47 protein-coding genes and 2 pseudogenes (2 of these 49 running past the window's edge) are annotated in these 57,671 nt (G+C 65.1%); 19 read left to right on the top strand and 30 right to left on the bottom strand.

All coding sequences use genetic code 11. The features are described from left to right. The 8 genes from ACCQ10_RS06220 to lexA form a co-directional block, all read right to left on the bottom strand. Window positions 1-394 carry the beginning of a prolyl oligopeptidase family serine peptidase gene (locus ACCQ10_RS06220; protein ID WP_372362518.1) on the bottom strand. 1,727 nt of this gene lie to the left of the window's left edge, so the window shows 394 of its 2,121 coding nt (coding positions 1-394); its start codon is at window positions 392-394; its stop codon lies off the left edge, out of view. A gap of 146 nt (window positions 395-540) precedes the next feature. Next, window positions 541-1,386, bottom strand: a complete 846-nt coding sequence (locus ACCQ10_RS06215) for a transporter (protein ID WP_372362517.1) — start codon at window positions 1,384-1,386, stop codon at window positions 541-543. A 532-nt stretch (window positions 1,387-1,918) separates the two neighbouring features. Next, complete coding sequence (locus ACCQ10_RS06210; RefSeq protein ID WP_372362516.1) at window positions 1,919-3,889, bottom strand: OPT family oligopeptide transporter; 1,971 nt, start codon at window positions 3,887-3,889, stop codon at window positions 1,919-1,921. A gap of 436 nt (window positions 3,890-4,325) precedes the next feature. Next, on the bottom strand, window positions 4,326-5,144 hold the full coding sequence (locus ACCQ10_RS06205) for an HDOD domain-containing protein (protein WP_372362515.1): 819 nt from the start codon (window positions 5,142-5,144) through the stop codon (window positions 4,326-4,328). 352 nt (window positions 5,145-5,496) lie between these two features. After that, entirely contained in the window at window positions 5,497-8,748 is a 3,252-nt protein-coding gene (locus tag ACCQ10_RS06200; protein WP_372362514.1) for an error-prone DNA polymerase, read from the bottom strand. Window positions 8,749-8,919: 171 nt separating this feature from the next. Beyond that, on the bottom strand, window positions 8,920-10,338 hold the full coding sequence (locus ACCQ10_RS06195; RefSeq protein WP_372362513.1) for a Y-family DNA polymerase: 1,419 nt from the start codon (window positions 10,336-10,338) through the stop codon (window positions 8,920-8,922). A 9-nt stretch (window positions 10,339-10,347) separates the two neighbouring features. After that, the gene (gene imuA, locus ACCQ10_RS06190; RefSeq protein ID WP_372362512.1) at window positions 10,348-11,001 is read right to left on the bottom strand and encodes a translesion DNA synthesis-associated protein ImuA; all 654 of its coding nucleotides are present in this window, start codon (window positions 10,999-11,001) and stop codon (window positions 10,348-10,350) included. Window position 11,002: 1 nt separating this feature from the next. Further along, window positions 11,003-11,608 carry a transcriptional repressor LexA gene (lexA, locus tag ACCQ10_RS06185; RefSeq protein ID WP_372362511.1) on the bottom strand — a complete coding sequence of 202 codons (606 nt, stop codon included), beginning with the start codon at window positions 11,606-11,608 and terminating at the stop codon, window positions 11,003-11,005. Between the two features lie 149 nt (window positions 11,609-11,757). On the opposite strand from lexA, the gene ACCQ10_RS06180 reads away from it, so the two are divergent. Beyond that, entirely contained in the window at window positions 11,758-11,979 is a 222-nt protein-coding gene (locus tag ACCQ10_RS06180; RefSeq protein WP_166751276.1) for an AbrB/MazE/SpoVT family DNA-binding domain-containing protein, read from the top strand. A gap of 9 nt (window positions 11,980-11,988) precedes the next feature. Next, window positions 11,989-12,414: a type II toxin-antitoxin system death-on-curing family toxin gene (locus tag ACCQ10_RS06175; protein WP_039413334.1), complete on the top strand. Its 426-nt coding sequence runs from the start codon at window positions 11,989-11,991 to the stop codon at window positions 12,412-12,414. Window positions 12,415-12,615: 201 nt separating this feature from the next. Here ACCQ10_RS06175 and ACCQ10_RS06170 read toward each other — a convergent pair whose 3' ends face one another. From ACCQ10_RS06170 to ACCQ10_RS06155, 4 genes are all read right to left on the bottom strand, one after another. Next, window positions 12,616-13,131 (bottom strand): DUF6496 domain-containing protein, encoded by a 516-nt coding sequence (locus ACCQ10_RS06170; RefSeq protein ID WP_372363065.1) that lies wholly within the window; start codon window positions 13,129-13,131, stop codon window positions 12,616-12,618. A gap of 183 nt (window positions 13,132-13,314) precedes the next feature. Beyond that, a complete protein-coding gene (locus ACCQ10_RS06165) occupies window positions 13,315-13,656 on the bottom strand; it encodes a cupin domain-containing protein (RefSeq protein WP_372362510.1) in 342 nt (113 codons plus the stop codon). A 63-nt stretch (window positions 13,657-13,719) separates the two neighbouring features. Further along, the gene (locus ACCQ10_RS06160) at window positions 13,720-14,313 is read right to left on the bottom strand and encodes a GIY-YIG nuclease family protein (RefSeq protein WP_184385714.1); all 594 of its coding nucleotides are present in this window, start codon (window positions 14,311-14,313) and stop codon (window positions 13,720-13,722) included. Then, on the bottom strand, window positions 14,310-15,641 hold the full coding sequence (locus ACCQ10_RS06155; protein WP_372362509.1) for a DUF763 domain-containing protein: 1,332 nt from the start codon (window positions 15,639-15,641) through the stop codon (window positions 14,310-14,312). Before ACCQ10_RS06155 ends, ACCQ10_RS06160 begins: the two co-directional genes overlap by 4 nt. A 273-nt stretch (window positions 15,642-15,914) precedes the next feature. Between ACCQ10_RS06155 and ACCQ10_RS06150 the strand changes: the two genes are divergently transcribed. From ACCQ10_RS06150 to ACCQ10_RS06135, 4 genes are all read left to right on the top strand, one after another. After that, the gene (locus tag ACCQ10_RS06150; protein WP_104581140.1) at window positions 15,915-16,493 is read left to right on the top strand and encodes a (2Fe-2S)-binding protein; all 579 of its coding nucleotides are present in this window, start codon (window positions 15,915-15,917) and stop codon (window positions 16,491-16,493) included. Continuing rightward, a complete protein-coding gene (locus ACCQ10_RS06145) occupies window positions 16,466-17,554 on the top strand; it encodes an FAD binding domain-containing protein (protein WP_184552510.1) in 1,089 nt (362 codons plus the stop codon). The genes ACCQ10_RS06150 and ACCQ10_RS06145 overlap by 28 nt, the downstream gene beginning before the upstream one ends. After that, the gene (locus ACCQ10_RS06140) at window positions 17,551-19,848 is read left to right on the top strand and encodes a xanthine dehydrogenase family protein molybdopterin-binding subunit (protein WP_372362508.1); all 2,298 of its coding nucleotides are present in this window, start codon (window positions 17,551-17,553) and stop codon (window positions 19,846-19,848) included. The genes ACCQ10_RS06145 and ACCQ10_RS06140 overlap by 4 nt, the downstream gene beginning before the upstream one ends. A gap of 225 nt (window positions 19,849-20,073) precedes the next feature. Further along, entirely contained in the window at window positions 20,074-22,359 is a 2,286-nt protein-coding gene (locus ACCQ10_RS06135; RefSeq protein ID WP_372362507.1) for a glycoside hydrolase family 3 N-terminal domain-containing protein, read from the top strand. Between the two features lie 269 nt (window positions 22,360-22,628). On the opposite strand, the gene ACCQ10_RS06130 is transcribed toward ACCQ10_RS06135, so the two are convergent. Both ACCQ10_RS06130 and ACCQ10_RS06125 read right to left on the bottom strand, forming a co-directional pair. Next, window positions 22,629-25,163: an excinuclease ABC subunit UvrA gene (locus ACCQ10_RS06130; RefSeq protein WP_372362506.1), complete on the bottom strand. Its 2,535-nt coding sequence runs from the start codon at window positions 25,161-25,163 to the stop codon at window positions 22,629-22,631. A gap of 115 nt (window positions 25,164-25,278) precedes the next feature. Then, window positions 25,279-25,917 carry an HD domain-containing protein gene (locus tag ACCQ10_RS06125; protein WP_166751268.1) on the bottom strand — a complete coding sequence of 213 codons (639 nt, stop codon included), beginning with the start codon at window positions 25,915-25,917 and terminating at the stop codon, window positions 25,279-25,281. Between the two features lie 148 nt (window positions 25,918-26,065). Here ACCQ10_RS06125 and ACCQ10_RS06120 point away from each other — a divergent pair, with 148 nt between their 5' ends. After that, the gene (locus ACCQ10_RS06120) at window positions 26,066-26,812 is read left to right on the top strand and encodes an EAL domain-containing protein (protein WP_372362505.1); all 747 of its coding nucleotides are present in this window, start codon (window positions 26,066-26,068) and stop codon (window positions 26,810-26,812) included. 123 nt (window positions 26,813-26,935) lie between these two features. On the opposite strand, the gene ACCQ10_RS06115 is transcribed toward ACCQ10_RS06120, so the two are convergent. Both ACCQ10_RS06115 and ACCQ10_RS06110 read right to left on the bottom strand, forming a co-directional pair. Next, window positions 26,936-28,630: an FAD-dependent oxidoreductase gene (locus ACCQ10_RS06115; protein ID WP_372362504.1), complete on the bottom strand. Its 1,695-nt coding sequence runs from the start codon at window positions 28,628-28,630 to the stop codon at window positions 26,936-26,938. Window positions 28,631-28,842: 212 nt separating this feature from the next. Further along, window positions 28,843-29,472, bottom strand: coding sequence for an alpha-ketoglutarate-dependent dioxygenase AlkB (locus ACCQ10_RS06110; RefSeq protein ID WP_372362503.1), 630 nt, complete (start codon window positions 29,470-29,472; stop codon window positions 28,843-28,845). Window positions 29,473-29,633: 161 nt separating this feature from the next. Between ACCQ10_RS06110 and ACCQ10_RS06105 the strand changes: the two genes are divergently transcribed. Both ACCQ10_RS06105 and ACCQ10_RS06100 read left to right on the top strand, forming a co-directional pair. Beyond that, complete coding sequence (locus ACCQ10_RS06105; RefSeq protein ID WP_372362502.1) at window positions 29,634-30,614, top strand: SDR family oxidoreductase; 981 nt, start codon at window positions 29,634-29,636, stop codon at window positions 30,612-30,614. A 280-nt stretch (window positions 30,615-30,894) separates the two neighbouring features. Continuing rightward, window positions 30,895-33,249, top strand: a complete 2,355-nt coding sequence (locus tag ACCQ10_RS06100; RefSeq protein ID WP_372362501.1) for a GH92 family glycosyl hydrolase — start codon at window positions 30,895-30,897, stop codon at window positions 33,247-33,249. 1 nt (window position 33,250) lies between these two features. On the opposite strand, the gene ACCQ10_RS06095 is transcribed toward ACCQ10_RS06100, so the two are convergent. Beyond that, window positions 33,251-33,967 (bottom strand): DUF429 domain-containing protein, encoded by a 717-nt coding sequence (locus ACCQ10_RS06095; RefSeq protein WP_372362500.1) that lies wholly within the window; start codon window positions 33,965-33,967, stop codon window positions 33,251-33,253. A 194-nt stretch (window positions 33,968-34,161) separates the two neighbouring features. Between ACCQ10_RS06095 and ACCQ10_RS06090 the strand changes: the two genes are divergently transcribed. Further along, window positions 34,162-35,064: an SDR family oxidoreductase gene (locus tag ACCQ10_RS06090; RefSeq protein WP_372362499.1), complete on the top strand. Its 903-nt coding sequence runs from the start codon at window positions 34,162-34,164 to the stop codon at window positions 35,062-35,064. Further along, on the top strand, window positions 35,061-36,866 hold the full coding sequence (locus tag ACCQ10_RS06085) for a glycoside hydrolase family 15 protein (RefSeq protein WP_372362498.1): 1,806 nt from the start codon (window positions 35,061-35,063) through the stop codon (window positions 36,864-36,866). The genes ACCQ10_RS06090 and ACCQ10_RS06085 overlap by 4 nt, the downstream gene beginning before the upstream one ends. A 281-nt stretch (window positions 36,867-37,147) precedes the next feature. On the opposite strand, the gene ACCQ10_RS06080 is transcribed toward ACCQ10_RS06085, so the two are convergent. From ACCQ10_RS06080 to ACCQ10_RS06070, 3 genes are all read right to left on the bottom strand, one after another. Further along, entirely contained in the window at window positions 37,148-38,626 is a 1,479-nt protein-coding gene (locus ACCQ10_RS06080) for a glycoside hydrolase family 30 protein (RefSeq protein WP_372363064.1), read from the bottom strand. Window positions 38,627-38,928: 302 nt separating this feature from the next. After that, the gene (locus ACCQ10_RS06075) at window positions 38,929-39,798 is read right to left on the bottom strand and encodes an NAD(P)H-hydrate dehydratase (protein ID WP_372362497.1); all 870 of its coding nucleotides are present in this window, start codon (window positions 39,796-39,798) and stop codon (window positions 38,929-38,931) included. Continuing rightward, complete coding sequence (locus ACCQ10_RS06070) at window positions 39,798-40,577, bottom strand: histidine phosphatase family protein (RefSeq protein WP_372362496.1); 780 nt, start codon at window positions 40,575-40,577, stop codon at window positions 39,798-39,800. The genes ACCQ10_RS06075 and ACCQ10_RS06070 overlap by 1 nt, the downstream gene beginning before the upstream one ends. Before the next feature lie 179 nt (window positions 40,578-40,756). Between ACCQ10_RS06070 and ACCQ10_RS06065 the strand changes: the two genes are divergently transcribed. Continuing rightward, window positions 40,757-41,386 carry a TetR/AcrR family transcriptional regulator gene (locus ACCQ10_RS06065; RefSeq protein WP_184369540.1) on the top strand — a complete coding sequence of 210 codons (630 nt, stop codon included), beginning with the start codon at window positions 40,757-40,759 and terminating at the stop codon, window positions 41,384-41,386. 5 nt (window positions 41,387-41,391) lie between these two features. Here the strand turns inward: ACCQ10_RS06065 and ACCQ10_RS06060 are convergent, their stop codons facing one another. Next, window positions 41,392-41,658 (bottom strand): XAC0095 family protein, encoded by a 267-nt coding sequence (locus ACCQ10_RS06060; RefSeq protein WP_349775868.1) that lies wholly within the window; start codon window positions 41,656-41,658, stop codon window positions 41,392-41,394. A gap of 520 nt (window positions 41,659-42,178) precedes the next feature. Here ACCQ10_RS06060 and ACCQ10_RS06055 point away from each other — a divergent pair. The 4 genes from ACCQ10_RS06055 (at window position 42,179) to ACCQ10_RS06040 (ending at window position 49,177) form a co-directional block, all read left to right on the top strand. Continuing rightward, window positions 42,179-42,358 carry a hypothetical protein gene (locus tag ACCQ10_RS06055; protein WP_372362495.1) on the top strand — a complete coding sequence of 60 codons (180 nt, stop codon included), beginning with the start codon at window positions 42,179-42,181 and terminating at the stop codon, window positions 42,356-42,358. Window positions 42,359-42,563: 205 nt separating this feature from the next. Continuing rightward, entirely contained in the window at window positions 42,564-44,627 is a 2,064-nt protein-coding gene (locus ACCQ10_RS06050) for a type I restriction-modification system subunit M (RefSeq protein WP_372362494.1), read from the top strand. Then, on the top strand, window positions 44,624-45,904 hold the full coding sequence (locus ACCQ10_RS06045; protein ID WP_349775866.1) for a restriction endonuclease subunit S domain-containing protein: 1,281 nt from the start codon (window positions 44,624-44,626) through the stop codon (window positions 45,902-45,904). Before ACCQ10_RS06050 ends, ACCQ10_RS06045 begins: the two co-directional genes overlap by 4 nt. 9 nt (window positions 45,905-45,913) lie before the next feature. Continuing rightward, entirely contained in the window at window positions 45,914-49,177 is a 3,264-nt protein-coding gene (locus tag ACCQ10_RS06040) for a type I restriction endonuclease subunit R (protein WP_349775865.1), read from the top strand. Between the two features lie 148 nt (window positions 49,178-49,325). Here ACCQ10_RS06040 and ACCQ10_RS06035 read toward each other — a convergent pair. The 6 genes and pseudogenes from ACCQ10_RS06035 to ACCQ10_RS06010 form a co-directional block, all read right to left on the bottom strand. Next, window positions 49,326-49,442: pseudogene (locus ACCQ10_RS06035) on the bottom strand (restriction endonuclease); the annotation flags it as partial. 40 nt (window positions 49,443-49,482) lie between these two features. Then, window positions 49,483-49,791: a type II toxin-antitoxin system RelE/ParE family toxin gene (locus ACCQ10_RS06030; protein ID WP_372362493.1), complete on the bottom strand. Its 309-nt coding sequence runs from the start codon at window positions 49,789-49,791 to the stop codon at window positions 49,483-49,485. A gap of 6 nt (window positions 49,792-49,797) precedes the next feature. Continuing rightward, complete coding sequence (locus ACCQ10_RS06025) at window positions 49,798-50,061, bottom strand: YlcI/YnfO family protein (protein WP_349776098.1); 264 nt, start codon at window positions 50,059-50,061, stop codon at window positions 49,798-49,800. A gap of 215 nt (window positions 50,062-50,276) precedes the next feature. Continuing rightward, window positions 50,277-50,684: pseudogene (locus tag ACCQ10_RS06020) on the bottom strand (hypothetical protein); the annotation flags it as partial. A gap of 147 nt (window positions 50,685-50,831) precedes the next feature. Further along, the gene (locus ACCQ10_RS06015) at window positions 50,832-51,362 is read right to left on the bottom strand and encodes a MarR family transcriptional regulator (protein WP_372362492.1); all 531 of its coding nucleotides are present in this window, start codon (window positions 51,360-51,362) and stop codon (window positions 50,832-50,834) included. A 236-nt stretch (window positions 51,363-51,598) separates the two neighbouring features. Next, window positions 51,599-52,189, bottom strand: coding sequence for a TetR/AcrR family transcriptional regulator (locus ACCQ10_RS06010; protein ID WP_372362491.1), 591 nt, complete (start codon window positions 52,187-52,189; stop codon window positions 51,599-51,601). A 70-nt stretch (window positions 52,190-52,259) separates the two neighbouring features. Between ACCQ10_RS06010 and bdcA the strand changes: the two genes are divergently transcribed. The 3 genes from bdcA to ACCQ10_RS05995 all read left to right on the top strand — a co-directional run bounded on the left by bdcA (window position 52,260) and on the right by ACCQ10_RS05995 (window position 55,446). Then, window positions 52,260-52,973: an SDR family oxidoreductase gene (bdcA, locus tag ACCQ10_RS06005; RefSeq protein WP_372362490.1), complete on the top strand. Its 714-nt coding sequence runs from the start codon at window positions 52,260-52,262 to the stop codon at window positions 52,971-52,973. A 258-nt stretch (window positions 52,974-53,231) separates the two neighbouring features. Next, a complete protein-coding gene (locus tag ACCQ10_RS06000; protein WP_372362489.1) occupies window positions 53,232-54,095 on the top strand; it encodes a Smlt3025 familytype IV secretion system inhibitor in 864 nt (287 codons plus the stop codon). 25 nt (window positions 54,096-54,120) lie between these two features. Then, window positions 54,121-55,446, top strand: coding sequence for a Smlt3024 family type IV secretion system effector (locus ACCQ10_RS05995; protein WP_372363063.1), 1,326 nt, complete (start codon window positions 54,121-54,123; stop codon window positions 55,444-55,446). A 177-nt stretch (window positions 55,447-55,623) separates the two neighbouring features. Here ACCQ10_RS05995 and ACCQ10_RS05990 read toward each other — a convergent pair whose 3' ends face one another. The 3 genes from ACCQ10_RS05990 to ACCQ10_RS05980 form a co-directional block, all read right to left on the bottom strand. Then, window positions 55,624-55,920: a type II toxin-antitoxin system RelE/ParE family toxin gene (locus ACCQ10_RS05990; RefSeq protein WP_372362488.1), complete on the bottom strand. Its 297-nt coding sequence runs from the start codon at window positions 55,918-55,920 to the stop codon at window positions 55,624-55,626. A gap of 1 nt (window position 55,921) precedes the next feature. Then, window positions 55,922-56,206: a YlcI/YnfO family protein gene (locus ACCQ10_RS05985; protein WP_104581120.1), complete on the bottom strand. Its 285-nt coding sequence runs from the start codon at window positions 56,204-56,206 to the stop codon at window positions 55,922-55,924. Window positions 56,207-56,382: 176 nt separating this feature from the next. After that, window positions 56,383-57,671 carry the 3' portion of an adenylosuccinate synthase gene (locus tag ACCQ10_RS05980; RefSeq protein ID WP_024938603.1) on the bottom strand. Its footprint extends 4 nt past the window's final position, so only the last 1,289 of its 1,293 coding nucleotides appear in the window; its start codon lies off the right edge, out of view; the stop codon is at window positions 56,383-56,385.

The raw sequence follows: 57,671 nt of genomic DNA, 5'->3' as shown, positions 1-57,671 counted from the left end.
CCACCGCAAAGGCGGTGAGTTGCTGCGGGGTACCGCCGGCCATCGGCTGCGCATAGAGCTGCTGGCTGCCGGACTTGCTGCTGAGGAAGTACACCGTCTTGCCATCGGGCGACAACGCCGGGCTGTTGACGTTCCAGCCTTCCGGGGTCAGCCGCTTGGGTGGCGCCAGATCGCGCGTGCGCAGATTGCGCACCCACAGGCTGGTGGCCGGCTTGCCATTGCTGGTCTTGGCCTGGCGTTTGGCGAACAGCACGCTACCGCCATCGGGCGTGAGCGTGGGCGAGGACACCCGGTCCAGCGCCACCATGTCGCGTACATCGAAACCGCGCGCGGCGGCAAGGTCTGGCAAGGCGGCCAGCAAACACAAGGGCAATACGGCGTGACGCAGCTTCATCGATAATTCCCGCAACGGCAAAACGCCGATGGTAGGCGTTGCTGCGGCGCACGCGCAAAGGCAGGACGTCATGCAGCGTGAAGTGGCGCGGCACGCCGTCGTGCGCATTGCCCATGCCGCCTATGGGCGGCACGGGCGGCAGCGCATCAGAAGCGGTGCGACATGCCCACATACACCTGCGCGTCCGGGGTGCGGTCGTTGAGGCCGAAGTTGGCGCCCACGTCCAGCTGCAACAGCGGGTTGAGCAGATACGCCGCGGCGATGTCGGCCGAATACTGTTCGACCGTCTGTGCAGGATCCCGGTTGATCGAGGACCACACCTCCACCGCCATCGACAGCTTCGGCGTGAGCGGGTGGGCCAGGTTGATCGCATTGATCACCGCGATGTGCTTGCCGCTGCCATCGCTGTCGGCCAACCAGTCGAGCTCCGGGCCGAAGGTCAACGAGAAGCTGTTGGGCAACGCAAAGTTGATCGGCAGAGCGACGCCGCCTTCCCACTCGTCGTTGCCCAGACCGGTGCGGGCGGTCGGCGCCTTGACGAACGGCAGGACCGCCACGGTGGCGGTGTCGCTTTCGTAGAAACGCGCCTTCATGCGCAGATAGATGTCGCCACCGCCGCTCAGGCTGCTGCGCGCGCCGGTGGCGCGGTCGGTGGTCTTGACCTGCAGCTGTGGTGCCCAGTTGAGCTGCAGATCGATGCGGTCGCTGACGCCGTACTTGAGCGTGGGATTGGTAAACACCGAGGTTTCGATGCGTGTGCCGGGCTGGCTGTCGCGGGTGTAACTGCCGATATCGGTTTCCAGCTGCCAGGCGCCGGTCGGCACGGTACAGGTGGAATTGGCCTTGGTCGGCCGATCGGTGCAGAGCGCCGCTTCGGCGGCGTCTTGCGCCTGCGCTTGAATGGCCAGGCCGCACAGCATGCCGGCCACGGCGATGGTCAGCAGCGAGATGCGGGGTGCGCGGGAAGAAGAACCGGAAATAACAGTCGGCATTGCAGTAACTCCATGGCAGAGCGCTGGGCCAAGACACAACAGGCCAGCAGTGAGTGGGGGGAATGCGCGTGGAGAGGTGGATCGACCAGACGCCCAAACGGCGACGCCTGGTCGATCCTATCGAACTGTCGAGCTCGCCAGACAAAAAGCGGCCGCAACCGTGCCTTGGAAGGAGCGCAGTGTGATTGGGCTAACGTTTTTGTCGGCAGCAGCGGCGGCGCGATGGCCTATGGCGCGGAGATCAGCGGGGCCGATCCAGGCTTGTGGCAGTGGTGGCGCATCATCCGTGCGGTAGACGGCACGATACGCAGCGGCGGCATAAAGGCGCTATGCATGAGCGCTGGACCCGGCATAAAGTCGGCGCAAAGACAGGCCGCAGACGACGAGGTGCCGTCAGGGACGGTCGATGGAGTTTGCAGCGGCGGTGCGTGGGGATGATGCAGATGATGGCAGCGACATCCGCTGCGGGCAGGTCGCGTTTCGCGCCTGCCAGGACGGCGCATGCATCGCATGCGCCGTGTCTGTCGCAGGCTCAGGCGGCCTGTTCGCCGCGCTTGCCGACGCGGTACAGCAGCCAGCCAACCAGGGCGAGAATGGCCAGGCCGATCCATTGATTGAGCTGCAGGGCGGCCGGCAGTGCCAGCACATCGGCACGGCTGGACAGCACGATCGGCACGGCAATGGCGATGCCCATCAGCGCCTCGCCGGTAATCAGGCCGGCGGCGAACAGCACGCCCGGACGATGCACGCGGTCGCGGCCATCTTCGTCGTCGGCGCGAATGTTGTGGAAGCGCTCCACCAGGTGCGCGATCAGGCCACCGATGAAGATCGGCACCATCAGTTCCAGCGGCAGGTAGATACCGATGGCCGCCGCCAGCACCGGCACGCGGAAGCGCTTGCCGGTGGCCTTCAACCATTCGTCCAGCGCGATGATCGCCGCACCGACGCCGGCGCCGATTGCGATCATGGTCCACGGCAACTGGCCGCCGAACAGTCCCTTGGCCACCGAGGCCATCAAGGTGGCTTGGGGCGCGCCCAGCGAATTGGGATGTTGCGGCGTGGCCGGGCCGATGCCATACGCCTGGGCCAGCAGATTCAACACTGGCGCCATGATCAACGCACACGAGAACGCACCGATGCCCAGCATCAACTGCTGCTTCCACGGCGTGGCACCAACCAGATAGCCGGCCTTGAGATCCTGCAGGTTGTCACCGCCCACCGCCGCCGCGCAGCACACCACCGCACCGATCATGATGGCCGCCACCGCGCCTAACGGCGCAGCGCCGATGCCCACCGGCACCAGGCCGCTCTTGCCCAGCAGCAGCACCAGCACCGCCGATGCGAACAGGATGGTGGAGATGGTGATGCCGGAAACCGGGTTGTTGGACGAGCCGATCAACCCGGCCAGGTAGCCGGACACCGACACGAACAGAAAGCCGGCCACGATCATGATGATGGTCATCGGGATCGACACGTGCCATTGCTGCACGATGGCCTGGTACAGACCCAGCAGCGGCAGCGTGCACAGCACCAGCGCCACCAGCATCCACTTCATCGGCAGGTCGCGCTCGGTCTCGGCGACCACGCCGCCACTGCTCTTGCGCGCGGCCGCAAAGCCGCTCTTGATGCCGGAAAACAGCGACTTGCGCAGCGAGAACAGCGTCCACACGCCGCCGATCAGCATCGCACCGACACCGAGGTAGCGGATCTTCGCGCCCCAGATGCCGAACGCCGCATCGGCGGCCGGCGCACCGACCAGGCTCTGCGCCAGCGCCGGATCGCTGCCCATGAAGAACTGCTGATACAGCGGGATCGCGATATGCCAGGACAGGATCGAGCCGGACAGCACCACGATGCCGACATTCAAACCGACGATATAGCCCACGCCCAGCAGCGCCGGCGACAGGTTGGTACCGATATAGCCGACCAGGCGGCTGCTGCCCAGGTAAGTGGCCTGCGCCCAGGTGTCCGGGATCACGCGCAGGCCGCTGGCCGCACCGAGCTTGACCAGCGCGCCGATGGCGCCGGAAGCGGCCAGGATCTTCAGGCCCGGGCCGGGATTTTCGCCGGCCTTGAGTACCTCCGCGGCAGCCTTGCCCTCGGGAAACGGCAGCGGGTCTTCGACGATCATCGAGCGCCGCAGCGGCACCGAGAACAGCACGCCCAGCAGCCCGCCCATGCCGGCGATGCCCAGCACCCACCAGTATTTGAAGTCCGGCCAGTAGCCCATGATCACCAGCGCCGGGATGGTGAAGATCACCCCGGCGGCGATCGACGAACCAGCCGAGGCGCCGGTCTGGACGATGTTGTTTTCCAGGATGGTGCCGCCGCCGAGCAGGCGCAGCACGCCCATCGACACCACCGCTGCGGGAATGGCGGTGGCTATGGTCAGGCCGGCGAACAGGCCGAGATAGGCGTTGGCGGCCGAAAGCACCACCGCCAGCACGATGGCCAGCACGACGGCGCGGAAAGTGAGCTGGCGCGGCTGCGCGTCATGGCGCATTGGGCGTTCCCCTGTAGGCAAAAAATCCGCACCACGCTAGCGCCTGCGCGGGGTTCCGTCCAGCTGCGGCGCGGCGTGACAGTGTGCGTGCTGTGGCGGGTGGCTTGGTCGGAAGCCAACATGTGCACCCGGCTGCATGGGTGGCGATCTTTCGAATGGCCGCGACACCCGGCGCAGTGACCCTTTCGCGGACACAGATACGTTTCGAAACATGTTCAAGCGCTTGATGGAAGCGCGCACCGCCCGGCACCTGCTGCTGCGGCGCGTTTGCGAGGCGAGCGTTACGGCGCCCGTCTGCCTCTCGCAGCGTGCGCCTGAAACGATGGCCGGCTCAGGACCACGAGCCTCGATACCCGCGCCACCCATGCAAGACGTAAAGGCCTGCGTATTTGCGCCGCTGCGCCTGGAATGACGCCGCGGCGCGTGCGATTACGTGTCAGTGCAGCAACTCGGCAAACGCGCGGTCGGCTTCGATGACCTCAGGCAGCGCGGCGAACAACGCGTCCAGATCCACGCCGTCCATCAGCGGGCCACGTACCGCCTGCAGTGCCGCCGCAGGGTCGCCGCCATGGGCATGCAGGGCGTCGGAGACCTGCACGGCCTGGGCGACCAGCAAGGGCATGCGCGCGCCGTCGGGTGCGGCCGCGGGGCGGACCTGGTAGGCAATGGCTTCCTGGATCACCACCGGCAACTGCCAGCGACGCACCAGCTCGGCGCCCACTTCCGGGTAGCCGAAGCCCAGTTGCAGCGTCTCTTCGGCGGCATGGCCGGCCGACGAGGTGTCGTGGTTAATGCGGCTGGCGTAATCCGGGGCGCCGGACTGGATCAGCAGCTCGCCGATGTTGTGCATCATGCCGCAGGTAAAGGCGGTTTCCGGGTCCAGGCCGTGCTGGCGCGCCAGCAGGCGGCAGATGCCGGCCACTTCGAAACTGTGCCGCCAGAATGCCTTGAGGTCGAAGCCCGGGCCGGCGCGGAAGGCGCCAGTCATCGCCGAGGCCAGCACCAGGGTGCGCAGCGTATTGAAGCCCAGGCGCATCGCGGCGTCTTCCACGCTGGTGGAATCGCGCAAGCCGTGAAAGCGCGCCGAATTGGCCAGCCGCAGCACCTTGGCGGCGATCACCGGATCGCGCTCGATGCTGCGCGCCAATGTATCGATATCGGTCTGCGGATCGTCGAATTGACGGATCAGGTCCTGCGCCACCTTGGGTACCGTGGGCAAGGTATGCAACTGCTCGAACAGCGCCTCCAACTTCATGATCGCCTCGTGGGTGAAGGGATAAGCCAGCGCGGCCGCGCCAGCCTGCATGGTGTAGCACAGACCGGTTGGCTGTCGGTGACCGACGCAGGGCAGTATTCATGCGCGTCTGGGTTTCGTGGTGCACAACGCCTGCGTGGACGGGCCTCAGGCGGGTCTTCGCCGATAGCGACCTCGACAACTCCGCCCTGCCCGGCGTCGCTCGGCGCCTGTGATACCGGCGATGCGCGGGTGATCGGCACCACAGGTGGTCACCCACCCTGCATTGCAGTACACGAATGAAGGCATCCGGGCAGGAGTATCGACGCGATGGAGTGTTGCGCTGCCGATACCTGCTGCACGCGGGCAGCGCTCAATGGAAATCGCGCGAGGGCAGCTGCATCTCGCCGAGCAGGTTGCTGAGGTCGTGCAGGTCGCCGGCGATGAGGTGCTCCACGCCGTCCACGCGTTCCCAGCGGCCGCGCACCGCGAGCAGGCGCGACTCCAGCAGCGCGCGGCGGCGGCGCAGCGCCAGATGCGACCAGACGATGACGTTGATCATGCCGTGCTCGTCTTCCAGGGTGACGAAGATGGTGCCCTTGGCGGTAGCCGGGCGCTGACGCTGGGTGACCAGGCCGGCCACATGCACGCCGCTGCCGTGGCGGCGTCCCTGCAATTCGCGCAGGCCCAGGATGCGTCGCTGGCGCATCTGCGGGCGCAGCAGCGCCATCGGGTGCTGGCGCAGGCTCAGGCCGACCGCGCGGTAGTCGGCCAGGATTTCTTCGCCCGCGCGCGGCGCTTCGAACTCCACCGGGCGTTCTTCCGGGCTGTCCGGCAGCAACGGCCGCCGCGCTTCCACGCCGGCCATGGCCCAGCGCGCGGCGTTGCGATTGCCCACCAGGCCCTGCAGGGCGCCGGCTTCGGCCAGGGCCAGGCGCGCTTTTTCGTCGAGTGCCGCGCGCAGGCACAGGTCGCCGATGTCGGCGAAAACCCGTTGCGTGCGTGCAGCGACGATGCGATGTGCCACCACTTCCGATAACCCGGCAACTTGCCGCATGCCCAGCCGGATCGCCGGTTGTTCGCCCGGGTCGGCGTCGCTGCGCCACGGCCGGCCACCGACCAGGGTGTTGTCCCAGTCGCTGTGCAACACGTCCACCGGCAGCACCTCCACGCGTTCGCGCTCCGGGCTGCCACGGCGCGCGTCCTGCACGATCTGGCTGGCCGAATAAAAGCCCATCGGCTGCGAATTGAGCAGCCCGCAGGCGAAGGCCGCCGGTTCGTGGCGTTTGAGCCAGCAGCTGGCATAGACGAGTTTGGCGAACGAGGCGGCGTGGCTTTGCGGAAACCCGTAGGAGCCGAAGCCCTTGATCTGTTCGAAGATCTGGTCGATGAAGGTGGAGGCGTAGCCTCTGTTCTGCATGCGCTCGCGCACGCGCATGCGATGTTGTTCCATGTCGCCGCCGCGCCGCCAGGCCGCCATGGAGCGGCGCAGATTGTCCGCTTCGCTTTCGGTGTACTCGGCGGCATGCATCAGCAGTTCCATCACCTGCTCCTGGAACAACGGCACGCCCAGCGTGGGTTTGAGGATGTCTTCCACTTCCGCCGATGGATAGTTCACTTCCTCGCGACCCTGTCGCCTGCGCAGATACGGGTGCACCATGTCGCCCTGGATCGGCCCGGGACGCACGATCGCCACTTCGATCACCAGGTCGTAGAACACCGCAGGTTTGAGCCGCGGCAGCATCGCCATCTGCGCGCGCGACTCGATCTGAAACACGCCCACCGTATCGGCGCGCTGGATCATCTTGTAGGTTGGGAGATCGTCACCCGGAAGCGTGGCAATGCTGTAGTCGCGCCCGCGGTGACCGCGCACCAACTCCAGCGTCTTGCGGATGCAGGTGAGCATGCCCAAGGCCAGGCAATCGACCTTGAGCAGTTTCATGGTTTCCAGATCGTCCTTGTCCCACTGGATGATGGTGCGATCGGCCATGGCGGCGTTTTCCACCGGCACCAGCAGCGATAGCGGTTCGTCGGAGATGACGAAGCCGCCGACATGCTGGGAGAGATGCCGTGGGTGATCGCGCAGTTGCTCGGTCACTGCAAGGATCTTGTTGATCAACGGATTGGCCAGATCGAACCCGGCTTCTTCGATGCGCTGTTCCATCGGCGTTTCACCATTGCCCCAGCCGTAGCAATTGGCCAGCAGCGCGATCTGGTCCGGCGGCAGGCCGAAGGCCTTGGCCACGTCGCGTACTGCACTCTTGCCGCGATAGCAGATCACCGTTGCCGCCAGCGCCGCACGTTCGCGACCGTACTTGCTGTAGACGTACTGCAGCACTTCCTCGCGGCGTTCGTGTTCGAAATCCACGTCGATGTCTGGCGGCTCATCGCGTTTTTCGGAGAGAAAGCGCGCCATCAACAAACGCGTCTCGTCCGGATTGACTGCGGTGATGCCCAGCGCATAACACACCGCCGAATTGGCCGATGAGCCACGGCCCTGGCAAAGAATTTTTTTCTCGCGCGCGAAGCGCACCACATCGTGCACGGTGAGGAAGAACGCTTCGTACTTCTTGAACGCAATCAGCGCCAGCTCTTTTTCGATGTCCTCGCGCACCTTTGCCGAGATGCCGCCCGGCCAGTGCTTGCGGATACCGGCTTCGGTGAGCTGACGTAGATAACTGGTTGGCGTATGCCCTTCCGGCACCAGTTCTTTAGGGTAGGTGTAGCTGATCTTGGAAATATCGAAGGTGCAGCGTTGCGCCACCTCCACCGTGGCCTGCAACAGTGCATCCGGGTAGATATTGCCCAACGCACGCCGCGTACGCAGATGGCGCTCGCCATTGCGAAACAGATGCGCGCCGCACTCGGCCAGTGGCAGGGTGTGGCGGATGGCGGTCAGGGTGTCCTGCACGATGCGCTCGCGGCGTTGCGCCATATGCACATCGCCGCTGGCCAAGGCGGTCATGCCCAATTGCTGGGCAAGCGATTGCAGCGCCTGCAGGCGTGCGGCATCGTCCTGTTCACGATGCAGTTCAACCGCCAGAAACGTACGCTCGCCAAACACCTGTTGCAGCCAGGCGCCCTGCTCTGCCTGCGGCTGCGCGCCAGGCAACCATAGTGCAAACACACTTGGTACAGCGTCGCGAAACTGCGCTTCCACTTCGGCACGTCCCAGCCGATACGCGCCCTTGCTTGCGGCACGCCGCGCGCTGGTGATCAGCGCGCACAACTGCGGATAGCCCTGCACGTTTTCCACCAGCAGCACGAAGCGGGTGCCATCGACGAGGGTGAATTCGCTGCCGACGATCAACCGCACGCCCGTGGCGCGCGACGCTTCCAGGCCACGCACGATGCCGGCCAGCGAGCATTCGTCGGTGATGGCCAAGGCGCTATAGCCGCAGTGTTGCGCGCGCACGAACAGCTGCTCTGCGCTGGAGGCGCCACGCAGGAACGAGAAATCCGACAGGCAATGCAGCTCGGCATACGCGGGCAAGCCATCGGCGACCTGCGCATGGGTGATGTCGTCGTTGGCCGCGCGCAGCCGCGCCGCCACGTTCCAGGCGCGCGGCATGCGCCCGCCGGGGGTGTCGCGGTCCACGCCATCGACGGCGTCATCCCAGCTCATGCACGGAGGCCTTCAACTGCGTGCTGCGCCCTGCAGATTTCCAGTGCGCGGCAGATCGCGTCGCCGCAGGTCCTGCCGCGTTTTGTCTGGAGCCGTGGCACCGGCCGCGTGCCCCCAGCCGCAATGAGCAGCCAAGCTGCACGTTCTCCGATACCGCGCGGGTGTGCGCGCTCATGCGAACCACCCATGCAGCATCCAGCCATCCACCCGGCCCGGTGCGGCGAATGCCCAACCGCGCCGGCCGCGCGTGGTTTCCACCACGTAGTAATCGCGACGCGCGTCGTCGTCGTCCCACCAGCCGCTTTCCAGCCGCTCCGGCCCGGACACGATGCGCAACTGCGGGTCGTGCAGCGGTACCGGCTGCGGCAACAGCCAGGTGGGGCGTGGCGGACGTGGCGGCGCGGCGGTTTCGCGCAGCGCATCGCCGATGGCGCGACGCCAGGCGCGTTCCGGGCGCGGGTCGTCGGCCGGCAGCACGCGATACACCGCCTCGTCGCCCAACCGCGCACGCAAGCGTTCGCGCAGCTGCGGCCAGTCCACCGATTGCTGCGCACGTTGATCGAACAGGTCGCGCATGGCCGGCACGAACGGCGGCAGTTGCCGCGCCAGCAGCCGCATCGCCACCACCGGGCGCGGAATCTCCACCCGCTCCAGCCGGTTGCGCGCCAGCTCGAACAGCAGCGTGGGCGTGCGCTCCGGCGTGAGCAGACCGATCTCGACGTCGGTGGCGCCCTCTTCGTGTTCCAGGCGCAGCAAAAACCGCTGTACGCCGCCATCGCGAATGGACAGATACGTGCACAGGTCGCCGATCAGCCGGCGCAGCGGAAACAGCAGCGCCGGATGCGTTTCCACCTCGTAGCCCAGCTCCACGCGGTGGTCGAAATGGTCTGGCGGCGCGTAGCACTCCAGCGGGTCGTCGACGGTGCCGTAGAGGCGATCCAGGTGATCCAGCAGGCTGGCACCGAAGCGTCGACGCAGCCCGTCGCGCGGCAAGCCACGCACCGCCGCGAGCGTGCGCACGCCCATGTGCTGCAGGCGCTCGCCGGTATCGTCGGGCAATGCAGCGCGGCGCACAGGCACCTTGTCGAGCGTGCTGTGCAGGGCCGGCAATTGCGTCACCACCATGCCATCGCGCAGGCCGGCCAGTACGCGCGCGGCGCGCGGCGTGGGTGCCAGCGCCAGCCGGTGCTGGAAGCCCAGCGCCTGCAGCTCGTCGCGCAGGCGCCGCTCGAAGCGTGGCCAGGGGCCGAACAAGCGAAAGCTGGCGCCGGCTTCCAGCACGATGGCGCGCGACCACTGCTGGCTCACCAGCGAGCTGTGCCGGTAGGCCCAGGCGGCCAGAAAGCGCTGCGTGCGTGCTTCGTTCTGTGCGTCGTAATCGATCGTGCGTACCTGCGTCATCAAGGCATGCGCCGCCGACAAGCGCATACCCGGTTTGAGCCCCGCCTGCGCGGCGGCGAGATTGACCGAGTGCAGGCTGCGCAGCTGCGCCGGCCCCTGCACCAGCACCAACGGCGCGTGTGGCGCTTCAAGCCGCCGGAGAACGGCGTCCAGTGCCAGCTGCGGCAACAAGATGCAGGCCCACAACATGCACGCGCCTCAATGCGCCAGCCGCAACGGCTGCGAGGGCACTTGCCCGCCGCGGCATTTGCGCACCTGCCAGGCATCGCGCTCGGGCAGAAATTCCAGCCGCAGGGCCGCCGGCGATGCATTGACCGCATGGCGGCGGTCGCGCAACGCAAACGCGCAGCAGTTGCCGCTGTCGGCTGCCACCTGCAGCCGCCGCAATGCGCGTGCATCGCCGGTCTGCGGCCAGCCCAGCACCGCCGCGCAGGCGCCACTGCGCAGGCATTGTTCGAACGCCCACAAGGCGTCGCGCGGCTCGGCCTTCACCACCTCCAGATGTTCCAGCACCACCCCGCCCGCCTGCCAGGCCGGCGCATACGGAATGAACGGCGGGGCCACCAACACCACCCGGCTGCTGGCAGCGGTCATGCGTGCCAGGGTGGGCAACAACAAGGCGATTTCGCCCACGCCGTGGGCAGGCAACAGCAACTCGGTCAGCGCACGCCGCGGCCAGCCGCCGTCGGGCAGCAGCGCATCGAGTGCGGCATGCCCGGTGGCTTCGCCGCCATTGGCGGTGGCCGTGCCATGGCCGGCCCGCCACACCGTGCGCGCGGCCAGCAAGGCATCCAGCGGCAACGCCAGCGCCGCATTGCCGTGTTGTCTGGTGCGCGCGGGCTCCTGGCTCATGTCAGCCCTGCCGGATCAGGCCGCAGTACAGTCCTTCGATCGCGAAGTCGGCATCGGCTGCCACCACGATCGGCGCATGCGCGCGGTTACGCGGCAGCAGGCGGATGCGCTCGGGCCCAAGCTCCAGGCGCTTGATGGTGATTTCGCCGTCCACCCGCGCCACCACGATCTGCCCATCGCGCGCCTCGTTGCTGCGATGCACGCCCACCAGGTCGCCATCCAGGATGCCGTCGTCGATCATCGAATCGCCCTGCACTTTCAGCAGGTAATCCGGGCGCAGCGAAAACAGCGCGCGATCCAGCCAGAGCTGACGCTCCAGGCCGATGTCTGCGCCGATCGGCACACCCGCCGCCACCCGCCCCAGCACCGGCAAGGCCAGCACCGCATCGCGTCTTGCCCCGCCGGGCATGCGGATGCCGCGCTTCTGGTTGGGCAGCAGCTCGATCAACCCGGCCTCGGCCAGGGCCTGCACATGCTTTTGCGCCGCGTTGCGCGAGGCAAAGCCGAAGGCCTGCGCAATCTCGGCCAGGCTGGGCGACACACCGGCGCCGCCCTGCTCTTGCAGGAAGGCCAACACCGCAGCGCGTTGAGGAGACAGTGGGGGCATGGCAACGGCGGCCGAACGGGACAAGGTGTACATTTGTACACCCATCGGTCGCAGCAGACGAGATTGGCTTGCTGAGCCGATTCAGCCGGGCCGGCTTGCGAGCGGGTCACTGGGGAGTTATAACTTACGTATTAACGCAAGGTGCCGCCATGAAACTCAAGATCACTGCCATCGGCAATTCCTCCGGCGTCATCCTGCCCAAGGAACTGCTTGCCCGCCTGCGCCTGGGCAAGGGCGACGAACTCTATGCGCTGGAAACGCCAGACGGCATCAAGCTGACCGCATTCGACCCTACATTGGCTGCGCAGATGGATGTGGCCGAGCAGGTGATGCGTGACCGCCGCACTTTGCTCAACAAACTGGCACAGTAACGCGCACGCATGCTCATCTGGATCGAGCGGCCACTTGTCTTGGCCATTCACGATCGCCAGCTGGCCGAACATGGCGGCGGGAGCGGTGTGCGTGACGATGCGCTACTCGATTCGGCGCTTGCCAGACCGAAACAACTGGCTGCCTATGGCGACCCGCCACCGGACCTGGCGGCGCTTGCAGCGAGCCTGGCGTATGGCCTGGCCCGTAACCATCCATTTGTCGATGGCAACAAGCGCACCGCAGCAGTGGCCTGCGAAACCTTCATTGTGCTCAACGGCGCCACCTTGGTGGCGGGCGATCTGGAACTCTACGGGTTTTATATCGGCTTGGCGGACGGCTCGCTCGATGAAGCCGCTTGTGCCGCTTGGCTGCGTCCACGTTTGCAATCCCGGCACCAGCAGCGTGTGCATGAATCAGCACCGACCTACGGCTGAGTGACCGCCGGAGCGGCACTATTCGTGCGTGCCGCGTGGCAGCACTTCTTGCTGAGCGTGGCAGGCATAAATAAAAGTGACCGCGCAACCAATCACCTGGAGAGTCGATTCTCGGTGGCATGGCATGCGCCCGTTGCGCGCCAATCCCCTCACGCCGTCCCACTCCGGCTTACGACTGCGCGCTACGTTCGTACTCGCCGTCTAAGCGTCTTTGGCTTCGGCACGCTTACGCGTTGCAGCTGCCTTCTTCGCGGCCGCCTTGCGCACTGCAGGACCCTTGGTCGTTGCGGCTTTTTTCGCTGCTGTCGAGCGATCACTGGCTGTGCGCTTTTTGGCGGCGCCCTTGGTCTGCGTGGACAAGGCCTGCTTGCTTACCGTCTTCTTGGCGGTGGTGTTTTTGCTGGCAGTCTTCAAGGCTTTCTTGGCGCCGGCCGAGCGCGTGGGCGACACCGGCTTTTTGGAAGTTGCAGCGGCGCTGTCCTGTGCGGCTTTCTTCTTGGTGGCTTTGGACGCGGAACCGGACGGTGCAACATCTACGCCATCGCGGCGCGCCTTGGACAGCCCGATCGCGATGGCCTGCTTGGTGCTTTTGACTCCATGCGCGCCTTCGCGCACCTGTTCGATTTCTTCTTTGACGTATTCGCCGGCCTGGGTACTGGGCGATTTTCCTTCGCGCTTGTCCTTGTCGGCAGCGCGGCGCGTTTTGGTCTGTGGCATGGCACTTCCCGGGCTGTGGATGGCAGCCCGATGTAACAAGCGCGGCGTCAATATGCAGTGGGCGCAATACTCACCTGACGTTGAAGCGTTCCTGGCGCCACCCCAGGCCTGTGCATGCGCCTGGCTTAGGCAAGACTGAGCGCATCGGCCAGCGAATGTATGCGTCACCGCGCTCAGCTCACACTACGCTTCGCCAGCCGGTAGCGGCTCACCTTGCGCATCGTAGGCGGGTGGGTGATAGAAGTTGACGGTCTTCAATGGCATGTGCCCGGTGTTGCGGATCTCGTGCGTTTCACCGCGCTCGATGGCGATCAGGCAACCGGCCTGCAGCGCATGCGCCTGCCCCTCGACCACTGCCACGCCGGTGCCGTCCACCACGTACAGCCATTGATCGGCGCCGCGGTGGCGGTTGCCGGGCCCGCCTTCGCCCTCGCCCGGCGCGATCACCATTTCGGCGGCCTGCACTTGCCGCACCGAAAACAGCACCTTGAACGCATCGGTCAACGTCAGCTGTGCACTGCGCATGTGGCATCTCCTCGGGATTTCCGCGATGCTGGGCCGCCACGCGTCAACGCGCTGGCAACGCGCTCATGGGTGACGGCAGTACCACGCCCAGACCTGGTCGGGCAGGTGCGCCTGCAGCGGCAGATCCAGCGCACGATACCCATCGAGCACATCGCGTAGCGCGCGTTGCGCCGGCGTGGTGCCGAGCAGGCCATCCAGTTCGTCCGGGCTCAACTGCACGGCCGACCAGTCGTACAGGCGATCGATCCGCTGCGTCATCGCCGCCTGCAGCCAATCGCGCAGCACAAAGACGTGATACCCCTGCGTCTGCAGGTCAGCCACCGCCAGTTCCAGCGCCTGGCTCACCCCACGAAACCACTCGGTATGCCCGCCTGCCATCGCACGGATGGCCAAGGGCGCCGGCGCGTTGTGCGCAAGCAACGGGCGGCGCAGTTGCAGCTCCAGGTCGCGCGCATCGCGCTCACGCTCGGCTTCCACCAACAGCCCGCGCTCCAGATCGAAAAAATCGAACCAGCGCGGGTGCAGGCTGCCGATGCGTCCCAACGGGTCGCGCGAGAAACCGATCTTGCAATGGTCTTCCCATTGGCACGGGAACACGTAGGTGAAGCAGCGTCCGTCGGTGGCGACCGTCGTGGCGCGGCGTGCCCGCGTGCTCACCGCTGCCCCGCACGCGCACGCACTGGCGCAGCGGGTTGTGACGGTGACGGCGCCGGCTCCCAGCCGAAGACGCTGCGCCCGCCGTAACGGTGCGAATCGCGGCGTTCCTGCGCGATGTACTCCTCCACCGTGGGACCTTGCGCACTGGCTTCGAGCCGGCGCGCCTGCGCGTCCAGCCGTGCGATCGCCTGCAAGCGTTCGTCGTTGCCCAGTTTGGCCTGCTGCATCGCCTGCTTGAGTACGCCGATGGTGTGATCGAGCACGCGCGTGGGCACCGGAAACGGCTGCCGGTCCTTGCCGCCATGGGCCAATGAAAAGCGCGCCGGGTCGCTGAAACGGCATGGCGTGCCATGCACCACCTCGGCCACCATCGCCAGCGAACGCAAGGTCCGCGCACCTACGCCAGGTACTTGCAGCAATGCGGTGAAATCGCGCGGGCCGGCTTCGGCGGCAGCGGCCAGGCTGGCGTGCAGCCGCTGGACGATCACGTTTTCGCTGCGCACGTCGTGATGCTCGGGCATGGACAGATGCGGTTGCTGCGCCGGGTCCCAACCGTGCGCGGCAAACAGATCGCCAGTCACCGGGCCTTGCGCAGCGGGCGCCGCTACAGGCGCTTCCACACCCGCAATCCGCTGCCATTCACGCGCTAGCTGATCCGGCGCGGTGCTGCGCAGCAACTCCACCTGCGCCTCACGCGAGGCGGCGGCCCGTTGATCTGCAAGATTGACGATCCTGCCCTGATGCTCCCCGTCGATGGCTGCATGCGGCGCATCCACGAAACTGCTCAGCCCCTCGGAGAGCCAGTGATACCGGCGCGCCTGCTTGCGTTGCCCATGCATGCCCTGCTGCACCACCACCCAGCGGCCGTCGTCGCTGACGATGAAACCGTGCAGGTACAGGTCGAAACCGTCCTGCACTGCCGCGCTGTCGACCTTGGCCACCAGCCGGCTGGCCTGCGCCAATGCCGCGCCATCGAGCCCCACCGCGTCGCCCACCGCCAGCAGCTCGGCCGGTGTGGCGCGCGAATGCCGGCCGCGCCCGCCACACACATGGATGCCCAGCTCGCCAGCCAGAGGCGTCAGCCCACGCTTGAGCGCGCCGATCACGCTGGTGGTGATGCCGGACGAATGCCAGTCCATGCCCATCACCGCACCGAACGACTGAAACCAGAACGGATGCGCAAGCCGACGCAACAACTCATCGCGTCCATAGCTGTGCACGATGGCCTCGCACATCACCGCACCCAGCCGCGTCATCCGCTGCCCCAGCCATTGCGGCACGCGTCCGCCATGCAAGGGAAGATCTGCACTGCCGCCGCGCCGGCTCATGACTGCCACTGCTTGTTCATGCCATCAGAATACCGGCGCTACGTCGCATCCGCTGGGACGCAGCTGTTGCAGCGCGCCGCATTGCTGACGAATTCAGTTCGGAGCGCTTGCAGCCTCGCAGCGGATCAGCATGCCCTTCACGACAGGGGTGCAACCGTCACAGCGCTGCAGATGCGCGATATCACCTCGAATGAATAGAGGAGGTGGTCACTCTGCGTTGACCCCTTCGTCGTCAAGGTGGTGGCCCTCCTCAGCCATCGCCACGGGGTTCGCATGAATGCCACGCCCGCCACTGCCCATGAAACGGCACCGGCCACCGCCACTGCCCCTGCGCCGACTTATCCGGTGAATCTGCGCATCAACGGCCAGCCCTATCACCTCCAGCTCGAAGCCTGGGTCAGCCTGCTCGATCTGTTGCGCGACCGGCTCGATCTGACCGGCAGCAAGAAGGGCTGCGACCACGGCCAGTGCGGTGCCTGCACGGTGCTGGTCGACGGGCGCCGCATCAACAGCTGCCTGACCCTGGCGGTGATGCAGGACGGCGCCGACATCACCACCATCGAAGGCCTGGCCGATGGCGAGCAATTGCACCCGTTGCAGCGCGCCTTCATCGACCACGATGCCTTCCAGTGCGGTTACTGCACGCCGGGCCAGCTGTGTTCCGCGGTGGGCCTGATCAACGAGGGCAAGGCGCACGATCGCGATCAGGTGCGCGAGCTGATGAGCGGCAATCTGTGCCGCTGCGGTGCCTATCCGCAGATCACCGATGCGGTGATGGAGGTCCTGGGCAAGCCCGGCGACAGCCGCGACAGCGCCACCACGCCGTGGACGCCCGGGACGGTGCCGGCATGATTCCGCTCAGCTACGCGCGCCCGGACAGCATCGATGCCGCGCTCACCGCCATCGCGCCGCGTGGGGATGATCCGCATCCGGTACCCGCAGACGCGCCGGTGCGGTTGATTGCCGGCGGCACCAACCTCACCGACCTGATGAAGCTGCAGCTGATGCGGCCCAGCAGCCTGGTCGACATCAACCGCTTGCCGCTGGACAGCATCACCACGCTGCCGGACGGCGGGCTGCGTCTGGGTGCGTTGGCACGCAATGCCGATACCGCCTACCACCCGGAGGTGGAAACGCGCTATCCGTTGCTGAGCGCGGCCATCCTGGCCGGTGCCTCGCCGCAGATCCGCAACATGGCCAGCAATGGCGGCAACCTGCTGCAGCGCACGCGCTGCATGTATTTCTATGACCGTGCCACGCCCTGCAACAAGCGCGCACCGGGCAGCGGCTGTTCGGCCATTGGCGGGCTCACCAAGTACAACGCCATTCTCGGCGCCAGCGCGCACTGCATCGCCACGCACCCTTCAGACATGTGCGTGGCGTTGGCTGCGTTGAATGCGGTGGTGCATGTGCAGGGCCCGCAGGGCGAACGCGCCATTGCCTTCCCTGATTTCCATCGCCTGCCCGGCGACCATCCGGAGCTGGACAGCACCCTGGCGCCGGACGAGTTGATCGTGCACATCGACCTGCCCGACGCGCAGCGCTTTGTCGCCCACAGCGCTTATCTCAAAATCCGCGAGCGCCTGTCGTATGCGTTCGCGCTGGTGTCGGTTGCCGCCGCGCTGGATCTGACAGAGGACGGCAGCATCGGCGAGGTGCGCGTCGCGCTCGGCGGCGTGGCGCACAAGCCATGGCGCAAGCCCGATGCCGAAGCGCAGCTGGTGGGTCTGCCCGCCAACGCCGAGACCTTCGCACGCCTGGCAGATGCGCTGCTGCAGGGCGCACAGTCGCAAGGCGAAAACGGCTTCAAGCTGCCGCTGGCGCGTCGCGCCATCGTGCGCGCACTGGAGGTCGCACGCGAAGGCACCATCGACAACCGCGGGCGCACCAGCGCGCTGGAGGAATCGCCATGAATGCACGCAGCACCGACCTGTCCAACACCGAACTGACGCCACCGGTTGCCGACCAGGGCACCGGTTTTCGCCCGACCGGCACCGGTGTCCCGCGCATCGACGGGCGCGCAAAGGTCACCGGCCAGGCACGCTATGCCGCCGAATGGCCGGTGCCGGACCTGGCCTATGGCGTGGTGGTCAGCAGCAGCATCGCAAAGGGAACCATCGTCGGCTTCGACCTGGCCGCCGCGCGTGCGGTACCGGGCGTGCTGGACATCATCACCCATGAAAACCGTCCGCACATGCGCGGCATGGACCTGTTCTACAAGGACATGACCGCACCGGCCGGCTCGCCATTCCGCCCGTTGTACGACAACACCGTGCTGTACAGCGGGCAGCCGATCGCCTTGGTGGTGGCCGAGACCTTCGAAGCAGCGCGTCACGCCGCGCATCTGGTGCAGGTGGACTACGCACAGGAGCCGCATGACACCAACCTGATGACCAATCTGGACCGGGCGCACAAGCCCAAGGCGATGAAGGCCGGCTTCTCGCCGCCGCCCAAGGACAAGGGCGAGCCGGACACCGCGTTCGTCAATGCCGCCTGCCAGGTGCAGGGCGACTATTACAGCGGCGTGGAGCATCACAATCCGATGGAATTGTTCGCCTCCACCGTCATCCGTGAGGCGGACGGCCACTTCACCATCTACGACAAGACCCAGGGCTCGCAAAACAGCCGTTGGTATGTGTCGCACGTGTTTGGCCTGAGCAAGCGCAAGGTCACCGTGCGCAACCCGTATGTGGGCGGTGCCTTCGGTTCGGGCCTGCGCCCGCAATATCAGCTCGCCTTGGCGGTGATGGCCTCGATCCTGCTGGATCGCTCGGTGCGGGTGGTGCTCACCCGCCAACAGATGTTCACCTTCGGCCACCGCCCGGAAACCGTGCAGCGGCTCAAGCTCGGCGCCGACCGCGACGGCACGTTGCGTGCGATCTGGCACGAGGCCATCGCCGAAACCTCGCGCATCGAGGATTACGTGGAGGTGGTGGTCAACTGGAGCGGCCAGCTGTACGCCTGCGACAACGTGCATCTGGGCTACAACCTGGTCAGCCTGGACCAGTACAGCCCGATGGACATGCGCGCGCCTGGCGCCACCCATGGCGTGCATGCGCTGGAAGTGGCGATGGACGAGCTGGCCTACGAGGTCGGTATCGACCCGTTGGCGTTGCGGTTGAAGAATTACGCCGAGGTCAATCCGGCCGACGACAAGCCGTTCTCCACCAAGGCGCTGCGCGAGTGCTACCAGCAAGGCGCCGAACGCTTTGGTTGGGCGCAGCGCCCCATGCAACCGCGTGCGCGCAAGGAAGGCAGCGAGTGGGTGGGCTGGGGCATGGCCACCGGGCAGTGGGATGCCATGCAGATGTTTGCACGTGCGCACGCCGTGCTACGTGCCGATGGCCACCTGGTGGTGAGCAGCGCCGCCAGCGATATCGGTACCGGCACCTACACGGTGATGGCGATGATCGCCGCCGAGGCGCTGGGCCTGCCGCTGGAGCAGGTGACCTTCCAGCTGGGCGATTCCACCCTGCCCGTCGCGCCCATCGAAGGCGGCTCCTCGCATGTCAGCACGGTGGGTTCGGCCGTGGATGGGGTCTGCGGCAAATTGCGCACCAAATTGTTCCGGTTGGCGCAGGCCTTGCCCGACTCGCGCTTTGCGCGGGTCAAGCAGGACGCTGTGGTGTTTGCCGATGGGGCCATTGCCTTGCGTGGCGACGCCGGCAGTGCGATCGCGCTACCAGCGTTGCTGCGCGCGGCCGAGCTGGAGCAGATCGAGGACAAGTTCCTGCTGCTGCCCAACGTGCTCAAGCAGCGCAAGTACACCCGCGCCACGCATGGCGCAGTCTTCGTGGAAGTGCGGGTGGACGAGGAACTAGGCACGGTACGGGTGACGCGCGTGGTCAGCGCCATTGCCGCAGGACGCATCCTCAACCCCACCACCGCGCGCAGCCAGATCATCGGCGGCGTGGTGTGGGGCATCGGCCAGGCCCTGCACGAACACACCCAGTCCGACCATCGTTTCGGCCGCTTCATGAATCACGACCTGGCGCTGTACCACGTCTCGGCCAACGCCGACATCCACGACATCGAGGTGATCTTTGCCGATGAAGACGACCGCGTGGTCAGTAGCCTGGGCGCCAAGGGCGTGGGCGAGATCGGGCAGGTCGGCGTGTCGGCGGCCATCTGCAATGCGATCTTCCACGCCACCGGCAAACGCATCCGCAGCACGCCGATGACGCCGGACAAGGTGATGGCGGACTGAGCGATTGGCCGCGGATGCGTCCATCCGCGGCGTGACCACAACGGCAACGCACGGGCTCGACAGTGCACGATGTCGGGCCCGTCGCGTCTTGCGACTACATCGCTGGCACTGCGCATTGCACAGGCCAGTTCCTCCGAAGCGGCCACATCAAATGCGAACGCCACCGGCGCGAATGCCGCGGCGCTGCTGTAGCGTGAGCGGACCTCCGCCCACCGCAAGGCTCGTATGGCACCGCGCACCACCCGTCGACAGTTGCTCCGCGGTGCGGCCACGCTGGCCGTGCTCAGCCGGGTCCCGAGCGGTTGGGCGCTGCCGCCCGCCCCCGCGCGCGGGCCGGCCTTTATCGAAGACCTGATTGCACGCATGACGCTGGAGGAAAAGGCCGGCCAGCTCAGTCTTTTCAGCTCGGCAGAACAGATCGACAAGGCCATCGTCGCCAACCCGATCCACAAGGACGCGGCCGGCCGCACCCAGCTGGCGGCGGCGCGCGCCGGGCAGCTGACCGGGGTTTTCAACGGCTCCAACGTGCGCTGGCATCGGCAGTTGCAGCAGGCCGCCATGCAGAGCCGGTTGAAAATCCCATTGGTCTTTGCCGCCGACGTGATCCATGGCTACACCACGGTCTTTCCGGTGCCGCTGGGCGAAGCGGCCAGCTTCGAGCCGGAGCTGGCGCAACGCACCGCGCGTGCCGCCGCGATGGAAGCCAGCGCGGTCGGCATCGACTGGACATTCGCGCCGATGGTGGACATCGCCCGCGATGCCCGTTGGGGCCGCGGGGTGGAAGGCGCCGGCGAAGACGTGCTGCTGGCGCAGCAGTTTGCGCAGGCACGCGTGCGTGGCTTCCAGGGCGAGGCCGGGCTGGCGCATGCCGATGCGCTTGCCGCCTGCCCCAAGCATTTTGCCGCCTATGGCGCGGCCGAAGGCGGCCTGGACTACGCCCGCGTGGACATCTCCGAGCGCGCGTTGCGCGAGGTATATCTGCCTCCGTTCCAAGCCGCCTTCGACGCCGGCGCGGTGACCACCATGGCCGCGTTCAACGCGCTGTCGGGTGTGCCGGCAACCGCCAACGCCTGGTTGCTGGGCACGGTGCTGCGGCAGGACCTGCAGTACCGCGGCCTGGTGGTGTCCGACTTCACCGCCGACCAGGAACTGGTGGCGCATGGCGTGGCCGCCGACGACCGCGACGCGGCACGGCTGGCGTTTCTGGCCGGCGTGGACATCAGCATGGAGAGCGGCCTGTATCTGCGCCATCTGCCGGCGCTGGTGGCCGCGGGCGTGGTGCCGATGCAGCGCCTGGACGCCTCGGTGCGCCGGGTGCTGGGTTTCAAGGCGGCATTGGGGTTGTTCGACGACCCGTTCCGGCGTCTGCAGCCGGCACGGGCGCAGCCGCGCCAGCGCCAGGCAGACACGCTGGCGCTGGCGCGCGAGGCCGCCTGCAAGTCGGTGGTGCTGCTGAAAAACGAACGCGAGCTGCTGCCCCTGCAGCGCAGCGGGCAACGTATTGCGCTGATCGGGCCGATGGCGCGCGACTGGGTCAACCACGCCGGGCCATGGAGCCTGTTCGACCAGGAAGACCGCAACAACACCGTGGCCGCGGCCGTGGCGCGTGCCATGGCCGACCCGCAGCTGCTGCAGGTGGTGGACGGGTGCGGCTTCGACCAGCCGCTGCCCGGCGGCGTGCAGGCCGCCGTGACGGCCGCGCGCACGGCCGACGTGGCCCTGCTGGCGGTCGGCGAACCGATGACCTACTCCGGCGAGGCGCAATCGCGGACCGAGATCGTCCTGCCGGACGTGCAACAGCAGGTGCTGGCAGCGGTGGCGGCCACCGGCACACCCGTCGTGTTGCTGCTCAGCACCGGCCGAGCGCTGGCGCTGCAAGGCCCGGCGCTGCAAAGCGCAGCGATCCTGGTCACCTGGTTCCTGGGTTCGCAGGCCGGCAACGCCATGGCCGACATCCTGTTCGGTGCGCAGGCACCCAGCGGCCGCCTGCCGGTGAGTTTTCCGCAGGCGGCGGGCCAGGTGCCCTACACCTACGCGCATCCGCCCAGCGGCCGGCCCAATCTGGACCCGGCCGCCTTGCAGCCGTACACCACGCATTACCGCGACGTGCCCAATACGGCGCTGTTCCCGTTCGGCCATGGCCTGACCTACGGCCGCATCGACTACAGCGACCTGCGCCTGAGCGCACCGCACCTGACCGCCACCGGCCGCCTGCAGCTCAGCGCGCGCATCGGCAACCGCGGCAGCCGCGATGCAGACGAAGTGGTGCAGCTGTATGTGCGCGACCGCACCGCCAGCGTCACCCGCCCGGTGCGCGAGCTCAAGGGGTTCCGCAAGGTCAGGGTGCCGGCCGGCGCGAGTGTCGAGGTGCAGTTCGAGCTGCGCCGCGAGCACCTGCTGTTTGTCGGGCAGGCCATGACGCCGACCGTGGAGCCTGGCGTGTTCGATGTGTGGATCGCGCCGTCGGCCGAAGCCGATGGCGTGAGCGGCAGATTCGAACTGCTGGGATGAGCGCGCCGATGTCGCCGCAGTCGTTGCGCGTTGCGTTGCGCTTGATTGCAGAGCCCGGGCATTGCGGCAGCGGCAGCGGCAGCGGCAGCATCGCAGCACGCGCCGGCTGTTGACGCAGCGGCCGGCCGGCGGCCACGCAAGGCATCAACGCGATGCGTCGGCGCCAGCGCGCGCGACCACACTGGCGGTGCGCACTGCGCACGCGCATCCGGCGCGCTGCATCGCCGGCACACGCAGCCTGCGATGCCGGCCACCGGCGCCAGCCCTGCCTATTTCCCCGCCAGCACCTGCGCCAGAAACGGCGCCGTGCGGCTGCCACGCTGCCGCGCAACCTGGGCCGGCGCCCCCGCCGCTACCACACTGCCACCGGCACCACCGGCGCCCGGCCCCATGTCCAGCACCCAGTCGCTGCTGGCCGCCACGCGCATGTCGTGCTCGACCACGATGACCGTGTTGCCGGCATCCACCAGGCCCTGCAGCTGCGTCATCAAGGTGTCCACGTCGGCCGGATGCAGGCCGGTAGTGGGTTCGTCCAGCACATAGACGGTGTCGCGGCGTTGCGCACGCTGCAACTCGCTCGCCAGCTTGATGCGCTGCGCCTCGCCGCCGGAGAGTTCGGTGGCCGGCTGGCCCAGGCGCAGATACCCCAGCCCCACTTCGCGCAACACCTGCAGCGGCCGCAGCACGCTGGTGTCGCCGGCAAAAAAGTCGGCCGCCTGATCCACCGTCATCGCCAGCACCTGCGCAATGGTGTGCCCGCGCAGTTCGATCTCCAGGGTCTTGGCGTTGTAGCGTGCGCCGTGGCAAGTGGGGCACGGCGCATACACGCTGGGCATGAACAGCAATTCCACCGACACCGAGCCCTCGCCTTCGCAGGTGGCGCAACGGCCCTTGGCAACGTTGAAGGAGAACTGCCCGGGGTCGTAGCGTCGGCGGCGGGCGGTAGGCGTGGCGGCAAACAACTTGCGCACCGGGTCGAACAGGCCCGTGTAGGTGGCCAGATTGGAGCGCGGCGTGCGCCCGATCGGCTTCTGGTCCACGCGTACCAGCCGGCGCACCTGCTCCAGCCCGCCCACGATCGCCCCGCCCAACGGCGGCTGCGTGCCGCGCTCCAGCGGGTCCAGTGCCTCGTCTTCGTCTGCCGGCGTGTGCCCCAGGTGAGCCGCCAGCAGTTCCACCAGCGCCTGGCTCACCAGCGACGACTTGCCCGAGCCGGACACACCGGTGACGGTGGTGAACACGCCCAGCGGCAGATCCACGTCCAGCGCGTGCACATTGTTGCGGGTGATGCCGCGCAGCTGCAGCCAGCCAGTCGCCGCGCGCGCGCGGCTGTGTACCGGTGGCGGCGTGCCGAACAGATAGCGCCGCGTGGACGAGGCCTGCACCTGTTCCAATCCGGCAGGCGGGCCGCTGTACAACACCTGCCCGCCATGCACGCCGGCGGCCGGGCCCACATCCACGATCCAGTCGGCGTGACGGATCACGTCCACCTCGTGCTCGACCACGAACACCGAATTGCCGGCGGCCTTGAGCTGGTCCAATGCACCCAGCAGGGCCTGCGCATCGGCCGGATGCAGACCCGCCGATGGCTCGTCCATCACGTACACCACGCCGAACAACTGCGAGCGGATCTGCGTGGCAAGCCGCAGCCGTTGCAACTCGCCCGGCGACAGCGTGGGCGTGCTGCGTTCCAGGCTCAGATAGCCCAGCCCCAGCGCCTGCACCACTTCGATGCGCGCGCGCAGGTCGGCAGCGATACGTTGCGCGGCAATCGCCTGCTCCGGGTGGCAGGCAGCGCCCTTCCTGCTGCCTTGCGTGCGCACATCGGCCTGCGCGGCCGGGCGCAGCAACTCGGCCACCTCGTCCAGCGGTCGGCGCGACAGCTCGCCGATATCCAGCCCGGCAAAGGTCACCGACAGCGCCTCGCGGCGCAGCCGCTTGCCATCGCACTGCGGGCATTGCGTGCTGATCAGATACTGCGCCACGCGCTTTTTCATCTGCGCGCTCTGCGTGGTGGCAAAGGTGTGCAGCACATAGCGGCGCGCACTGGTGAAGGTGCCCATGTAGCTGGGCTCTTCCTTGCGTTTGAGGGCGCGCTTGACCTCGGCCAGGCTGTAGCCGGCATACACCGGCACCACCGGCTGTTCGTCGGTGTAGAGAATCCAGTCGCGGGTCTTCTTCGGCAGGCTGTGCCACGGCACATCCACGTCGTGGCCCAGCGTGGTCAGGATGTCGCGCTGGTTCTGCCCATGCCAGGCGCCCGGCCAGGCCGCCACCGCGCGGTCGCGGATGCTCAGGCTGCGGTCCAGCACCATGGTTGCCTCGGTGGCGTCGTAGATGCGGCCCAGGCCGTGGCAGGTGGGGCAGGCGCCGGCCGGCGTATTCGGCGAAAACCCGTCCGCGTAGATGATCTCCTGCCCCGGCGGGTAGCTGCCCGCACGCGAATACAGCATGCGCAGCGAGTTGGAGATGGTGGTGACGCTGCCCACCGACGACCGCGCACTCGGCGCGCCGCGCGCCTGCTGCAACGCCACCGCCGGCGGCAGGCCATCGATGGAATCCACCTCCGGCACGCCGACCTGGTCGATCAGCCGCCGCGCATAGGGCGAGATGGAATCCAGATAGCGCCGCTGCGCCTCGGCAAAGATGGTGCCGAATGCCAACGATGACTTGCCCGAACCGGACACACCGGTGAACACCACCAGCGCATCGCGTGGGATATCCACGTCCACATGCTGAAGATTGTGCTCGCGCGCACCACGCACGCGCACCAGGCCGGAAGAAGCAGACATTGCGTTGGGCATGACGGTAAAACCAGATCGACAAGGCCGCAGCCTAGCGCGCGCGGCATGCAGCCGATGTCAGCGCTTGCGGCCGGTGCTGATCACCCAGCGCTGATCGACCAGCGTGCGCCCGCGCTCAGCCCGGTGCGTGCGCCGGCAGCGCCTGTTCGCCGTGGTCGGCCAATGCCTGCATCCGCGCGACCACGCCGCTGAACAGGCGTGCGGTGGCGGCGTTGCGGCTGCGGAAGATCTCTTCCAGCGCGGCGTAGTACCACAGCGTGCCGTCGCGGCCGGCGGTGAACACCTTGAAGATGTCCTGCCCCACCGCCGGGTTGTCCAGATCCTGCACGATTGTGCGCGCGTTATAGAGCTTGTCGCAGCCGGACACCAGCAGCGCGCGCTCGGGCGTCTTGCGCAGGTGCTCCAGATAGGCCAGCTTGCGCTCGCGCCAATCGCGCTTGCGCGCACGCGCGCTGTCGTCCACCTCGGCCTTGTCTTCGGCGGTGGCGTCGGTGCAGGCCATCACGATGTCGGCCACGGCGTCGCCAAACTGCGCGCGGATCGAGGCCTCGTGGCCGCCACCGCAGTCTTCCACCACGTCATGCAGCAGGCCGGCAATGGCCTGCTCTTCGTCGCCACCGCATTCCAGCACCAGTGTCGATACGCCCAGCAGATGGCTCAGGTACGGAATCTGCGTGCCCTTGCGCACCTGTCCGGCATGGGCAATGCGCGCGTAGTCCACGGCCAGGGCGTAGCGTTCGGTAAGAGCGGTCATGGGGCGTCCGATGCGAGTGATGGCCACAGTATCGCCGAGCCCGACCACGCGCGGAGTGAGGATGCTGCGATGGGCAATCCGCCCTCAATGACGCGCTGTTGCGGCCGATAGGACTAGGCTCGACCCACGCCGCATGATGGACCACGCCATGACCCAGATTCCTGTTTGCAACGCCTGCCGCGACGGCCGGGAATTTCCCACCGCCATTACCATGGCGTTCCAGCCCATCGTCGATGTCGCCACGCGCAGCCTCTATGCCGGCGAAGCGCTGGTGCGCGGGGTCAACGGCGAGTCGGCCGGCAGCATCCTGGCGGCGGTGGATGCGCGCAACCGCTATGCCTTCGACCAGGCCTGCCGCATCAAGGCGATCGAATGCGCCGCGCAGATCGCACTGCCCACGCTGCTGTCGATCAACTTCATGCCCAATGCGGTCTACAACCCCGAGCATTGCCTGCGCGCCACGCTCTCGGCTACCGAACAATACGGCTGGCCGCTGGATGCCATCATCTTCGAGGTCAGCGAGCAGGAGCACCTCACCGACCCGGCCCACCTGCTCGACATCCTGCGCACTTACCAGGCCCGCGGCCTCAAGACCGCCATCGACGATTTCGGCGCCGGCTACGCCGGGCTCGGCCTGCTGGCCGACTTCCAGCCCGACCTGCTCAAGCTCGACATCGCCCTGATCCGCGGCGTCGACAGCAACCGCAGCCGCCAGGCCATCGTCCTGCACGTCACCCGCATGTGCGAAGAACTCGGCATCACCGTCATCGCCGAAGGCATCGAACAACCCGACGAATCCCGCGCCCTGCGCGACATGGGCATCCACCTGCAGCAAGGCTACCTGTTCGCCAGACCACAGATCGGCGCGCTACCGCAGGTGCACTGGCCGCAGTAAGCAGGCGCAGGCGCAAGAAGCAAGCCAATCGCGCGCCCATCGGCACAATCGCAATCGCCAGACACACCATCCGCACCCGAAGACATCGCCCAGCACGCAAGCCGCTTCACGATTCCCGATTCCCTATTCCCCAGCACTGGCAAGTTCAGAGACCGGCACCGGGTTGGCCTGATGCGCCAGGTATTGATGGACCTGCGCCACCACCGCCGCGCCCTCGCCCACCGCGGCGGCAACGCGCTTGACCGAGCCGGCCCGCACATCGCCGATGGCGAATACACCCGGGCGATTGGTTTCCAGCGGCAGGCAGGCCGGCACGCCATCGCCGCGCGCGGTGCCGGTAATGACAAAGCCGCGCTTGTCGGTTTCCACGCAATTCTGCAGCCAACCGGTATTGGGGTCGGCACCGACGAACAGGAACAGGTGGCGCAACTCCACCCGTGTGGTCGCACCATCTGCGCGCGTACGCAGGACGGCGGCCTGCAGGCCGCGATCGGGGTCACCGTCCAGCGCGGCCACTTCGGTGCCGGTATGCAGCTGCACGTTCGGCAACGCAGCGATGCGCTCGATCAGGTACTGCGACATCGACGCTTCCAGCCCGTCGCCGCGGATGATCAGGTGTAATTCCTTGACCCGCGGCGCCAGGAACGCCACCGCCTGCCCTGCAGAATTGCCGCCGCCCACCAGCGCCACCACGCCGCCCTCGCACAGGCGCGCTTCCACCGGCGAGGCCCAGTACGACACGCCGTGGCCTTCGAAGCGCTCCAGTCCTTCGATGTCGGGGCGTCGATAACGCGCGCCGGACGCAATCACCACGGTGCTGGCCAGCACCTGTTTGCCATCGGCCAGGTCCAGATGCAGCGCACCGTCGTCGCGTCCGCACTCCAGCGTTGCCGCTTCGAGCGGGATGGCCAGCTCGGCGCCGAATTTCAGCGCCTGGTTGTACGCACGTCCGGCCAGCGCCTGCCCGGAAATCCCGGTAGGAAAGCCCAGATAATTTTCGATCCGGGCCGAGGCGCCTGCCTGCCCGCCGATGGCGCGCTGATCCAGCACCAGCACCGTCAAGCCTTCCGACGCCGCATACACCGCCGTCGCCAGGCCTGCAGGGCCGGCGCCCACAATCGCCACGTCGTAGCGCTTGTCCGGGTCGATGTCAGGGGTCATGCCCAGGCAATGCGCGGCCTCGGCATCGCTGGGCTGGCGCAACACGCGGCCACTGGGGCACACCATTACCGGCAGGTCGTGCTCCTGGATGCCCAGCCGCTCCACCAGCGCGCGGCCGTCGTCGTCGGAGACATCCATCACCGTGTTGGGGTAGCCATTGCGGGTCAGAAAGCCCTGCAAACGGGTCAGATGCGGGTCGTCCGGCTCGCCGATCAACACCGAGCCGGAGGCATCGCCTTCGATCAACCCGACCCGGCGCAGGATCAACGCACGCATCACCACTTCGCCCACTTCGGCCGAACTGATCATCAGCGCGCGCAGATGTGCGGTGTCGAACGGCAGCGCCAGGCAACCGTCCGGCCCGGCGCGCCCGGCCGCCAGCGATGCGCGCCCGGCCAGCTGGCTCACCTCGCCGGTGAACTGGCCGGGCGTGTGCAGCGTGATCGGTTTTTCGTTGCCCAGGCCGTCGCGGCGCACCACTTCGATGGCGCCTTCCAGCACCACCCACACCGGAGCATGCGCATCACCCACTTCGAACACGGCCTCGCCAGCGCCGAACCGCTGCGCCGGCCCGCTGGCAAAGCGCCGCGTGATCGCCAACTGGCCCGCATCCAGCTCGGGAAACATCTGATGGTGGCGGGTCTCGTCCAGAGGCATGGATCGGCAGCGTTTGAAGGGGGGATTGCATGCAAGCATGCGCAGTGGTGACGGCAATGGCAATCACTCGAAATAGGCACGGCAGCGCATGACACGCGGCACACGCGCCGCAAGCGCACGCGAGCGGATGTGGTAGCCGTTTGCGCACGGCCACGTCCTGGCGTGACGCTCGCACAGGCGAGCGCCACCGGGCCATCACATCTGCACGCGCATCACGGCGACGGCGACTCCCAGTGCGGGCCATGCCGGCCTGCGGCCATGCGCTCGGCCGGGCGCACGCGAAACACCACACTCAGGCGTTCGCCCACTGCGCGGCTGGTCTTGGGAATGCCGTGGGTATGCGTTCGCTGCGACGCATGGCTCATCGCCAGCAGACTGCCCGGCGCCAGCTCCAGGCCGATGGCGCGCGCGTGGCCAGTGCTGGCACGCAGGTTCATGCGTCGCGGCGTTCCCAGCGACACCAGCGCAATCGGATACGGCGCCACCAGCGTCTGCAGCGTGTCGTGATGCATCGCCACGCTGTCGCGCCCGTCGCGATACAGGTTCAGCCCTACCGCGTTGTACGGCGCGGGCACCACCGCCTGCACCGCATCGAGCAGGCAGTGCAACGGCAAGCCGGCAGGCAACGCGCCATCCAGCCGATAGGAGGCCAGCAGGCGCGGCACCTCGACCATGCGGTCGTACATCTCGCGCCGCTGGCTGCGCCAGTCCGCTGCGTCGCGCAGCGCATCGAAGCACGCCTGTGCCAGCGCCGGCGCAAGCAGCTGCGGCCAATAGCGCACGCCGCCTTCGGCATCGTCCAGCACCTGCAAGGGCGTGGTGGCAGTGTCGAACAGATCCATCGCTGCCATATGCGGGCGGGCGCAGGCGATTTCAGCACCACGCCCGCGTCACGCCGTGCAGCAACCCGATCAGTTCAGTTTCACGCAGCGGTACGCAAACAGCCGCGTCGTGTTCACGCCGGGCGATCAAGCATGCCTGTCCAACGTCGTGGAGCTCTCGCATGCATCGCACTTCTCCTGCCCACGTGGTGATCTCCGGCGCCTCCAGCGGCATCGGCCAGGCCACGGCCGAAGCCTTCGCCGAACACGGCGCGCGCCTGGTGCTGGCTGCACGCGGCGAAGACGCCCTGCAGGCCGTTGCCGAACGCTGCCGCGCACGCGGCGCCACCGTGCTGGTGGTGCCCACCGACGTCAAACACGCCGACCAGGTCAAGGCACTGGCCACCGCCGCACAGAGTTTTCTGGGCCGCATCGATCTGTGGTTCGGCAATGTCGGTGTCGGCGCGGTGGGCAAATTTCACGAGGTGCCGATCGACGCCAGCGCTGCGGTCATCCACGCCAACCTGCTGGGGCGCATGCACGATGCGCACGCGGTGATTCCGATCTTCATCGCGCAGGACCATGGCGTCTTCGTCAACATGATTTCCTCCGGCGGCTTTGCACCTACGCCGTATGCGGCAGCGTACAGCGCCAGCAAGTTCGGCCAGCGCGGGTTTTCCGAAGCGCTACGTGCCGAGCTGGCCGACTACCCGCGCATCCATGTCTGCGACGTGTACCCGTATTTTGTCGACACGCCCGGACTCACCCACGGTGCCAACTACGTGGGCCGGCGTCTGGGTGGCCCGCCGTTGATGTTGGACACCCGCACCGTGGCCGCAGCGGTGCTGCGCCTGCTCGACCGCCCGCGCGCCACCGTCGTGCTGGGCGCGCCCGTGCACGCAATGCGCGCCGCACACGCACTGGCGCCCAATCTGCTGGCCCGCCTCACCCATCGCGTGTTTACGCGTTACTTCGCGCAGGCACCGCGCGTGCTGCAATCCAGCGGTAATGTGCTCGGCCCGCCGGCCATTGCAGGAGGCATCGACGGTGGCTACCGCAGGCGCGCCGCAGCGCATCCACGCTCGCCCCGCAACACGCTGGTGATTGGCGCGGCAGCAGCGGGGCTTGCGGCCCTGGCGGTACTGGCGCTGCGGCGACGTTGAGGCGCCGCCATCCTGCTGCCGCAAAGGCTGGGCAACGCGTTGCATGCGATAGGCGGTAGGGGCGATTGGCTGGCAGTTGCACACCAACCGTGTGCAACGGATACCCGGCCGGCAGCGTTGCCTACAACGGCGTGCCTGCCGGTCCGTGCTGAACAAATCGGCCCGGCGTCTGGTCGTGTGGCGAACCCAACCGACAGCGCACTGCTGCCTGCGCTGCACCCCTGTGGCCCGCCAGGGCGCTGTGCTACGGTCCGGCGCTGCATCCGCCGGAGCCGTTCGCATGCCGCATCGATTGATCGCATTTCCTCGTCTGCGCTGGTTGCTGCTGTTGACCAGTCTTGCGGTCGTCACCGCCAACGCGGCAGCCCGCACGGCCGAGTCTGCCTTTGCCGCCGTGGACCCATTCATCGGCACCGGTGGCGAAGGCCACACCTATCCCGGTGCCACGGTCCCGTTCGGCATGGTGCAGCTGAGCCCGGATACGCAGATCAAACCGCGCAAGGAGGCCTATGGCTGGGCTGCGGGTTACCGGCATAGCGACACCACCATCGTCGGGTTTTCGCATACGCATTTTTCCGGCTCCGGGCATTCGGACCTGGGCGACATCCTGCTGATGCCGCAGGTGGGCGAGATCAAGCTCGAACGTGGCGACGCGAACACGCCCGGCAGCGGCTACACCGCGCAATTCGATCACAGCAGCGAGCAGGCGCAGCCCGGCTATTACGCGGTCACCCTGAAAGACAGCAACATCCGCGCCGAACTCACCGCCAGCGCGCGCGTGGGCGTGCACCGCTATCATTTTCCGAAAGGTGCGCCGGCGCATGTGCTGGTCGATTTGCGCACCAGCCTGTATGACTACCCGGGCAAGGTGCAGTGGTCGCGGTTGCGCGTGCGTAGCGATGGCACCGTCACCGGCTTTCGCGAAACGCGCGGTTGGGCGCCCGGCCGGCAACTGTATTTCGCCATGCGGCTTTCGCGCCCGCTCACTGCCACGCAACTGCACGACACCGAGCAAGACATCCCATACAAGGGCTTCCCACCGCCCGGCGCGAACAACCCGGCGCAACGCGCGCAGATCGAAGGCCGGCAACTGGTGGGCGTGTTCGATGTGGCCAACGACGGCACGCCGCTGGTGGTGAAGGTTGCGCTATCGCCGGTCAGCGAAGCCGGCGCCATCGCCAATCTCGATGCGGAAGTGCCGGGCTTCGATTTCGACCGCGTGCGCGCCGATGCACGCACGCAATGGACGCAGGCGCTGGCGGCGATCGATGCACAAGGCACGCCGCAACAACGCACCCAGCTCTATACCGCGCTGTATCACACCCTGCTCGGCCCCACCCTGTTCATGGACAGCGACGGCCAGTATCGCGGGCCGGACAACGCCGTGCATCAGGCGCGTGGCTGGACCAACTACTCCACCTTCTCGCTGTGGGACACCTACCGCGCGCTGCATCCGTTGCTGACCCTGGTGCAGCCGCCGCAACGCAGCAGCGACATGGTCAACTCGCTGCTCGCCGCACGCCGCGACAGCCCTTACGGCATCCTGCCGGTGTGGGCATTCCACGGCCTGGAAACCTGGTGCATGATCGGCTACCACGCCGTGCCGGTGATTGCCGATGCGTACATGAAGGGCATCGGCGGCTTCGACGCCGACGAAGCATTGCAGGCGATGGTGGCCAGCGCCGACTACGGCCCGTACGACGGCCTCGCGCAATACCGCGAGCTCGGCTATGTGCCCATCGACGAAGAAGGCGAAGCCGCCTCCAAGACGCTGGAATACGCCTTCGACGACTGGACCATCGCGCGCATGGCCCAGGCGCTCGGCAAGCCGGAGATCGCCGCAGAGTTCAACAAACGCGCCGGCAACTGGAAACACGCCTTCGACCCGGCCACCGGCTACATGCGTGCGCGTACCCGTGCCGGCAACTTCCGCGAACCGTTCGACCCGTCGGCCAGCGGCTACGGCAGCGACTACACCGAAGGCAATGCATGGCAGTACTCGTGGTACGTGCCGCAAGACGTGGCCGGGCTGGCCGCCGCGCATGGCGGCGAAGACAAACTCCTCGCGCGCCTGGATGCGGTGTTCGATGCCAAGGTGGACCCCAAGGTCTTCGAGCACATGGAAGACATCACCGGGCTGATCGGCTGGTATGCGCACGGCAACGAACCCAGCCATCACGTGGCCTATCTCTACGCCTACGCCGGCCAGCCCTGGCGCACGCAGGCGCGCCTCACACAGATCATGGACAGCCAGTATCACGCCGGCCCCGAAGGCCTGGCCGGCAACGACGATCTCGGCCAGATGTCGGCCTGGTACGTGTTCACCACGCTGGGCTTCTACCCGGTGGCGCCGGGCAGCAATCAATACATCATCGGCCGCCCGTTCCTGCCGCGCGCCACGCTCAACCTGCCCAATGGCAAGCGTTTCAACATCGTCGCCGATGGCCTGAGCGCGTCGCGCCCGTATATCGGCAGCGCCACGCTCAATGGCCAGGCCTTGAACCGTGCCTACCTGACGCATCAGGAGATTCAGGCCGGTGGTGAGCTGCGGTTCCGCATGCAGGCCACACCGAACCAGCAGTGGGCAAGGGACCCGGCGCAACGGCCGTATTCGATGTCGGCGCAGCCACGCTGATTCAGAAGTAGATGCCCATGCGCAGGCCGCAGGCGTCGCGCTCGACCACCGCCGGCAGGCTGCCGGCGGTGCCTGCCGCAATCCGCTGCGCACTCCAGCAGGCCGCCAGGGCATCCAGCACATCGTCTGGTTGCGCGCACGCACGCGGCACGCGCTCCAGCAGCGAGGCAACGCGCGCCGCGCCGTAGTGGTCGCCTAGCAACCGGCAGCGTTGCCGCTGCCCTTCGCTGCTTTTCTTCGCTGCAGCCAGGCCCGGCCCGCCGGCAAGCGCCGCAAACGACACTTCCGGATGCACCTCGAACACACGTGCGGCCCATGCAGGGTCTGCCCGCAAGGCGTCGTCCCACGCGCGGATCTTGGGCAGCAACGCGAACGACTGCACGCCAAAGCCACGCTGCTTCTCATGATCCAGCGCGCGGTGCAGCGCAGAGGCTTCCGCCTGCGTGCGTGCCTGCAAGATGCCGCGCAACGGCGCAGCAAAGATGCTGCACGCACGCCGCCCGCCCACAAATGCGCGCGCCTGCGTATCCGCCGCACGCCGTGCATGCTCGCTCAGTCCGATTGGGATATCCACGCCCAGCACGTCCACCGCAGGCAAGGCCACTGCAAGCGCAGCCACGCTTGGGTAGTAGGCAAATGCCAGCCCGTCGCCGTTGTCCCACACGGCGATCCAGCCACTGCGCGCCCCATCGACGCCAACACACCAAGCTTGTTGCACGGCTACAAAGTCTCTTGCGTGAAGAATGGACGAGGTGACCCTGGAGTGACGCGCGCCTAGCGTCGTCGCGTCATGCGTTCACATGATGCACAAGTTTTTTTCACCCGTGCACAGCAGGGGCGTTCCCACACTGGGCGGCATCGGTGCGCTGTGTCCGCGCGTACCGCGCCATCCCCCACTGCAGGAGTCCGTGCATGTCCAGCGCGAAGAACCAGTACGAAATGCAAAACCCCCTGACCCAATTCCCGCAGCCGCAGTTCCCGGAGCAGACCCAGGACGCACCCGGCACCATCCATGCGCTGCAGCCCAAGGCCGACCACGGCGAGCAGAGCTATAAAGGCTTTGGCCGCCTGCTCGGCCGCAAGGCGCTGATCACCGGCGCAGATTCCGGCATCGGCCGTGCCACCGCCATTGCCTATGCACGCGAAGGCGCCGACATCGTGCTCAATTACCTGCCCGAAGAAGAACAGGACGCCGCCGAGGTCGTCGAACTGATCAAGGCCGAAGGCCGCAAGGCGATCCCCATCCCCGGCGACCTCAAGGACGAAGCATTCTGCAACGAACTGGTGGCACGCGCGGTCAGCGAACTGGGCGGACTCGACCTGCTGGTCAATATCGCCGGCAAGCAGACCGCCATCAAGGACATTGCCGACATCACCACCGAGCAGTTCGACGCGACCTACAAGACCAACGTGTACGCGATGTTCTGGTTGTGCAAGGCGGCCATCCCGCACCTGCCGCCGGGCGCGTCCATCATCAACACCGGCTCGATCCAGTCCTACCAGCCCTCGCCCACCCTGCTCGACTACGCGTCAACCAAGGCGGCCATCGTCAACTTCACCAAGGGCCTGGCCCAGCAGGTTGCGGACAAGGGCATCCGCGTCAACGCGGTTGCACCCGGCCCGGTATGGACGCCGTTGCAGCCCAGCGGTGGCCAGCCGCCGGAAAAGATCCCCGATTTCGGCTCGGAAACGCCGCTCAAGCGTGCCGGCCAACCGGTAGAAATGGCGCCGCTCTACGTCATCCTGGCCACGCAGGAATCCAGCTACGTCACCGGCGAAGTGTTCGGCGCCACCGGCGGCCTGCTGTTGTCTTGAGCCGGCCCGACGCGCAGTTCAAACGCGATGCCAGCGGCACCTTGCCGATCGCTGCCTATGCAGCGGTCGGCGACGGGCGTTCGGTCGCCCTGTGCGGCGCCGACGGCAGCATCGACTGGTGGTGCGTGCCGAAGATGGACTCGCCCCCGCTGTTCGACCGCCTGCTCGATGCGGGCGCAGGCGGCTATTTCGCCCTGACGCCGCGTGCCTTGCAGCAGGTAAGCCGCCGCTATCGCGACGGCAGCAATATTCTGGAAACCACCTTTATCACCGACACCGGCAGCGCACGCCTGACCGAGTCGCTCAATAGCGGCGAAGCCGGCCGCCTGCCGTGGTCGGAATTGGCACGGCGTATCGAAGGCATCGACGGCGAGGTGCTGTTCGATCTGGTTTACCGGCCCGGCACCCGCGCCGGCGAGGCAACGCCCTGGCACAGCGAAACGCCCAACGGCCGCGTGCATCACATCGGCCCGTTGATGACGATGCTGCGCTTCGACAGCGCAGCCGTCGACGTCACCCACTGCGACGATCGCGGCGTGCAGGCCACGCTCACCGCACGCGCGGGCGAGACGCACGTGGTCGCCCTGCTGGCCGCCGAAGACGATGCCCTGCCAGTGCCGTCGCTGGCCGATATCGACGCGCGCATCGATCGCAGCGACGAAGAATGGCGCGAATGGAGCGGAAATTTGCGCTACGACAACGGCTATCGCAACGAGGTCATCCGCTCGGCGTTGGCGCTGAAGTTCCTGTGGTTTTCGCCCACCGGCGCAATTGCCGCGGCGGTGACCACCTCGTTGCCCGAGCAGATCGGCGAGAACGGCAATTGGGACTACCGCTACGCCTGGGTGCGCGATGCGGCATGCACCACCAAGGCGTTTTTGCGTGTGGGTGCGCTGGCTGATGCCAAGGCCGCCTTCAGCTGGCTGATGCGCACCATCCGCCGCCACCGCCCCGGCGTGCGGCCGTGCTACACGCTCGATGGCGATCCCGTGCCGGACGAACGCGAGATCGACATCCCCGGCTACCGCAACACCCGCCCGGTGCGTGTGGGCAACACCGCCAACACCCAGCTGCAGCTGTGCCTGTATGGCGACATCTTCGAGATGGCAGCGCGCTTTTTGGATGCCGGCCACATCCTGGACCAGGAGACCGCCCGCCAGCTGTTCGAACTCGGCAACGAATGCGCCAACACCTGGATGCGCAAGGACGCCGGCTTCTGGGAACTGGAGGCCAACGAGCACTACACCATGTCCAAGGTGGAATGCTGGCTTGCATTGCGCCGCGCCAGCGAGCTTGCCAGGGCCGGGCACTTGTCCAGTGCCATGCTGCCGCGTTGGGAGCGCGAACAACAGCGCATCCTCGACTGGATCGACACCCGTTGCTGGTCGGACGAAAAGCAGTCGTACACCTTTTACGCCGGCACCGAGGATCTGGATGCCAGTCTGCTGCTGGCATCGCGCTTCGGCCTGGGCGGCCCACGCCGCGCGCGCATGATTACCACACGCGACGCCATCCGCAAGGAACTCGCCACCGGCGCACTGGTGCACCGCTACAGCGGCATGCAAACCCGCGAAGGCAGCTTCACCGCCTGCGCCTTCTGGATGGTGGAAGCCTACGGCCTGCTCGGCGATCGCCAGGAAGCCAGACGCTTGTTCGAGTGCCTGCTGGAGCAGCAAGGCAACGACGTTCATCTGATGCCGGAGATGGTGGATGCCGCCACCGGTGAAGCCTTGGGCAATCTACCGCAAGGCCTGAGTCATCTGGCGCTGATCCATGCAGCGCTGGCTGTGGACGGCATATAGGCCCGCGAAGTGGCAACCCGCGAAGCGCGCCGGAATAAGCGCGGCGCATAACAGCTGGCAAGCAGCCGTCAGGTGAGTGCGTAGACGCTGAGAAAATGCAGTGTACGAATGGCATATGCCGAATCCGCGCACCGGCTGCGCCCGCCTGGCGGTGAGCGCAGTCGCTTTCTTAGCCGCTCTAAACTAGGGAGATGCGTCCCCTTTTCCCACCGGGAGAAGGTGCCCGAAGGGCGGATGAGGGCACGCTTTCTCGCGATCCAAACCAGCCATCGACGCCCCACCTACTGCATCAACACCACCGTCTGGATCGCATGCGCCGGTATCTCCAACTCGCTCGACGCCTCACCCACATACAGGTTGTAACGAATCGCCACGTCGCTGGCATTCATCACTACCGTCGCCAGTGACCCATCGCGATTGGCAAATGCGGTGGTCATCAGATTACTACGGCTGCTGGCCGCACTCACCCGCCGCGCACCCGGCCGGATGAACTTGGAAAAGTGGCCGATATACCAATAGCTCGGCGTGTACGTCACCTCACCCGCGCGCGTGTCCGCATGCACCGGCGCAAAGCAGTAATTGCCCACATGATTGGGCCCGCCATTCTGGTCGAGCAGGATGTTCCAGTCGGTCCAGCCCACCGCGCCGTGATTGAGATCGTTGATGATGGCGGTGCCGTAGCGTTCGCCATTGGGCCAATACTGCAACTTGGCGGCATCGAACTTTTCCACCGCCGCCTCTGTGAGAAGCAGATGCTTGTCCGGGTAGGCCTGCGCCACCGCCGCCACGTTCTCCACCATCGGCTCGAATCCGGCCCAGGTTTCGTACCAGTGGAAGCCCATGCCCCAGGCATATTTGGCCGCCTCCGGGTCGTCGAAGATCACATGCGCGCGGTGCACCATCATGTCGCGGTTGTGGTCCCACACGATGATCTTGCGATCGCCGTAGCCGGCGCTGGCCATGGTGGGCCCGAGATGGTTTTTCAAGAAATCGCGCTCTTCTTCGGCAGAGAACAGCATCGACTCCCAGGTCTGCACCGCCATCGGTTCGTTCTGCAGGCTGATGCCCCAGATCGGGATGCCCGCCTTCTCGTACGCCGCAATGAACCGCGTGTAGTAACGCGCCCAGGCCTGCGCATACTCCGGCAATAGCGTGCCGCCCTTGAGCATGGTCTTGCTGTCTTTCATAAAGGCCGGTGCGCTCCACGGGCTGGCAAAGGTGGTGAGCGTGCCGCCTGCAGCGGCAATGGCCTGGCGCAACATCGGGATGCGGTACCTGGCATCGTGCTTGACCGAGAAGGTCTTCAGCGCCGCATCGCCCTCCTTGATGTAGGTGTAGCTGCCGCTACTGAAGTCTGAGCTATGGATGGTGGTACGCGCCAACGTATAGCCAATGCCGTTCTGCGGGTCGTAGTAGGCGGTGAGTAGCGCGCGCTGCGCACGCTTGGGCAGCTTGGCGAAGGTCTCAGCGCTGGAGTCGGTGATGGCCCCGCCGATGCCCAGCAACTCCTGAAACTGCCGCTGCGGATTGACGAAGATGGAGTTCTCTTTCTCGGTCAACGCATGCCCGGCGACAGGAGCGGCCGCTGTGCTGGCGCGCATCTGTTGCGTGGCGCCTTGAGAGCTGGTGTAGAGACGCAGCGCGCCATTGCTGCTTGTCGCCGGCGAGGTCGCATCTGACGCGGCTGGGCTCGCCGCGAGTGCCACGGCCGACGTTACGGCACCCGCGCTGCTCACCGTGCCCAGCCCCATCCCCAGCATTCCCACCACCGACCACGTCATCGCTCGCTTCACCGCGCACCCTCCCAGGTAGATCGCGCAAGCCTAACCGACCAACGCGCCGCAACATGGCACAGCAAACGAGCGCAAGCGCGCCTCGACCTCCCCTTCTCCCTCTGGGAGAAGGTGGCGCGCAGCGCCGGATGAGGGTACGTGCGCACGTGGCGGTGCAAGCCACGCATGTAATGCATCGCCACCAACCTGAAGTACAAGATTGCGATCTGCACCAATCCCGGCAACCGCACCCTCACCCCAACCCCTCTCCCGCAGGGAGAGGGGCCAAATCACCCGCGCGACAAACGATCCAGGATGCCTGGCACTTCCGGCGGAATCTCACGCGCCAGGAATCCCACCGTGCCGATCCGCTTCGCCAACTGCTTACCCGCAGCCGCATGCACAAACACACCCCACAGCGCCGCGGTCAGCGCATCGCTACCGCGCGCAGCAAAACCCGCGATCACCCCGGCCAAGGTGTCACCTGACCCGGAGGTGCCCAAACCCGGCACGCCACCCCGGTGCACCCACAGCGCACCGTCCGGCCCGGCGATAAAACTGTCCGCACCCTTGACGATGACCACGCTGCGCATCTTCGTTGCAAATGCCAACGCGTACTCATCGGGCGCCGCTTCCACCGCCGCCTTGTCGTCGCCAGCCAACGTGGCCATCTCGCCCGCATGCGGCGTCAGCACGAATGGGCGGCCTGGCGGCGCGCGCAAGTTGCGCGACAACGCGCCCGCATCCAGCACCAGCGTGCACACCGCCTTCTGCGCGGCAAGCTTCACCAGTGCAGCGGTCGTCGCAGAAGACGCCATGCCCGGCCCGATCACCGCCGCATCGCAGGCAGTCAACGCCGCCTCCAGCGCACGATGTCCACGCGTCATCTCGCCCTGCCCGTTCTGTGCCAACCCCAGCACCAAGGCTTCCGGCACCGCCAACGCCATGCCGGGCGCCACGCTGGCCGCCGTGGCGATCTGCAACTTGCCCGCGCCTGCACGCAATGCCGCCTCGCCCGCCAGCAAGGCCGCACCCGGCACACGCATCGAGCCGCCCACGATCAACACGCGCCCGCGCTGCTCCTTGTCGCCGCCGGGCGGTGGCAACGGTATCGCGCGCAGCGCGGCAGCGTTCAACGTGCGCAGGCGGGCGGCGGCCATCAGCGTGCTCCGGCCGGCCGGTCGGATTCGGTGGTCACCGGCTCCTGTGCCAGCTCCGGCGACACGAACTTGGTCCGCACCAACTCCAGCGATTGCCCGTCGGCCGCGGCGGCGTATTCGGTGACCCCGCAGTTGGGCACATCGCCCTCGCGATCGATCCCCAGGATGGTGGCCTCGTCCATCCGCTCGATCAGATAACGGAAGCAATTGACGATCACCTGGTGCCCCACGATCAACACGCGCGCCCCCACATGGTTGCGCTGCAAATCGCCCACAACGCTGCGCAGGCGGAAGATCACATCGCACCAGCTCTCGCCACCCGGCGGGCGAAAGTAGAACTTGCCCACCAACTTGCGTTGCTCCGCCAACTCCGGAAATGTCGCCAGGATGCCGGCCGTGGTGTAGCGGTCGAGCACGCCAAACTCTTTCTCGCGCAGCCGCTCGTCTACGCTCACCGCAGCGTCCGGCTGGCCCAGCGCCCGCGCCACCGCCGCAGCCGTCTGCCGCGCACGCACATAGGTGGAGCTCAAGATCAAGGTTGGCCGCTCGTGCTCGGGCAACCCGGCCATCCATGCCCCCAACGCCTCGGCCTGGCGCTCGCCCAAGGCCGACAACGGCACATCCGCATCGCGGTGCTCAAGGTCGATCAACGTGGCGCCATTGGACTCTGCCTCATCGCGCGCCACATTGCCCGCGCTCTGCCCATGCCGCACCACCCACAACCGCGCCGGCCATTGCGCCGACACCCCTGCAACCGCACTGTTCTCACTCACATGCATCTCCTGCAACCGAGCAGCACGTGTCGCACAGCGGCCGTGAAAAACCGGTCGACCACCGCATCTGCGGCAACTGCAACGCAGCGCAAGCCGCACCCATGACCAATGGCCCACAGCAAGCGAACGCAACGGATGACTAACGCAACGCCGCTATACTGCAGCCCCCCGCCTACCTGCTCCCCATGTCCAACGTCCTGTTGCTGCGCACGGCAAAAGAGCGCGAAGAACTGCTGCTGGAAGAGGTGCTGGACGCCACCGAGCAATGCATCGACGCCATCGGCCTGGGTGCCACCAGCTTCGAACTGATCGCCGAGCGCGCCAAGGTCAGCTGCGGCAGCCTGCTGCAACGTTTCGAAGACAAGGACGCGCTGGTGCGCGCACTGCTGGAGCGCAACTACATGCGCGCCATCCGCCAGATGTGGCTGGTGGAACGCCCGGCCAACGTGCACGTGGTGGATTTCATCGCCGGCCTGCTCGAAGACTGGCTGCTGCAGGAAATCAACATCAAGCGCACCCGCATCGACCTGGAACTGCACCTGGCCACCCTGCGCGACCCGGTGCTGGCCGCCTTCATGCGCCGGCAGAGCGCATCGCTGATCGAACACCTCAGCGCCCTGCTCAAGCGCCTGCTCCGCGGCCACGCCGACCCGGCCAGCAGCGAACAGGAATTCCAGGCCCGCGTCTTCGCCGTCGCCGCCATGTGCGGCGGCCTGCACAGCGTGATGACCAGCGGCATGGAACTCAACCGCATGCATCTGCAGCTGATCCTGCGGGAGAGTCTGTCGGGGATTTTGAAGTCTGCGCCGGTGTAGGAGCGCTACTTTCCACCTGATTCTTCCAGACTTGCCGGCCACTGCACCTGCTTCAGCGCATGGGTCATCTGATCGGCAAGCAACTCCAGACAAAACGCCAGCTCGTCCACGTGGATGGCTGGCTGCCGCAACTGCTCTTCGGCCTGCGTGCGCGGCTGCGCCAGGCGCGCCAGAAAGCGCATATGGTCGCGCAGTTGCTGCAAGCGGTATTGCGCGCCCTCCGGCAGGTAGTAACCCGGGTGTGACTGCACATCGCGTACAACGTCCGACATGGCCTGCTCCTCATTCCATGGAATAAGCCCGCCCGCCGCAAGGCGACGGACGGGAAGTCGGGAGGCTCGAAACCGCGTACAGCCGGCGGGCGTATTTCCCTTGCGGGTGTTGTATTAGCCGCCCTCCCGACGCAGGCATCGCGTCGGTTGCGCCCCCTAAACAAGCAGGCACAAAAAACCCACCGGTTTGACGGAGGTGGGTACCGCTGTACGGGGAGTTTCGAGGCTCCTTGACATCATCGTGCTATCGCACGAAGTTAACGTCAAGCGCGAATGACCCTGCACCGCCCCAAAGGTGCGGGCCTAGGAGCATGGGTTCCACCCCCGTTCTGACTTCCCCATAGGAACGAATAGCCCCCCGAAACGCTCCCATTGCCAGCAAAACTTCCTACTCTCTTGCTTTTGTGTTGCATCACACCTAGGTTACGGGACCCTATTCCGCGCATCCGTGATGCCACACGCTTCCGCCTCAACCAAGCTCCAGACCGGCCGCCCATGTAACGATCCGTCAGTCGGCCCTATGAGCATTGCCGAACGAGGCCGGGCATATGGGGAACGCAAGAAGCTCGCCGCCGCCAAGGTCATGGCAACATCCAATGCGGTGGCGGCCCGAGTGATCCAAGGGCAAACGGACGCCGAGCTCCAAGAGGCGCTTCACCAAGCTCTAGCCGAGGCGCACCGCCACCCAAACAACAAGTGATCCAAAGTGCGTACAGGCCAGATCGTGGCGGAGTTCGCGAGGAGAAATCCGTTGGCTAGGTTGGTCCCACGCCAGCGGCACATTCCCTATCCCGACCGTGCAAACCGGCATTTACTGGGACGTGAAGTGGTCCATTTCAAGCAACTGCGCGGCTCTCGCCCCCTGCGGGCGCAGCTGACTATTTTTCGATCATGATGCAGACACAATGACTACAAACAGCAAGACTTCCAGCACTATCCCGGCTGCCTCCCCCAGGGCTTTCGATGACGTGCTGGCCAGCTTCATCTGGAAGAACGCCGAGGACCTTTGGGGCGACTTCAGGCATACCGATTTCGGCAAAATCATCCTTCCATTTACCCTGCTGCGCCGCCTGGAATGCGTGTTGGAGCCCACCCGCGATAAAGTGCGTGAGGCACATGCCAAGTTCAAGGACAAGGGGCTGGATACCGACCTAATTTTGCGCCAGACGGCGGACCTGCCCTTCTACAACACCTCCCAGTATTCGCTGGCTTCCCTTGGCGCGACCAAGACCAAGTCGAACCTGGAGGCCTACGTTGCAGGCTTTTCGGACAACGCTCGCGTTATCTTCGACCAGTTCAACTTCACTGACACGATTTCCCGCCTAGCGCGTGCCGACATCCTGTTCAAGATCTGCCACAACTTCGCCAACACTGACCTGCACCCGGACGTCGTGCCTGACCGAGTGATGTCCAACATCTACGAGCACCTGATCCGACGGTTTGGATCGGAGGTCAATGAGGCGGCCGAAGATTTTATGACGCCTCGCGACGTGGTCCACCTGGCCACGACATTGCTGCTTGATCCAGACGACGCCCTATTCCGTGAGAACCCCGGCCTGATCCGCACGCTCTATGATCCCACCTGCGGCACCGGTGGCTTTCTGACGGACGCCATGAACCACGTCGATGGGTTCGCAACCCAGGGAAAGGCGCCCCCGGTATTGATTCCCTTCGGCCAGGAACTTGAACCGGAAACCCACGCCGTTGCTCTGGCTAATATGCTGCTGCGCCGGCTTGAAACCGAGCCCGCTCGAGACCTATCCGCGAACATCGCCGGTCCTAGGTCAACGCTTTCCCAAGATGCGTTCGCTGGCCAGCGTTTTCACTATTGCTTGTCCAACCCACCCTTCGGCAAGAAATGGGAGAAGGACCAAGCCTTCGTTGAGCGCGAGTCCAAGGAGAAGGGCTTCAAGGGACGCTTTGGCGCAGGAACCCCGCGCGTCTCCGACGGCTCTATGCTCTTCATCCAGCATCTGATCTCCAAGCTGGAAAGCCCGGAAAACGGCGGCGGCCGCGCAGCTATCATCCTGTCCGGCTCGCCACTATTTACAGGTACAGCTGGCGGCCACGGCCACAGTGAATCCCAAATCCGCAGATGGCTGCTAGAAGAGGACTATGTGGAGACCATCGTTGCACTGCCCAATGACATTTTCTTCCGCACCGGCATCGGCACGTACATATGGCTGCTGGATAACAACAAGGCAGCGGAACGTAAGGGAAAGATCCAGCTGATCGATGCCACCGACATGCACAGCCCCATGCGAAAGTCCGAGGGCAACAAGCGCCGCTATATGAGCGACAAGCAGGCCCAAGATATCGCCCGCCTCTATGCTGATTTCACACCTAGTGAAAATGTGCGGATCGTGAACTATAAGGACTTCGGCTATCGCCGGATCAAGGTGCTACGCCCCCTGCGACTTGTCGCCAAGATTACCGAGGAAGGCCTGACCGCGCTTCAGACCAGCAAGGCGTTCACCAAGCTTGACCAAGACGATCAGGATAGGTGGCTAACCGTCCTGCGTGCGGAGCTGGGCCAGATCCACTCTTACAAGTGGTTCGCCACCCTAACGACGCTGGCCAAAAAGGCAGGCTTGCCCAAGATCGCCAAGCCCCTCGCCAACGCCCTCGAAGCTGCACTAGGAGCTCGCGAATCCACTGCCCCAGATGTTCTGGACGAGGAAGGCAACCCAGTGGCCGACAAAGAGCTCGAAGACTTCGAGAGCGTGCCGCTTGAGAAGAACATCGGTGACTATATGGACGCCGAAGTTCTACCCCACGTGCCGGACGCTTGGGTGGATGCCGGCTACACCGATGAAGGCGACGGGCATATAGGCAAAGTAGGCTATGAAATCAACTTCAACCGTTATTTCTACAAGTATACGCCGCCGCGCGACCTGCACGAAATCGACACTGAGTTGAAGGCTGTGGAGGCCGAGATTGCTGCACTGCTGGATGAGGTGGCGGAATGACCACACGCTCATCCAATATCAAGATGAAAGACTCGGGCATTCCCTGGGTGGGACTCATTCCTGCGACTTGGAGCATGAAGCGGGCGAAGTTTTTGTTCTCGCTTGCTCAACGCCCTCCGCGTCCCGACGAAGGTATCGTAACGGCATTTAGAGACGGCCAAGTCACGCTGCGATCCAATCGCAGGACGGACGGCTTCACAAACGCTCTGAAGGAGGCGGGCTACCAGCGAGTACACAAGGGCGATCTCGTTATTCATGCGATGGATGCCTTTGCAGGCGCTATCGGCGTTAGTGACTCGGACGGGAAATGCACCCCGGTGTACTCGTGTTGTGTGCCCAGCAATGAAGCTTTAAGTGAGTTCTACGCCTACTGCGTGCGAACCATGTCTACGACAGGCTTCATTGAAAGCTTGGCTAAGGGCATTCGCGAACGTTCAACGGACTTCCGCTGGGCGACATTTGCAGAGCAGCGTGTGCCTCATCCACCCAAGCTCGAGCAGAAGGCCATCGTCGCCTACATCGACCGCGCCACTACACGCATCGATACCCTGGTTGCCAAGAAGACTCGCTTCATCGATCTGTTGCGCGAGAAGCGCCAGGCTCTAATTACGCAGACCGTCACGAAGGGTCTGGATCCGAACGTTCCTATGAAGGATAGCGGGGCCGAGTGGTTGGGCGGGGTACCGGACGGCTGGGATACCGTTCCGCTCAAGTCGTTGCTCCAATTGCGCAGGGACATTGTCGGTACAAACAGCGCTAACACCAAGTTGCTATCGCTTACCATGCAGGGGGTGATCGAGCGCGATCTCGAGAATCTGACGGGAAAGATGCCTGCCTCGTTCGACGGATATCAACGCATAGCCGCAGGTGAAATGGTCTTCTGCCTATTCGACATAGACGAAACCCCAAGGACGGTAGGCGTAGCACCACAGGATGGGATGTTGACCAGCGCCTATACGGTGTTCCGACCACATAGCGATCTCTGGGCGCGCTACCTCTACTACTTCTTCCTGCATGTGGACGAGCACAAGCGGCTGAAGCCCTTCTACAAAGGTCTTCGTAAAACCATTCGACCCGGCCCATTTCTGTCAATTCAAGTGCCGCGCCCGAAGGAAGATGAAGCCAGGGCCATCGTTGCCCATCTCGACCGCGCCACCTCTCGCATCGATACACTGATTGCTAAGACCCGGCGATCCATTGAGCTACTCCGCGAGCACCGCACTGCCCTCATCACCGCCGCCGTCACCGGAAAGATCGACCTCAGCCCCTCGGTATAAGGACACACCATGCCCGCCGCCCTCACCGATACTGCCCATAGCGAGAAGTACTTTGAGCAGTACATCGTCAGACAGCTGGAAGTGCGCGGCTGGCAGGTTGGAACCACTGCCGGCTACAACCAGAACTACGCGCTTTACCCAGAAGATCTGGCCAACTGGGTAGAGACAACACAGCCGGAAAAGTGGAGAAGGCTGGTCTCCGGCAACGGCGAAAAAGCTACCGCCACACTCACGGACCGGCTGGCCCAATCCCTGGAGCGCGAAGGTACAGTCAACGTGCTGCGCAAGGGCATCAAGGTCGCTGGTGCTGGCGAGATTGTCGTGAGTGAAGGGCTGCCCGAAGACGAGCGCGATCCTTCTGCCTGGGAGCGCTACAACGCCAACATTCTGCGAGTGGTACCTCAGCTGATGTACCGCCCTGGCAGTCAACTAGCCATCGACCTTGTGTTCTTCATTAATGGCCTCCCCATGGCCACCGTGGAGATCAAGACCGACTTCACTCAATCGGCTGACGCCGCCGTCCTGCAATACAAGAACGATCGCCTGCCGATGGATCCGACCACTCGGCGCAAGGAACCGTTGCTGACTTTCAAGCGCGGCGCTGTCGTTCATTTCGCCATGTCCGACAGTGACATTCAGATGTGCACCAAGCTTGAGGGCAAGAACAGCTATTTCCTCCCATTCAACCAAGGCCGTGACGGTAGTAATGGCATCTGGATTGGCAACCCGATCCGGGAGGATGGGGAGTACCCGGTGGCCCATTTCTGGGAACAGGTCTGCCAGCGCGACAACTGGCTGCGAATCTTCCACAGCTTTGTATATACGGAGAAGAAGGATGTGGTGGACCTAGCTGGCAACCACCAACGCAAGGAAACCCAGATCTTCCCGCGCTTCCATCAGTGGGATGCTGTGACCAAAATGGTCGCTGACGCCAAGTCCAATGGCCCCGGCATGACTTACCTATGCGAACACTCGGCAGGTTCTGGCAAGACGAGCACCATCGCTTGGACGGCACACGACTTGATCCGTCTGCGCACCCCTGACAAGGGCGATCCGTACTTTCATTCGATCATCGTGGTCACCGACCGTACGGTCCTGGACAAACAGCTCCAGGACGCCGTCCAGCAGCTCGACCACCAGACCGGTCTAATTGCGGCCATTGGTGACAAGGAGACAGGCCAGAGCAAGTCGGCAGAACTGGCCACGGCAATGGAGAACGGCACGCCCATCATCGTGGTGACGCTGCAAACCTTCCCCTACGCTATGGAGCAGGTGCTGACCAATGGCAAGCTGAAAGATCGCAGTTTTGCGGTCATCATTGACGAGGCTCACACCAGCCAGACAGGCTCGGCTGCCTCCAAGCTGCAAGCTACCCTTGCCCTGCGCGACGCTAAGGAAATGGAGGGACTGACTGTCGAGGAGCTTTTGGGGAAGATCCAGTCCTCGCGCGTACGTCCGAAGAACGTGTCCTATTTCGCCTTCACTGCCACGCCTAAGCACGCCACTTTGACCCTGTTCGGCCGTCTCGCTGACCCGACGAAGCCTGCTAGCAAGGAAAATCAGCCGCAGTCGTTCCACAAGTACCCCATGCGCCAAGCAATCGATGAGGGGTTCATCCTGGACGTCATGGAGTGCTATCTGCCCTACAAGACCGCCTTCAACTTGGCCAAGCCGGTCAAGGAAGGCAAGCGGGTATCACAGAAGGCAGCCAAGCGCGCCTTGGCTAAGTGGCTGAACCTGCACGCGACAAACGTCACCCAGAAGGTCGAATTCATCGTCGAGCACTTCGCAGCCAACGTGGCACCACTGCTGGGGGGAACGGCCAAAGCAATGATCGTAACCTCTTCGCGGGCTTCGGCCGTGCGTTACAAGCGCGCCTTCGACGCTTACACCAAGGCCCATCCGCACTACAAAGCCTTCCAGGCCCTAGTGGCGTTCTCTGGCTCGCTTACGGGCACCGAGGTTATACACGCATCCGATGAGCAGCTTAAACATGACCCTTTTAAGGCTCAAGCCGACGAACAGTTCACCGAGAGCAACATGAATCCCAAGCAGTACGGTTCTGAGCTGCGCAAGGTGTTCGATCGCCCCGAGTTCCGGGTCATGATCGTGGCCAACAAGTTCCAGACCGGCTTCGACCAGCCTAAGCTATGCGCGATGTATCTGGATAAGAAGATCGCCAACCCGGTGGAGATCGTCCAGACGCTGTCCCGCCTTAACCGTACCGCGCCGGGCAAGGACACAACCTTCGTGGTTGACTTCGTCAATGAGCCCCAGGCGGTTCTCGACGCTTTCGCCAAGTACGACAAGGGCGCTCGGATCCAGGACGTTCAGAACCCCAACGTTATCTACGACCTGCAGGCCGATCTGGACAACGCCTCGATCTACACTCCAAGCGAGGTTGACCTCTACATCGCCGTCCGGTTCAAGTCTGCTGCGGCCTATGCCGCGGGTGATCAAGCCCAGCACAAGGAACTATACGCGGCGACTAGTGCCCCGACTCAGCGCTTCAACGACAGCGTGCAAGCGGAGCGCGCGGCAATCCAAGCCGCCGAGGCCGCATTCGAGGCGGCAAAGTTGCAGGGCAATGAGGGAAGCATGAAGAAGGCCGATGCTAGTCGGACGGTTCACGCCGAATTCCTGCAGCAGCTGATGGACTTCAAGTCTGGCCTGAGCCGGTTTGGCTCGCTGTACACCTACATTGCGCAGACCATCGACCTGGCCGACGCCCGTCTGGAAGGGTTTGCCAGCTTCGCTCGCCTGTTGGCCAAGCGTCTCAACGGCGTTCCGCCGGAGCAAGTGGATGTGTCCGCCTTGGTTTTGACTGGCTTCGACATTAAGCCTGAAGACATGCCTGATTCTGACGCCCCCCCCGAGGATGACGCGGTCATCCTTAAGCCGGTCGGCCCGGGTGGCGGTGGACAGGCAGAACTGCCTGTATATCTGCGCCAGGTGATAGAGCGCCTGAACTCGATTTTCGGCGAGGCAACTCCGCTAACCGACAAGGTGGCACTCGTGAACCACCTAGCCGACATTGTCCGCGAAGACCACAACACTGTCGCCCAGATCAAGAATAATCCGCGCGAAGTAGCGATGAATGGCAACATCAAGGGTACTGTCCAGTCCGCGTTAGTTCGGGCGTTAGGGTCGCACACGGACTTGGTGACCCAAGTATTGAAGAACGACAAACAAGCGCTCGCACCGCTTGTTGGCTTGCTCTACGAGATGGTTAAGGGCGAGCAAAACATTGACCGCAGAGAGCTGAGGACATGACGTACTACGAAAAGTGAACTGGGTATTGTGGTCGTTAATCTGATCGTAAGCGCTGCAGCATTTATATCTCGCTGGTCGGGTGAATCGAATTACCTAGGAGACCAATGAACTAGCCAAGGCACAGGCACTCTGGCGAAGATCAGCTGGCGCGCTTTTCCAGTGAGGCCAGCGCATCGGACGCACGCATGCCCTCCGGCTGGGTCTTGAGGATATGGAACAGCGCACGCGTCAGTTCCCCCGTGCGGCGCCTGCTGATATTGGCCATCTACTTCCCCTGTGGCACGACGTTGGCGCTAACGCCGTGCTTAATGATAGTCGTCTTCACGCTGATGCCTGACTGCCAAAACGGTGACGACCTGGTCGCTTTCCACCTCGAACAGCAGCACATAGCCGCTGGCACCGAAGCCCATCACCAGCTCCCGCAAGAACGGGTCTGCCACCCCCGCCTTGCGGCAGCTCAACGGGGCCAGTTCAAGCACGGTGACGCCGTCGCGGATGGCCTGCAGGGCGCGCTCGGCCACGGTGAAGTCGCCTTCGGCACGCTGTAGCAGCCAGTCGTAAAGACGCGCGAGATCGTCGTGCGCTTGTTGAGTGAAGCGGACGGAAAATCCCACGCTGGCTTAGCCCTTGCGCGCCTTGTCCAGTTGGGACTGCAGCCCGGCCAGCACATCGGTCGCGTCGATGTAGCGGCCAGACGCCTTGGCGCTGTCACGCGAGGCCAGACCGCGTGCAATGAAGGCTTCCTGCTGCTGACGCTGCTGCACCTGGGCCCGCACGGAGTGCTCGACGAAGCTGGAAAGCGTCTCACCCTCCTGCAACACGGCTTCGGCCGCTTCGCGCAGTGCCGGGTCCACCCGGAGCGATGGAAGAGATGCGGATTTCATGGCAGGCCCAGTGCGTTGCAATTGCGATGCATCATCGCAAGCGGGCGGCGGTGCTTCAAGGTTTTCTTTGCAGACCTAAGCCCACGATGTCGCAGCTACGCTGATGCAATGGTGCGTAGGCGCTGAAGCACGACGCTTGCGCGCTCCGGTTCGGCGACCAATCCCGGCAACGCGTTCACAAACGCCGGGTTATCCACTAACCCCACAAACACGTCGGCGACCCAACGCCGAAGGTCTGCATGCTCCACGGCAAACTCTTCCACCAGCTCGGCCCGGCCATCAACGACATTGAGGACGTCCTCCAGGTCGTGGCTGGAAAGGAAGTCACTGTTGCCTCGGGTAACGAAGGCTTCGAGCTTGGTCGCCACGAATGCTGTGGCTGTCACCAAGCGGATGGACAGGCGATCGCCCAAGGCCACCACTTGGGCCGTCTCTACAGCATGGGCGTACCAGCGGTTGGAGAAGCCAAGCACGCCGGCATCCACCGGCATCAGGTCGAAGAGGACGCCCGACGCTTCGTGTATCCAGCGGCAGACGACGCCGCTCTGCATCTCGCGCGCAAAGCCCTGCGACTCCACACGCGCCTCGATACCGCGGAACCGGGACCAATCGAGATTGACCACCGCATCGACGTCATAGGTGGCGCGGACGCCTTCCGCCAATGGATCCGACATCAGCAGGCCAACAACTGCACCGCCAAGGAAGACCACGTGGTCGCAAAGCTCGCCCAGTGCATCCGCAATCACAAGCAGGTGCGGTAGTTAGGATCGTCAGAGCGCATCGCCAAGCCTCAGCAATTGTTTGAGATAGCTTGCTGCCAGCGTGCGCTCGCGGGCACGCCCGCTGCGTAGGGCGTCCTGTAGCGCCAGCAGTTGGTGCAAGGCAGGGTCGGCCAGCGCAGCGTTGGGCACACCGGCCGACAACGGCGACAAGCTGGGGCCTTTGGCCGTGCCCTGCGCGCTTGGCCATACCGGTGCATCCCCTGGGGAGCTGGAAATGGCAATGGACAGTGGGGGCACGCCGAAGGCCGTAGGAATGCCACGCCTTAGCGGCCCGATGACGGCAGGAAAGGCGTAACGCACGCCGTGGACAGCAAACTCGTGCAGCGCCGTGCGCACCGTCTCCCACTCGCCGCGGCCTTTTTCCAGCGCCAAGCCGGATGCCACCGCGCGCTTGACGCTGCGATGCACCTGAGACGGGCTCATGCCCAGCGCTTCTCCAAGGGATGCATACGTCCAGACCTGGCCCGCCTGGGCGACCTGCTTATACAGCACCACCAGATCCTGGGGCTTCAGTTCCACAGCCGAGCCCGCCTTATTCCATATTCCGGAATATGGAATATCCAGCCAATTTGCGGTTTTTGCAAGCAGTCCCCGCTCATCGACTTTAAGTCCGCGCCAGTGGGTGTGCGTCGAGCTCTTGCAACCTTGAAGCGGCTACTCCACCGGCGCGCTGACTAGTCCGCCAATGGACCTGCTGGCCCGCAGGTGGGTCCACCAGATAACGCCCCTGCGCCTGCAACCTCGCGCGACCTGCCCTACCCACGCAACGCCGCCCGAATCCCCTCCCCTGCCAACCGCGCACTCGCCAGCAGACGCTCCAGGCTCTGCCCATGCCGCGCGCTGGCGGACAGCCCGGCCATGGTGGTGCTGACGAAATCCGCCAGCCGGTCTGCGTCGTGCGGGCACTGCTTGGCGATGTGGGAGCGGATCAACTCCTGGGCGGCGACATGAAAACCGCAGGCCGCCTCGCGCGCCTGCGCGTCGTTGCTGCGCGTGCCTTCCAGCACCAGGCAGCCGGTGGCGGCGGGGTCTGCGGCGTAGCAGCGGGCGGCGTGCTCCAGTACATCGGCCAAGGCGTCGGCCAGCGGGCGGTTGGCGTCCAGAATCTGCGGCAACGGGATGGCCCCGGTCTGCGCATAGCGGTCGAGGATGCGCGCATACAGGCCGGCCTTGCTGCCGAAGGCGGCGTAGAAACTGGGCGGGTTGATGCCCAGTGCCTGGGTGAGGTCGGCCACGCTCAGTGCGTCGTAGCCGCGCGCATGGAACAGCTGCTGCGCAGTGGCGACCGCTTGGTCCGGGTCGAACGCGCGTGGCCGGCCGCGGGCCCGGGAGATTTCCGTAGTCATTGTTACAAAATCCTTGACGGCAGGCGAAAACCATTATGTATTACTCGCTACATTAATTGCGAGGTGATGCATGTCAGCATTCAAAGACAAGTCGGTACTGGTACTCGGTGGCAGCCGGGGCATTGGGGCCGCCATCGTGCGGCGCTTCGTGGCCGAGGGCGCGCGGGTGACGTTTACCTATGCCGGTTCTGCCGAGGCGGCGCAGCGCCTGGCCGGCGAAACCGGCAGCACCGCGGTGCTGGCAGACAGCGCCGATCGCGATGCGGTCATCGACACGGTGCGCCGCAGTGGGCCGCTGGATGTGCTGGTGGTCAACTCCGGCATCGCCTTGTTCGGCGATGCGCTGGACCAGGATCCGGACGCAGTGGACCGGCTGTTCCGCATCAACGTGCACGCGCCCTACCACGCCGCCGTGGAGGCCGCGCGGCAGATGCCACCTGGCGGGCGGATCATCGTGATCGGCTCGGTCAACGGCGACCGCATGCCGCTGCCCGGCATGGCCTCTTACGCGCTGAGCAAATCCGCGCTGCAAGGGCTGGCGCGGGGACTGGCACGCGATTTCGGGCCACGCGGCATCACCATCAACGTGGTGCAACCCGGCCCGATCGATACCGACGCCAACCCGGAAAACGGTCCGATGAAAGACCTGATGCACAGCTTCATGGCGATCAAGCGCCACGGTCGCGCCGAGGAAGTGGCCGGCATGGTGGCCTGGCTGGCGGGCCCGGAAGCGGGCTTTGTCACCGGGGCGATGCATACGATCGATGGTGCGTTTGGAGCATGAGGCGGCGACGTTTGCATTGATGGCAATGCAACTCGCCAGGTTGTGCGACGGATGGCCGCAAACGCCCTCCGTCAATACGCATGACGAGCTGCCGTTGCACCGCCAACCTTGTGTCCACGCGCATCTCCTACCCACAGCGCGTGATCGCATTCCGATCTCTTGCGGCGTATTGCACAGGTACTGGCTGTCTGGGCTCTTGCTGTCGCGTTGATCGTGATTTGCCTATAGTTCGCGGCGAACCCTGCAATGGATTGACCAATGCACATGATGTCATCCGGCCGGTGCCTGGCCCTTGCACTCGCCGTCGCTGTGACCGGCAGTGCCTGTGCACGGACGCCATCACCCGAATACAAAAGGACTTCCCCCATGCCAGACAACGTCACCACAGGCCGCACCATCAACGGGCACACCTATTCGGACGCTCCGGTTGACGTAAAGCTGGGGCCTAACACCTTCCGCATCCCCGCCAACTACCTGGACAGCCAGATTGCGCCATGGTCCAGCGAGGTGGTGACGCTGGTCATCGAGTGGCCGGATATGACGCCCACCCCGCCCGGTGCGCGGGCCAACCCGCGTACAAATGATTTCCGCAAGGAGATCCATGCCTCGATGAATTATGTTGACCGTGTCCCCATCGAAGGATTGCTGACACGTTATTCGTCTAACGAAGCCCTTACCGAGCCTGATTCGGTCGAACGGGGTGATCCGGTCGACAGACTCGATCTGCGTATTGCACAACCTGAAACACTCGGATTGACGCCTTATGCCATCGATGAGGAAAAGATGGCGATTTACGTTAAAGCGTACGAGGCCCACTATGGCAAGCCTCCAACACGCAACCCTGCGTTTGAGGACGACTGGTACGTCGCGCGCGACTCCAGCGGCAATTTAGCCACATTCATCAAGTGCGACAGCACAAAATTCCGAGGAGATGGCGTTCGGCTGGAGGGAGCTGAAGTAGTCCATGAAAAAGGTGCCGTCGCTGCAAGTTGCGTCCACTATTTCTCCGATATCGAGAACAAACTTTCCATCAGTCTCAACTACAAGCGTGCATTTTTGAAGGACTGGAAACGCATGGAAGATGCAGTAAGAGAAGTACTTGCACGCACCAAAGTCAGGTGATCGGTCTACTGACAGGGAATTAAATATGAGCGGATTGACTGGACAAGATTTCAAAATCCTTGCCAACTATGCGGATAAAGGCAATCGCGAGTTGTACTGGAACTATCTTTCGCAGCTTGACGGTGCGGACGGCTACGGCACGCTGGCGCTTGGCGTGGTGCGCAACGACAGCTTGCCCGGCCAAGTGGCCAACAGTTATGCGCAAGACTATGCCAGGACACAGCACGATACTGGCTCTCGTTTTGCCAATGCGGACTTGAGCGAGCGACAGTGGGAGGAGTTTGGACAGACACTGCTCAAGAAGGATCTTGAACTTCGGCAAATCTGGTTCCGTCAAGATCGTCCGGATCTGGCGCTGAACCTGCCCGGGGCCTCCGTCATGCTGGCACACGACCAAGCCTTCCTAGACCATGAGCTCGACCCCAACTGCTGGACCCCACGCGTCCTCCTGCAGGCAGCCCTTGAAAAAAGCGGCCCCCAGAAGCTGGAACAGATCTGGACCAACATGCTCGACAACGAGTATGCCGGCGCCACCCGCATCAGCAACACGGGCTATGAGACCTTTGCGCAGATGGGCCTGGCAGCCGGTAGCGAGTATCTGGCAAAGCTGGGCACCACCGAGGCGATCCAGATGCTGGAGGGCCGCTCCGCCGTCGACCCCAATGTGGTCGGCAGCAACAGCTTCTATGCGATGTACTTCGAAAAAGAACAGAAGTGGGTGAACGTCAGCGCAGGCGGCGGGCATCTTTCCATGCGCGAAGAAACCAATGCCGGGCGTATCGCCGAACTCGACGATGCCCGCGCCGTGCGCCTGGAGCGGCAGCAGAAAGCCACACAGTTCCACGAAGACGACCCGTACCGCTCCATCACCCGCAGCCCGTTCACTGCATCGACGGACAGCCTGCCCGATCAGATGCAGGCGCCCACCAAACTGACCGATATCGGCCCTGATCACCGGAACTACGCACTGCTGCAGCAGGTGCGCGCGGGTGTCAGCGCGATCGATGCGCACGCCGGGCGCACGCCGGACGAGAGCAGCGAGCGCCTCATCGCCAGCGTGATGACCCTCGCCCGCCAGAACAACCTGGACCGGGCCGACCATGTGCTGCTGAGCCAACACACCGCCGACAGCCCGGCCGGCCGCCACGTGTTTGTGGTGCAGGGCGAGTTGAACAACCCGGCGCACCTGCGCGCCCATATGCCGACCGATGTGGCCGTGCAGACGCCGGTGGAGCAGTCGCTGCAGCAGCTGGAAGTGGCCAGTGCCGACCGCCAGCAGGCGTTGGCGCAGCGCCAGCAGCAGGAAACGGACAACCGGCAACGTGAGGGTGCGTCGATGCGCATGGGATAACGGCGCTAGGCGGGTGGCAAGGCATTGCGGCGGCTTCTGGGCAATGGCGTGCCGGCGATACCGGTTGGCAACGTCGGCGTCGCGCGCGACGATCTCCAGCACCGGCTTGCGCGGGTCAAGTGGCAGTGCATCGAATAACAGGGACGCCGGGCTACGGCAATGAGGCAACTGCGAACATCACAGCCCCGCAAAGCCCGCCTCACGTTGCGAGCGAACGGCCAGCACAAACACCGTGTCGATCTGCGCGACATAGCAGTACAGCGCCAGATAGCCATGCGTGCCGCGACCGATCACCAGTTCGCGTTTGTCGCCACCAGCCGGCCGGCCGATCAGCGGATTGGTTGCCAGCACATCGATTGCCGCGATGATCTCGTGCAGGCGTGCTGCGACATGTGCGGCTTCATGGCGCTGGAGGTGGTCGAAGATCCGCTCAAGATCCTGTGCAACCTCCGGTGCCAGTTCGATACGCGCCATGCTACCGGGCTAATTTGCGGGCCGTGGGACGCTTTGCCGGCTCTCCGGCCATGCGCTTTTCCAGATAGCCACGCATGTCGTCCCAGGCGATGGTCTTCCCAGACGCCACGATGCCGGCATAACGCTGTTCGGCAACCGCATCGAAATCGGCACGACGTTCGACCGACTCCGCCTTTTCGGCGATCGCTTCCAGAATGAAATTATGTGCGGTCGTGCCGCCCTGCTTCGCCGCCGCAGCAACGCGCATCTTGAGTTCGTCTGGAAGACGGATGGTTGTGGTGCTCATGAAACCCTCAAGCGTGTGCATTTCGTACGCGCGAATGTAGCACAGGTGTGTCACACCATCGTGTCGTCACACCGCATGCGGTTGCCGGCCCGCCCGGAAGCGACCGCGCCTGATCCTCAAACGCCAACGGCCCGGACAAGCCGGGCCGTTGGGTATGACAACGCGAGATCAACCGATCAGGCGAACGGGTCCTGCAGCACCATCGTGTGGTCGCGGTCCGGGCCGGTGGAGACGATCGAGATCGGGCAGCCGGCCAGTTCTTCCAGCGCGCGCAGGTAGGCGCGTGCGGCCACCGGCAGCTTGTCCCACTCGGTGATGCCGTGGGTGTTTTCGGTCCAGCCCGGGAACTCCAGGTACACGGGGGTGCACTCTTCCCAGCCCTGCGCGTCCAGCGGGGCATATTCGGTGCGCTTGCCGCGGTATTCGTAGGCAATGCAGACCTTGAGCTTTTCCATGCCGTCGAGCACGTCGAGCTTGGTGATGCACAGGCCCGAGATGCCGTTGATGGCCACCGCACGCTTGAGCGCGACGATGTCCATCCAGCCGCAACGACGCGGGCGGCCGGTGGACGCGCCGTACTCGGCGCCGCGGTCGCGGATGCCCTGGCCCACTTCGTCGTCCAGCTCGGTCGGGAACGGGCCGCCGCCCACGCGCGTGGCGTAGGCCTTGGCGATACCAAGCACGTAGTCGATGGCATCAGCGCCCACGCCGGTGCCGGCCAGTGCGCCGCCCACGGTGGTGTTGGAGCTGGTGACGTACGGGTAGGTGCCGTGGTCGATATCCAGCAACGCACCCTGCGCGCCTTCGAACAGCACGCGCTTACCCTGCTTGCGCAGGTCGTGCAGGATGCCGGCCACGTCGGACTTCATCGGCTGCACATAGTCGCCGAAGGCCAGCGCCTCGTCGAAGGTCTTCTGGAAATCGACCGCTTCCACGCCCAGGTACTTGGTCAGTACGAAGTTGTGGTAATCCAGCGCGGTGCGCAGCAGCTCTTCCAGCTGCGGCGGGTAATGCAGGTCGGCGATGCGGATACCGCGACGCGCCACCTTGTCTTCATACGCCGGGCCGATGCCGCGGCCGGTGGTGCCGATGGCCTTGCCGCCGGCGGCCTTCTCGCGCGCCTGGTCCAGGGCAATGTGGTACGGCATGATCAGCGGCGCAGCCGGAGAGATCTTCAGGCGCGAGCGCACTTCCACGCCGGCGCCTTCCAGCTCGCTGATTTCCTTGATCAGCGCGGCCGGGGAGATCACCACGCCATTGCCGATCAGGCACAGCGCGTCGTCGCGCAGGATGCCGGACGGAATCAGATGCAAGACGGTCTTCTTGCCGTTGATGACCAGGGTATGGCCGGCGTTGTGGCCGCCCTGGAAGCGGACGACTGCACCGATCTCTTCGGTGAGCAGATCGACGATCTTGCCTTTGCCTTCATCGCCCCACTGGGCACCGAGCACGACAACTGATTGAC

This window comes from Xanthomonas sp. NCPPB 1325, from assembly GCF_041477645.2.
Taxonomy (GTDB): domain Bacteria; phylum Pseudomonadota; class Gammaproteobacteria; order Xanthomonadales; family Xanthomonadaceae; genus Xanthomonas; species Xanthomonas cannabis.
Note: the sequence above shows the minus strand (reverse complement) of the source record. Positions and strands in the feature narration are given on the sequence as shown.

Bases quoted from the DNA above. Each gene is read 5' to 3' on its own strand.
- ACCQ10_RS06115 (WP_372362504.1), bottom strand. From the start codon at position 28,630: ATGCCTCTGGACGAGACCCGCCACCATCAGATGTTTCCCGAGCTGGAT.
- lexA (WP_372362511.1), bottom strand. From the start codon at position 11,608: ATGCCCCCACTGTCTCCTCAACGCGCTGCGGTGTTGGCCTTCCTGCAA.
- ACCQ10_RS06065 (WP_184369540.1), top strand. From the start codon at position 40,757: ATGTCCAACGTCCTGTTGCTGCGCACGGCAAAAGAGCGCGAAGAACTG.
- ACCQ10_RS06200 (WP_372362514.1), bottom strand. From the start codon at position 8,748: ATGAGCTGGGATGACGCCGTCGATGGCGTGGACCGCGACACCCCCGGC.
- ACCQ10_RS06050 (WP_372362494.1), top strand. From the start codon at position 42,564: ATGACTACAAACAGCAAGACTTCCAGCACTATCCCGGCTGCCTCCCCC.
- imuA (WP_372362512.1), bottom strand. From the start codon at position 11,001: ATGAGCCAGGAGCCCGCGCGCACCAGACAACACGGCAATGCGGCGCTG.
- ACCQ10_RS06040 (WP_349775865.1), top strand. From the start codon at position 45,914: ATGCCCGCCGCCCTCACCGATACTGCCCATAGCGAGAAGTACTTTGAG.
- ACCQ10_RS06155 (WP_372362509.1), bottom strand. From the start codon at position 15,641: ATGAGCCGGCGCGGCGGCAGTGCAGATCTTCCCTTGCATGGCGGACGC.
- ACCQ10_RS06010 (WP_372362491.1), bottom strand. From the start codon at position 52,189: ATGACTACGGAAATCTCCCGGGCCCGCGGCCGGCCACGCGCGTTCGAC.
- ACCQ10_RS06060 (WP_349775868.1), bottom strand. From the start codon at position 41,658: ATGTCGGACGTTGTACGCGATGTGCAGTCACACCCGGGTTACTACCTG.
- ACCQ10_RS05990 (WP_372362488.1), bottom strand. From the start codon at position 55,920: ATGGCGCGTATCGAACTGGCACCGGAGGTTGCACAGGATCTTGAGCGG.
- ACCQ10_RS06070 (WP_372362496.1), bottom strand. From the start codon at position 40,577: ATGCATGTGAGTGAGAACAGTGCGGTTGCAGGGGTGTCGGCGCAATGG.
- ACCQ10_RS06175 (WP_039413334.1), top strand. From the start codon at position 11,989: ATGCTCATCTGGATCGAGCGGCCACTTGTCTTGGCCATTCACGATCGC.
- ACCQ10_RS06110 (WP_372362503.1), bottom strand. From the start codon at position 29,472: ATGGATCTGTTCGACACTGCCACCACGCCCTTGCAGGTGCTGGACGAT.
- ACCQ10_RS06125 (WP_166751268.1), bottom strand. From the start codon at position 25,917: ATGACCGCTCTTACCGAACGCTACGCCCTGGCCGTGGACTACGCGCGC.
- ACCQ10_RS06210 (WP_372362516.1), bottom strand. From the start codon at position 3,889: ATGCGCCATGACGCGCAGCCGCGCCAGCTCACTTTCCGCGCCGTCGTG.
- ACCQ10_RS06100 (WP_372362501.1), top strand. From the start codon at position 30,895: ATGCCGCATCGATTGATCGCATTTCCTCGTCTGCGCTGGTTGCTGCTG.
- ACCQ10_RS06025 (WP_349776098.1), bottom strand. From the start codon at position 50,061: ATGAAATCCGCATCTCTTCCATCGCTCCGGGTGGACCCGGCACTGCGC.
- ACCQ10_RS05995 (WP_372363063.1), top strand. From the start codon at position 54,121: ATGAGCGGATTGACTGGACAAGATTTCAAAATCCTTGCCAACTATGCG.
- ACCQ10_RS06195 (WP_372362513.1), bottom strand. From the start codon at position 10,338: ATGTTGTGGGCCTGCATCTTGTTGCCGCAGCTGGCACTGGACGCCGTT.
- ACCQ10_RS06215 (WP_372362517.1), bottom strand. From the start codon at position 1,386: ATGCCGACTGTTATTTCCGGTTCTTCTTCCCGCGCACCCCGCATCTCG.
- ACCQ10_RS05985 (WP_104581120.1), bottom strand. From the start codon at position 56,206: ATGAGCACCACAACCATCCGTCTTCCAGACGAACTCAAGATGCGCGTT.
- ACCQ10_RS06130 (WP_372362506.1), bottom strand. From the start codon at position 25,163: ATGCCCAACGCAATGTCTGCTTCTTCCGGCCTGGTGCGCGTGCGTGGT.
- ACCQ10_RS06105 (WP_372362502.1), top strand. From the start codon at position 29,634: ATGCATCGCACTTCTCCTGCCCACGTGGTGATCTCCGGCGCCTCCAGC.
- ACCQ10_RS06140 (WP_372362508.1), top strand. From the start codon at position 17,551: ATGAATGCACGCAGCACCGACCTGTCCAACACCGAACTGACGCCACCG.
- ACCQ10_RS06120 (WP_372362505.1), top strand. From the start codon at position 26,066: ATGACCCAGATTCCTGTTTGCAACGCCTGCCGCGACGGCCGGGAATTT.
- ACCQ10_RS06080 (WP_372363064.1), bottom strand. From the start codon at position 38,626: ATGCTGGGGATGGGGCTGGGCACGGTGAGCAGCGCGGGTGCCGTAACG.
- ACCQ10_RS06045 (WP_349775866.1), top strand. From the start codon at position 44,624: ATGACCACACGCTCATCCAATATCAAGATGAAAGACTCGGGCATTCCC.
- ACCQ10_RS06000 (WP_372362489.1), top strand. From the start codon at position 53,232: ATGCACATGATGTCATCCGGCCGGTGCCTGGCCCTTGCACTCGCCGTC.
- bdcA (WP_372362490.1), top strand. From the start codon at position 52,260: ATGTCAGCATTCAAAGACAAGTCGGTACTGGTACTCGGTGGCAGCCGG.
- ACCQ10_RS06150 (WP_104581140.1), top strand. From the start codon at position 15,915: ATGAATGCCACGCCCGCCACTGCCCATGAAACGGCACCGGCCACCGCC.
- ACCQ10_RS06180 (WP_166751276.1), top strand. From the start codon at position 11,758: ATGAAACTCAAGATCACTGCCATCGGCAATTCCTCCGGCGTCATCCTG.
- ACCQ10_RS06055 (WP_372362495.1), top strand. From the start codon at position 42,179: ATGAGCATTGCCGAACGAGGCCGGGCATATGGGGAACGCAAGAAGCTC.
- ACCQ10_RS06165 (WP_372362510.1), bottom strand. From the start codon at position 13,656: ATGCGCAGTGCACAGCTGACGTTGACCGATGCGTTCAAGGTGCTGTTT.
- ACCQ10_RS06135 (WP_372362507.1), top strand. From the start codon at position 20,074: ATGGCACCGCGCACCACCCGTCGACAGTTGCTCCGCGGTGCGGCCACG.
- ACCQ10_RS06205 (WP_372362515.1), bottom strand. From the start codon at position 5,144: ATGAAGTTGGAGGCGCTGTTCGAGCAGTTGCATACCTTGCCCACGGTA.
- ACCQ10_RS06090 (WP_372362499.1), top strand. From the start codon at position 34,162: ATGTCCAGCGCGAAGAACCAGTACGAAATGCAAAACCCCCTGACCCAA.
- ACCQ10_RS06075 (WP_372362497.1), bottom strand. From the start codon at position 39,798: ATGGCCGCCGCCCGCCTGCGCACGTTGAACGCTGCCGCGCTGCGCGCG.
- ACCQ10_RS06170 (WP_372363065.1), bottom strand. From the start codon at position 13,131: ATGCCACAGACCAAAACGCGCCGCGCTGCCGACAAGGACAAGCGCGAA.